The sequence below is a fragment of the Paenibacillus sp. J31P316 genome (genome assembly GCF_056269105.1).
On the sequence record NZ_JBWDNI010000017.1, the window covers coordinates 1 to 56,911 of the forward strand.

52 protein-coding genes and 2 pseudogenes (1 of these 54 cut by a window edge) are annotated in these 56,911 nt (G+C 58.3%); 23 read left to right on the top strand and 31 right to left on the bottom strand.

Translation table 11 applies throughout. The features are described 5' to 3' along the window. The coding region (locus AC0YNU_RS27635; RefSeq protein WP_475762323.1) for a beta strand repeat-containing protein at positions 1-1,311 on the bottom strand (1,311 nt) is incomplete at its 3' end. A 58-nt stretch (positions 1,312-1,369) separates the two neighbouring features. Continuing rightward, positions 1,370-1,804 carry a DUF6385 domain-containing protein gene (locus AC0YNU_RS27640; RefSeq protein WP_475762325.1) on the bottom strand — a complete coding sequence of 145 codons (435 nt, stop codon included), beginning with the start codon at positions 1,802-1,804 and terminating at the stop codon, positions 1,370-1,372. A 201-nt stretch (positions 1,805-2,005) separates the two neighbouring features. Between AC0YNU_RS27640 and AC0YNU_RS27645 the strand changes: the two genes are divergently transcribed. After that, positions 2,006-2,539, top strand: coding sequence for a hypothetical protein (locus AC0YNU_RS27645; protein WP_475762327.1), 534 nt, complete (start codon positions 2,006-2,008; stop codon positions 2,537-2,539). A 3-nt stretch (positions 2,540-2,542) separates the two neighbouring features. Continuing rightward, positions 2,543-3,124 (top strand): hypothetical protein, encoded by a 582-nt coding sequence (locus AC0YNU_RS27650; protein WP_475762329.1) that lies wholly within the window; start codon positions 2,543-2,545, stop codon positions 3,122-3,124. A gap of 119 nt (positions 3,125-3,243) precedes the next feature. On the opposite strand, the gene AC0YNU_RS27655 is transcribed toward AC0YNU_RS27650, so the two are convergent. Together AC0YNU_RS27655 and AC0YNU_RS27660 are read right to left on the bottom strand one after the other, a co-directional pair. Further along, positions 3,244-4,164 (bottom strand): NAD(P)/FAD-dependent oxidoreductase, encoded by a 921-nt coding sequence (locus tag AC0YNU_RS27655; RefSeq protein ID WP_475762331.1) that lies wholly within the window; start codon positions 4,162-4,164, stop codon positions 3,244-3,246. A 94-nt stretch (positions 4,165-4,258) separates the two neighbouring features. Next, entirely contained in the window at positions 4,259-4,657 is a 399-nt protein-coding gene (locus AC0YNU_RS27660; protein ID WP_475762333.1) for an RrF2 family transcriptional regulator, read from the bottom strand. Positions 4,658-4,974: 317 nt separating this feature from the next. Here AC0YNU_RS27660 and AC0YNU_RS27665 point away from each other — a divergent pair, with 317 nt between their 5' ends. Continuing rightward, entirely contained in the window at positions 4,975-6,291 is a 1,317-nt protein-coding gene (locus AC0YNU_RS27665; RefSeq protein WP_475762334.1) for a CBM96 family carbohydrate-binding protein, read from the top strand. A gap of 148 nt (positions 6,292-6,439) precedes the next feature. Here AC0YNU_RS27665 and AC0YNU_RS27670 read toward each other — a convergent pair whose 3' ends face one another. The 4 genes from AC0YNU_RS27670 to AC0YNU_RS27685 form a co-directional block, all read right to left on the bottom strand. Next, complete coding sequence (locus AC0YNU_RS27670) at positions 6,440-6,901, bottom strand: MarR family winged helix-turn-helix transcriptional regulator (RefSeq protein WP_475762335.1); 462 nt, start codon at positions 6,899-6,901, stop codon at positions 6,440-6,442. 133 nt (positions 6,902-7,034) lie between these two features. Further along, the gene (locus AC0YNU_RS27675; RefSeq protein ID WP_475762337.1) at positions 7,035-7,520 is read right to left on the bottom strand and encodes a CcdC family protein; all 486 of its coding nucleotides are present in this window, start codon (positions 7,518-7,520) and stop codon (positions 7,035-7,037) included. Between the two features lie 120 nt (positions 7,521-7,640). Further along, positions 7,641-8,114, bottom strand: coding sequence for a NanQ anomerase/TabA/YiaL family protein (locus AC0YNU_RS27680; RefSeq protein WP_475762339.1), 474 nt, complete (start codon positions 8,112-8,114; stop codon positions 7,641-7,643). Between the two features lie 3 nt (positions 8,115-8,117). Then, positions 8,118-8,327: a YwbE family protein gene (locus AC0YNU_RS27685; protein WP_475762341.1), complete on the bottom strand. Its 210-nt coding sequence runs from the start codon at positions 8,325-8,327 to the stop codon at positions 8,118-8,120. 174 nt (positions 8,328-8,501) lie between these two features. On the opposite strand from AC0YNU_RS27685, the gene AC0YNU_RS27690 reads away from it, so the two are divergent. Both AC0YNU_RS27690 and AC0YNU_RS27695 read left to right on the top strand, forming a co-directional pair. Then, the gene (locus AC0YNU_RS27690) at positions 8,502-8,726 is read left to right on the top strand and encodes a DUF1450 domain-containing protein (RefSeq protein WP_475762343.1); all 225 of its coding nucleotides are present in this window, start codon (positions 8,502-8,504) and stop codon (positions 8,724-8,726) included. Between the two features lie 115 nt (positions 8,727-8,841). Continuing rightward, the gene (locus tag AC0YNU_RS27695) at positions 8,842-9,348 is read left to right on the top strand and encodes a ferritin (RefSeq protein WP_475762548.1); all 507 of its coding nucleotides are present in this window, start codon (positions 8,842-8,844) and stop codon (positions 9,346-9,348) included. A gap of 139 nt (positions 9,349-9,487) precedes the next feature. Here AC0YNU_RS27695 and AC0YNU_RS27700 read toward each other — a convergent pair whose 3' ends face one another. After that, the gene (locus AC0YNU_RS27700; RefSeq protein ID WP_475762345.1) at positions 9,488-10,234 is read right to left on the bottom strand and encodes a WecB/TagA/CpsF family glycosyltransferase; all 747 of its coding nucleotides are present in this window, start codon (positions 10,232-10,234) and stop codon (positions 9,488-9,490) included. A 131-nt stretch (positions 10,235-10,365) separates the two neighbouring features. Continuing rightward, on the bottom strand, positions 10,366-10,890 hold the full coding sequence (locus AC0YNU_RS27705; RefSeq protein WP_475762346.1) for a hypothetical protein: 525 nt from the start codon (positions 10,888-10,890) through the stop codon (positions 10,366-10,368). 160 nt (positions 10,891-11,050) lie between these two features. Between AC0YNU_RS27705 and AC0YNU_RS27710 the strand changes: the two genes are divergently transcribed. Further along, on the top strand, positions 11,051-11,785 hold the full coding sequence (locus tag AC0YNU_RS27710; protein WP_475762348.1) for a Gmad2 immunoglobulin-like domain-containing protein: 735 nt from the start codon (positions 11,051-11,053) through the stop codon (positions 11,783-11,785). A gap of 301 nt (positions 11,786-12,086) precedes the next feature. Here AC0YNU_RS27710 and AC0YNU_RS27715 read toward each other — a convergent pair. From AC0YNU_RS27715 to AC0YNU_RS27730, 4 genes and pseudogenes are all read right to left on the bottom strand, one after another. Further along, a pseudogene (locus AC0YNU_RS27715) lies at positions 12,087-12,386 on the bottom strand (stalk domain-containing protein); the annotation flags it as partial. Between the two features lie 165 nt (positions 12,387-12,551). Beyond that, complete coding sequence (locus tag AC0YNU_RS27720; protein WP_475762350.1) at positions 12,552-12,920, bottom strand: DUF4180 domain-containing protein; 369 nt, start codon at positions 12,918-12,920, stop codon at positions 12,552-12,554. Between the two features lie 108 nt (positions 12,921-13,028). Further along, the gene (locus AC0YNU_RS27725; protein WP_475762352.1) at positions 13,029-13,853 is read right to left on the bottom strand and encodes an aldo/keto reductase; all 825 of its coding nucleotides are present in this window, start codon (positions 13,851-13,853) and stop codon (positions 13,029-13,031) included. Between the two features lie 28 nt (positions 13,854-13,881). Then, complete coding sequence (locus AC0YNU_RS27730) at positions 13,882-14,853, bottom strand: GntR family transcriptional regulator (RefSeq protein ID WP_475762354.1); 972 nt, start codon at positions 14,851-14,853, stop codon at positions 13,882-13,884. A gap of 181 nt (positions 14,854-15,034) precedes the next feature. Here AC0YNU_RS27730 and AC0YNU_RS27735 point away from each other — a divergent pair, with 181 nt between their 5' ends. Then, positions 15,035-15,565, top strand: a complete 531-nt coding sequence (locus tag AC0YNU_RS27735; RefSeq protein ID WP_475762356.1) for an HPP family protein — start codon at positions 15,035-15,037, stop codon at positions 15,563-15,565. A 496-nt stretch (positions 15,566-16,061) separates the two neighbouring features. Here the strand turns inward: AC0YNU_RS27735 and AC0YNU_RS27740 are convergent, their stop codons facing one another. The 3 genes from AC0YNU_RS27740 to AC0YNU_RS27750 form a co-directional block, all read right to left on the bottom strand. Further along, positions 16,062-16,829 carry a sugar phosphate isomerase/epimerase family protein gene (locus AC0YNU_RS27740; RefSeq protein WP_475762358.1) on the bottom strand — a complete coding sequence of 256 codons (768 nt, stop codon included), beginning with the start codon at positions 16,827-16,829 and terminating at the stop codon, positions 16,062-16,064. A gap of 161 nt (positions 16,830-16,990) precedes the next feature. Beyond that, positions 16,991-18,328, bottom strand: coding sequence for an FtsW/RodA/SpoVE family cell cycle protein (locus AC0YNU_RS27745; RefSeq protein ID WP_475762360.1), 1,338 nt, complete (start codon positions 18,326-18,328; stop codon positions 16,991-16,993). Further along, positions 18,328-18,660 carry a PadR family transcriptional regulator gene (locus AC0YNU_RS27750; RefSeq protein WP_475762361.1) on the bottom strand — a complete coding sequence of 111 codons (333 nt, stop codon included), beginning with the start codon at positions 18,658-18,660 and terminating at the stop codon, positions 18,328-18,330. The genes AC0YNU_RS27745 and AC0YNU_RS27750 overlap by 1 nt, the downstream gene beginning before the upstream one ends. Before the next feature lie 195 nt (positions 18,661-18,855). Here AC0YNU_RS27750 and AC0YNU_RS27755 point away from each other — a divergent pair, with 195 nt between their 5' ends. Together AC0YNU_RS27755 and AC0YNU_RS27760 are read left to right on the top strand one after the other, a co-directional pair. Then, positions 18,856-20,370 (top strand): stalk domain-containing protein, encoded by a 1,515-nt coding sequence (locus AC0YNU_RS27755; RefSeq protein WP_475762363.1) that lies wholly within the window; start codon positions 18,856-18,858, stop codon positions 20,368-20,370. A gap of 71 nt (positions 20,371-20,441) precedes the next feature. Continuing rightward, complete coding sequence (locus AC0YNU_RS27760) at positions 20,442-20,927, top strand: cysteine hydrolase family protein (RefSeq protein ID WP_475762365.1); 486 nt, start codon at positions 20,442-20,444, stop codon at positions 20,925-20,927. Positions 20,928-20,999: 72 nt separating this feature from the next. Here the strand turns inward: AC0YNU_RS27760 and AC0YNU_RS27765 are convergent, their stop codons facing one another. From AC0YNU_RS27765 to AC0YNU_RS27775, 3 genes are all read right to left on the bottom strand, one after another. Further along, on the bottom strand, positions 21,000-21,398 hold the full coding sequence (locus AC0YNU_RS27765) for a VOC family protein (RefSeq protein ID WP_475762367.1): 399 nt from the start codon (positions 21,396-21,398) through the stop codon (positions 21,000-21,002). A gap of 132 nt (positions 21,399-21,530) precedes the next feature. Further along, entirely contained in the window at positions 21,531-22,082 is a 552-nt protein-coding gene (locus AC0YNU_RS27770; RefSeq protein ID WP_475762369.1) for a GNAT family N-acetyltransferase, read from the bottom strand. A 75-nt stretch (positions 22,083-22,157) separates the two neighbouring features. Beyond that, a complete protein-coding gene (locus tag AC0YNU_RS27775; RefSeq protein ID WP_475762371.1) occupies positions 22,158-24,014 on the bottom strand; it encodes a DEAD/DEAH box helicase in 1,857 nt (618 codons plus the stop codon). A 215-nt stretch (positions 24,015-24,229) separates the two neighbouring features. Here AC0YNU_RS27775 and AC0YNU_RS27780 point away from each other — a divergent pair, with 215 nt between their 5' ends. The 3 genes and pseudogenes from AC0YNU_RS27780 to AC0YNU_RS27790 form a co-directional block, all read left to right on the top strand. Further along, positions 24,230-24,553, top strand: a complete 324-nt coding sequence (locus AC0YNU_RS27780) for a hypothetical protein (protein ID WP_475762373.1) — start codon at positions 24,230-24,232, stop codon at positions 24,551-24,553. A gap of 47 nt (positions 24,554-24,600) precedes the next feature. Continuing rightward, positions 24,601-25,680 (top strand): FAD:protein FMN transferase, encoded by a 1,080-nt coding sequence (locus tag AC0YNU_RS27785; protein ID WP_475762550.1) that lies wholly within the window; start codon positions 24,601-24,603, stop codon positions 25,678-25,680. A gap of 34 nt (positions 25,681-25,714) precedes the next feature. Continuing rightward, positions 25,715-26,116, top strand: a pseudogene (locus tag AC0YNU_RS27790) (ferric reductase-like transmembrane domain-containing protein); the annotation flags it as partial. A 253-nt stretch (positions 26,117-26,369) separates the two neighbouring features. Here the strand turns inward: AC0YNU_RS27790 and AC0YNU_RS27795 are convergent. After that, positions 26,370-27,515, bottom strand: coding sequence for a nitric oxide synthase oxygenase (locus AC0YNU_RS27795; RefSeq protein ID WP_475762374.1), 1,146 nt, complete (start codon positions 27,513-27,515; stop codon positions 26,370-26,372). A 258-nt stretch (positions 27,516-27,773) separates the two neighbouring features. Here AC0YNU_RS27795 and AC0YNU_RS27800 point away from each other — a divergent pair, with 258 nt between their 5' ends. Next, positions 27,774-28,820 (top strand): NADH:flavin oxidoreductase/NADH oxidase, encoded by a 1,047-nt coding sequence (locus tag AC0YNU_RS27800; protein WP_475762376.1) that lies wholly within the window; start codon positions 27,774-27,776, stop codon positions 28,818-28,820. A 137-nt stretch (positions 28,821-28,957) separates the two neighbouring features. Here AC0YNU_RS27800 and AC0YNU_RS27805 read toward each other — a convergent pair whose 3' ends face one another. Next, positions 28,958-31,021 (bottom strand): beta-galactosidase, encoded by a 2,064-nt coding sequence (locus AC0YNU_RS27805; RefSeq protein WP_475762378.1) that lies wholly within the window; start codon positions 31,019-31,021, stop codon positions 28,958-28,960. A 129-nt stretch (positions 31,022-31,150) separates the two neighbouring features. Between AC0YNU_RS27805 and AC0YNU_RS27810 the strand changes: the two genes are divergently transcribed. From AC0YNU_RS27810 to AC0YNU_RS27840, 7 genes are all read left to right on the top strand, one after another. Continuing rightward, entirely contained in the window at positions 31,151-31,990 is an 840-nt protein-coding gene (locus AC0YNU_RS27810; protein ID WP_475762380.1) for an AraC family transcriptional regulator, read from the top strand. Positions 31,991-32,095: 105 nt separating this feature from the next. After that, complete coding sequence (locus AC0YNU_RS27815; RefSeq protein ID WP_475762382.1) at positions 32,096-32,971, top strand: SDR family oxidoreductase; 876 nt, start codon at positions 32,096-32,098, stop codon at positions 32,969-32,971. Between the two features lie 164 nt (positions 32,972-33,135). Then, complete coding sequence (locus AC0YNU_RS27820; protein WP_475762384.1) at positions 33,136-33,951, top strand: hypothetical protein; 816 nt, start codon at positions 33,136-33,138, stop codon at positions 33,949-33,951. A 316-nt stretch (positions 33,952-34,267) separates the two neighbouring features. Next, complete coding sequence (locus tag AC0YNU_RS27825; protein WP_475762385.1) at positions 34,268-35,896, top strand: arylsulfatase; 1,629 nt, start codon at positions 34,268-34,270, stop codon at positions 35,894-35,896. A 35-nt stretch (positions 35,897-35,931) separates the two neighbouring features. Then, entirely contained in the window at positions 35,932-37,326 is a 1,395-nt protein-coding gene (locus AC0YNU_RS27830) for an ABC transporter substrate-binding protein (protein WP_475762387.1), read from the top strand. A gap of 95 nt (positions 37,327-37,421) precedes the next feature. Beyond that, positions 37,422-38,360, top strand: coding sequence for a carbohydrate ABC transporter permease (locus tag AC0YNU_RS27835; RefSeq protein ID WP_475762389.1), 939 nt, complete (start codon positions 37,422-37,424; stop codon positions 38,358-38,360). Positions 38,361-38,372: 12 nt separating this feature from the next. Continuing rightward, a complete protein-coding gene (locus tag AC0YNU_RS27840) occupies positions 38,373-39,236 on the top strand; it encodes a carbohydrate ABC transporter permease (protein WP_475762392.1) in 864 nt (287 codons plus the stop codon). Between the two features lie 793 nt (positions 39,237-40,029). Here AC0YNU_RS27840 and AC0YNU_RS27845 read toward each other — a convergent pair. After that, positions 40,030-42,033 (bottom strand): GTP-binding protein, encoded by a 2,004-nt coding sequence (locus AC0YNU_RS27845; RefSeq protein WP_475762394.1) that lies wholly within the window; start codon positions 42,031-42,033, stop codon positions 40,030-40,032. After that, complete coding sequence (locus AC0YNU_RS27850) at positions 42,017-42,529, bottom strand: metallophosphoesterase family protein (RefSeq protein ID WP_475762396.1); 513 nt, start codon at positions 42,527-42,529, stop codon at positions 42,017-42,019. Before AC0YNU_RS27850 ends, AC0YNU_RS27845 begins: the two co-directional genes overlap by 17 nt. Positions 42,530-42,799: 270 nt before the next feature. Between AC0YNU_RS27850 and AC0YNU_RS27855 the strand changes: the two genes are divergently transcribed. Beyond that, positions 42,800-43,273: a GNAT family N-acetyltransferase gene (locus AC0YNU_RS27855; protein ID WP_475762398.1), complete on the top strand. Its 474-nt coding sequence runs from the start codon at positions 42,800-42,802 to the stop codon at positions 43,271-43,273. 88 nt (positions 43,274-43,361) lie between these two features. On the opposite strand, the gene AC0YNU_RS27860 is transcribed toward AC0YNU_RS27855, so the two are convergent. The 6 genes from AC0YNU_RS27860 to AC0YNU_RS27885 all read right to left on the bottom strand — a co-directional run bounded on the left by AC0YNU_RS27860 (position 43,362) and on the right by AC0YNU_RS27885 (position 53,798). Continuing rightward, complete coding sequence (locus tag AC0YNU_RS27860) at positions 43,362-46,022, bottom strand: ATP-dependent DNA helicase (RefSeq protein ID WP_475762400.1); 2,661 nt, start codon at positions 46,020-46,022, stop codon at positions 43,362-43,364. A gap of 70 nt (positions 46,023-46,092) precedes the next feature. Continuing rightward, positions 46,093-49,770: a response regulator gene (locus tag AC0YNU_RS27865; RefSeq protein WP_475762402.1), complete on the bottom strand. Its 3,678-nt coding sequence runs from the start codon at positions 49,768-49,770 to the stop codon at positions 46,093-46,095. 141 nt (positions 49,771-49,911) lie between these two features. Beyond that, entirely contained in the window at positions 49,912-50,997 is a 1,086-nt protein-coding gene (locus AC0YNU_RS27870; protein ID WP_475762404.1) for an AI-2E family transporter, read from the bottom strand. Between the two features lie 213 nt (positions 50,998-51,210). Further along, positions 51,211-51,411: a cold-shock protein gene (locus AC0YNU_RS27875; RefSeq protein WP_112884929.1), complete on the bottom strand. Its 201-nt coding sequence runs from the start codon at positions 51,409-51,411 to the stop codon at positions 51,211-51,213. 387 nt (positions 51,412-51,798) lie between these two features. Beyond that, positions 51,799-52,821: an adenosine deaminase gene (gene add / locus AC0YNU_RS27880; RefSeq protein ID WP_475762406.1), complete on the bottom strand. Its 1,023-nt coding sequence runs from the start codon at positions 52,819-52,821 to the stop codon at positions 51,799-51,801. 47 nt (positions 52,822-52,868) lie between these two features. Then, a complete protein-coding gene (locus tag AC0YNU_RS27885; RefSeq protein WP_475762552.1) occupies positions 52,869-53,798 on the bottom strand; it encodes a LysR family transcriptional regulator in 930 nt (309 codons plus the stop codon). Positions 53,799-53,908: 110 nt separating this feature from the next. Here AC0YNU_RS27885 and AC0YNU_RS27890 point away from each other — a divergent pair, with 110 nt between their 5' ends. Both AC0YNU_RS27890 and AC0YNU_RS27895 read left to right on the top strand, forming a co-directional pair. Then, positions 53,909-54,070, top strand: coding sequence for a hypothetical protein (locus tag AC0YNU_RS27890; protein WP_475762408.1), 162 nt, complete (start codon positions 53,909-53,911; stop codon positions 54,068-54,070). Between the two features lie 216 nt (positions 54,071-54,286). Continuing rightward, entirely contained in the window at positions 54,287-55,648 is a 1,362-nt protein-coding gene (locus AC0YNU_RS27895; RefSeq protein WP_475762410.1) for a PQQ-binding-like beta-propeller repeat protein, read from the top strand. Positions 55,649-55,763: 115 nt separating this feature from the next. Here AC0YNU_RS27895 and AC0YNU_RS27900 read toward each other — a convergent pair whose 3' ends face one another. Continuing rightward, positions 55,764-56,911 carry the end of an S-layer homology domain-containing protein gene (locus AC0YNU_RS27900; protein ID WP_475762412.1) on the bottom strand. The gene runs 3,103 nt beyond the window's last position, so only the last 1,148 of its 4,251 coding nucleotides appear in the window; the start codon falls outside the window, past its right edge — the gene reads right to left on this strand; the stop codon is at positions 55,764-55,766.

A 56,911-nucleotide genomic window follows, 5' to 3' on the forward strand; every position in this document is an offset into this window, starting at 1 on the left:
TGTGATCGTACCGTTCAACAGGTTCGTTAATGTTCCTGCTGTAATGGTTGCTCCAAGTACACTCGTCAACGTTCCGGCCGTGATCGTTGCGCCAAGCACGCTGGTTAACGTTCCGTTCAACAGATTCGTTAACGTACCGGCCGTGATCGTCGCGCCGAGCACGCTGGTCAACGTCCCGTCGAGCAGATTGGTTACCGTTCCGACGGTTACTGTACCGCCCGAAATCGCGACTGTACCGGCTGTGATCGTCGCTCCCATTACGCTTGTGATCGTACCGTTCAACAGGTTCGTTAACGTTCCCGCCGTGATCGTTGCTCCAAGTACACTCGTCAACGTTCCGGCCGTGATCGTCGCGCCAAGCACGCTGGTTAACGTTCCGTTCAACAAATTCGTCAGCGTTCCCGCTGTAATCGTTGCACCCAGCACGCTGGTCAGCGTACCGGCCGTGATCGTTGCGCCGAGTACGCTTGTTAACGTTCCGTCCAGCAAGTTCGTCAACGTTCCCGCCGTGATCGTCGCTCCCATTACACTCGTCAACGTACCGTCCAACAAATTATCGATCGTACCAACGGTTACCGTACCGCCCGAGATCGCCACCGTACCGGCCGTGATCGTGGCGCCCATTACGCTCGTGATCGTACCGTTCAACAGGTTCGTTAATGTTCCCGCCGTGATCGTTGCGCCAAGTACACTCGTCAACGTTCCGGCCGTAATCGTCGCTCCGAGCACGCTGGTTAACGTTCCGTTCAACAGATTCGTCAGCGTGCCCGCCGTAATCGTTGCGCCGAGCACGCTATTTAACGTTCCCGCCGTGATCGTCGCTCCCATTACGCTCGTCAACGTACCGTCCAACAAATTATCGATCGTGCCGACGGTCACCGTACCGCCCGAGATCGCCACCGTACCGGCCGTGATCGTTGCTCCCATTACGCTCGTAATCGTACCGTTCAACAGGTTCGTCAACGTTCCCGCCGTGATTGTTGCGCCAAGCACGCTGGTCAACGTTCCGTTGAGCAGGTTCGTCAATGTTCCTGCCGTAATTGTCGCTCCGAGCACGCTCGTCAACGTTCCCGCCGTAATCGTCGCTCCGAGCACGCTGGTGATCGTTCCGTTTAAGATATTGTCGATCGTACCGACAGACACCGTACCGCCCGAAATCGAGACGTTACTGATGGTACCGTCCAAAATAATATTCAGTATATGACCGGCCGTATCCGTTGCTACCGGTTGCGGCGTCAACGTCTCGTCCTGACCGAATATTAAGGTGCGCAGCTTGTCGGGATTCGGGTTAAAGGCTGAAAAATTCGGCATCGTTCCTCACTCTACTTTCAACAGAATAGTTCGTAGCCTTCCTTGCACGTTCCTGGATTCACCTGGTCCGCTGCGATTGGAAGTAAACCGTAACCCCTGTCGGCTTGCCTTCGTTCAGGGATTTCACCAGCAGTCTCGTAAAACGTTGAAATCTTGCCGGCACGACGACCGCCGTTTTTCCGTTTGGTACGACCTCTTCCACGTCGATCGTATAATCCGTACCATTCGGACCGATCTCCACCTGCGCAAGCACGGGCTCGCCTCCCTTGTTGACGACCGCGTACGCGTATACGCTCTTATTCGAGGTGTCCTGGGGAGGCAAGGCGATAAAATCATCCGTCGTAGAAACATCCGCAAATACCTGCTCCGAGAAAAAGGGATCGGCCGGCTTGCGATTGCTCCTGCAGGGCTTCTTGGATTCTCCGTTTCGTTTGCAACGCGGGGGAAGGCAGCTCCTTCCCTTGCGGAGACAGTGGCGCGTCTTTTTGCTCATGTCATCTTCCCCTTGGTTAACGCTCATTTACTTTATGTACCTATCCAGTTTGTGGAAACGGCGCGTGTCCGCAGGTCGACTGGCCCCTTTTGCTTAAACTCCATGTTCCCCTAAGGCGGGCAGGCCGTCCCGTCCCATATAATGCAGAAGAGGCCATCTGCTCCGAAGAGCCAGAGCCACCTACTCCAAACGAGGTGCTGCATGAACAACTTCAATGTGTTTAACACCGAACATAACCCTGTCTATATGCAGCAAAATAACGTCTTCACCTCACCCGGCATCAACGGAACCCCCGAACTCGACGCTGCAAAGAGCGGCGTTCTCTTCCTATTGAGCACCGGCAGCGTGGCCGTCGGCGGCGGCAGCTCGCTGCTGCTGCAAGCCGCGAACCCGTCCGGCAGCGCGAAGAAGCTATACCTATCCCGTATCTCCGGGGGCGCCTCGGCAGCAGCCACGCTGACAGTCACCTCAGGCGGCACCATTACGGGCGGCACGACCCCGGCTCCGGTCAACGCCCTGCTCGGCAGCGCAACGGCCACCGTCGCCACCACCAAACAGAACACGGGCACGCTCGGCGGCACGCCGACGACCGTCATGGCCATGCAGATTACGGCCGGCATGTACCTGGTCGACTTCGGGGGCGGTCTTATCGTCCAGGCGAATCAGACCCTCTCCGTCACGCTCGGCACCGGCTCTCTGACGGGTTCGATCAATCTGACGTGGTGGGAGGCGTAGCGGATGCCGAATCATTTTATTTTCGATCAAAGCAACAGCAACTTCTTCGGGAAGCTCGTCAATACGTATGCCGCGCCGGGCGTGGTCGCGCAGCCCGACAACAATGCGACCGTAAATGCCAGGGAGTTCGCCACCACCTTCACCACGTCCTCGTCGCTCGGCATACTGGGCGGTTCCGTCACCGCGTCCATGCAGCTTACGAACCCCTCGGGCAGCGGCCGTTCGCTCTATGTATCGGGCATGGCCGGAGGCGTCGGCGTCGGACTCAGCCTGCTCTCCAGCTTCAGCGGTTCCCTGACCGTCGCGCGAGGCGGCACGATCGCGTCCCCTTCGACGCTGACGCCGGTCAACACCTTGCTTGGCAGCGCGGCGACGAGCGTCATGACCGCAAGGTCCTCCACGAGCGCCATAAGCGCCGGTACGAACTTCCTTAGCTTCCCGCTGGATCCCGGCATGTTCAATCTCGGCTTCGGCGGCGGCATCATCGTGCCGCCCAACCAGAGCCTCTCCATGACGGTCAGCGGCGCGCTCAGCGTTGCCGGCACGCTGTCCTGCTTCATTAATTTGTCGTGGTGGGAAGCGTGAGCGGCGGGGCACGCCGCCGCCAATCACTATACAAACAGCGGCCGCCCCGGATACGAACATCTTATCCAGGGGCGACCGCTGTTTTTACGGTACATATAGAAAGCCGACAACGACAAAGCTTACAACGGCTCTTGAACGAAATGTTCCCAGGCTTCTCCGTTCAGCTCGCCGTTCATGGCCGCCGCGGCCATCGAACCGAGCGAGGCCGCGGCAATGGCTTGATGCATCCGCGTTGCCGCGTCCCCGGCGCTGAAGACGCCCGGAACGTTCGTCTTGCCGAATCCATCGACGACGACGGCACCCGCTTCCGTCATCTCGCAGCCGATGGCCCGTGGCAGGTCCGAGCCGGGGACGAGCGTCGTTCTGAAGAAGATCCCGGTGCACGGGACGATCGTGCCGTCGGTCAACACGACCTGCCGAGCGATCCCGTCTTCGGAATCGATGGACCGGATCGGGGCGTCGAATATGGGTACCCCGCGCCGCCGCAGCTCCTCGCGCTGCGCATCCGTCATGTCGTCCGGGCCATTCGTGCAGATCGCGAACCGGCGGGTCCAGCCGGAGATCAATTGGGCCATATGCAGCGCGTCCGCCCCGTTCGCGATGACGACGAGCGGCTGATCCCGATGCTCCCAGCCGTCGCAGTACGGACAGACGAATGCGCTTTTGCCGTATACCTCCGCCAGCCCCTTGATCGCGAGCGGGACATCTTTCATGCCTGCCGCGAAGAGCAGCTTTTTGCCTCGATAGATTTCTCCCCGTGCAGTCGCAATATGGAAATCGCCATCCGTTCCCGCGATCGATACGGCCGTATCCGCGATGAAGCTGACGGTCGGGTAAGCGCCGATCTGTTCCATCGCGATTCGTCTGAATTCGCTGGGAGCGATCGGATCCCGCGTCAGAAACCCGTGCATCTCGCGCGTTACCCGGTTGCGCGGCCGGCCTTCGTCGATTACCGCCACATGCTTTCTGGCCCTGCCTAATACGAGAGCGGCGCTTAAGCCCGCTGGTCCTCCGCCGACGATGACGCAATCATGAATCATTCTCCATCTTCCTTTCTATCCTTCATTTCGCATCGATTATTAGAGATATAATAGACTCTCGATATCTCTAATTAATTCAAAAAAAGACAGCCGATTACTCCGCCTTCATAAGCTTCGCCACGTCCGCTATTTTCTTGTTTTCCAAATACTGCTCCATTTGGCGCTCGGACTCCATAACGATCTGTTGAATCAAACATTCGCTTCCGTGATCCACGCTGCATTCGAACAAGGAAGCCGTCCCTTCGATCGCATGAATGATATCCAGGAAAGAAATATCCTCCTGCTTCCGTCGGAGGCGGTAGCCGCCGTTGGCGCCCGTTGCGGACTGAATCAATCCGGCCTTCACGAGCTTGGTCATCATCTTGGACAGGTACGTCGGCGACACGCCCAGCTTCTCTGCCAGCAGTTGTACGCCAACGGGTTTGTCAGGCGCTGCCGTCACAAGGTAGAGCATGGCATGGAGCGCATAGTCCGTCGCTTGGGAATATTTCATGCCGCACCTCCATTAGGGACTTTAGGAGTCTATAATAACTTTAATTTATTCCGAATGCAAGCCATCTCCTATCGGCCTCTCATGCTTCCTGGTCTGCCGCCCACGTAACCATGGTCGCGGCAGCCGCCCGGTATCGGTCACAAAAACGGCAATTAAGTCATAACAAGCGGCAGACTCACGGCGGAATCCATCGTATACTATCGCTGTCTTCGACGAAACGCTCTACTCGCCGGGATGATTTAACACTCCCTAGGGAAGGAGGTCAGCCGCAACAGCGCAAGCCGACGACAACCAAATCCCCTATAGGAGGAATCAAAATGACAATTCGCATGAAGCCCACCCTGCATCTCTTCTTAGCCGCCATGATGGCAGCCGTTCTCTTTATCGCCTGGGGCACGGAAGCCAATGCCAAATCGTTATCCTTCAACGCTTCGGACGATTCGTGGATGTGGGGAACGACCTCGATGACGTATACGGACCCCGTCGTCAACGTATTGAGCAGCCAGGATAAGAAAGCCTATTTCAAATTCGCCGTCAGCGGAGCCGGGACCGTCTCGAGTGCCATCCTGAAAGTCAAATGCGTGACCGGCGGTACGGCAACGATCGGCGCCTACGCGGGCACCGGGAACAACACATGGACGGAGTCGACGTTGACCTGGGTTAACCTGCCTGCCGTCGGCAGCCTGCTCGAGTCCAAGAACATCACCTTCGAAGCCGGCAAGACCTACGCGTTCAACGTAGGCGGGCTGGTTACGGCCAACGGGACCTACTCGATCATCCTGAAGGGGACCGCGGGCAGCGAAGTTACCTTCTCGACCAAGGAGGGGTCCAGCGCTCCGCAGCTGATCGTCTCCGACGGAACGACGCCGGTCACATCCGAAGGTCCGAGTCTTGCCGGCTATACGCTCTACAAAGACTACTCGTTCGGTACGTCCAAGAACGTGAACAGCCTCACTGCCCTCTCCAATTCGTTCAATGCTTACGGCATTGCGGGCACGACCGTCATCAACGGCGAGTGGCAGCGTTATCAGCCGATCAACGCAACCAACCATGTCTTGACCGCCAACTCGCTCGATCTGACCGCTACGCCGAATCTTGGCGGCGTGTATGACGGCGGCATAAGCAGCGGACAAATCACGACGAAGGAAACGTTCTATCCGTCGAACGGGAAGACGTACATCTTCCAGCTGCGTGCCAAAATCCCGAACGGTACCGGCACATGGCCGGCCTTCTGGATGTATTCGCCCGGCGGAACGGGATCGACCTCATCCGAAATCGATATTTTCGAATTCTTCCAATCCCCGACGCAGAACCACTACGACTGGACGGGTTACGACCATGGCAGCGGCGTAGGCGCCAATTACTACAACATCATGACCAATCAATGGGTCTGGCATCCGGGGACGGATTTCTCCGCCGACTACCATCTGTACACGCTCGTCTGGAAGGAAGGCGAGATTCAGAAGTGGGTGGACGGCACCTTGGTCAAAGGCACGAACTTCGATTGGTACGGTCCCGCGCCTCAAGTGCTCATCAATCTCGCTACCGGCGGAGGCAGCAACAGCAATCCGACCGCCAGCTCGTTCCCGGCCAAGTTCAGCCTGGATTATTTCCGGGTTTACGTGAAGAACTAATCCTCGGAGGTAACTGTCGTCTCTCGCCGACTTACCTCGCGCGGGTGCTGACGAACGCGAAAAAACAGGCGGAAGCTCATGCTTCCGCCTGTTTTGCGTTTGCCTGTCTGCGTTTACCTGTCTGCGTTTGCCTGTCATCCCTTAATCGTTAATCGCTCTTCGAGCCATCGCAGGAACGGGTATGCGCGTCGGCCGTCAATTGCTGCAATTGCCCCCGCAGCGAGATGATGTCCTCCGGGGCAAGGCTCGTCTGGCAGAAGACGCGCTCCGGAATGGCCGCTGCGCGCGCCTTCAGCGCCCTGCCGTCATCCGTCAGTCGGACGATGACGCTCCGTTCATCCAGCGGATCGCGGTCCCTGCGGAGCAGCTTCATGCTCTCGAGCTTCTTGAGCAGCGGCGTCAGCGTGCCGGAATCGAGGTACAGCCGCCGGCCAAGCTCTTTGACCGGCACCTCGTCCTTCTCCCATAGGGCGAGCAAGGTGACATACTGCGTATACGTAATGCCAAGCTCATCCAGGAACGGACGGTACAGCTTCGTCACCTCGCGCGCGCAGGCATAGAGGGCAAAACATAGCTGATTGTCCAGCTCGAGCTGCGCGTTCTTCTCCATGTCATGTCCCCTCTCTCTTGATGCGACCCATACGATACGATTACGTCAATACGATCAGCACAATTAAATTGCATACAATTTATGTGGTTAGAATAACAGCTGACATTCGGACTGTCAACCGTATCTCTACTCGTTATTCCCGTTTCAACGCCATAAATTCCCGCAGCATCGCAATTCGCCATACGACGATCATGCCGAACGCCAGCACGAAGAACAACGCCCCCGTCTGCGGAATCGAGACTCTGCTCTCCACTGCATCATGCACTAACAGCCGAACGATGAGCAGGCCGAGCAGGATGAAAATAAACATTTTGGAGCGCTTCAGCACGATCTCCTCCCCGACGCGCTCCAGCTTGGAGGTGCGGATCAGCGGAATGGCGAATACCGTGGCGCCGGCGGCGAACGCGATCAATGCCCACGTCCACGGGACATGCGTATCGGGAACGACGAACATGAGGAAGCCGGTGGACATGCCGAGCGGCGGAATAATGATTTTGCGCATATTGGTCGGCCTATTGCTGGCACGCAGCCGGAGAAGCAATACCGCTACGCCGGAGAGCAGCGTAATCACGATCGATGCAGAATGACCGAACGTGAAGGAATTCGGGAGAAAGCTCATCAAGACGCACTCCTTTGGAACAGCAGCTATGGCCGGTTCTTTGTCGACGCATTCTCTCTTATCCTACCTATTTTGCGCCGCCGTTGCAAACCCGCCATGCGACTAGATGCCTTCCCCGTCTTAGACGAGCACGTCCCTATGAATCTTCACGACGGCCTTGCGGATCCGCATGTCTTCCTCCACCGAACAATTCGGACGGTGAATGTCCGTCGGGAACAGCACGACGAAGTCGCCGGGTACAAGATAGACGGCATTCTCGTTACGCACTTCGCCGTAGAAGGCAATGTCCTGCGTATCGTAACGGTCATCGACGATGACCTGTTCCTCGGAAACTTTGGACACGCGCATCTGTTCGCGCCCGCTCAGCAGCAGCTGAACGTCGGTGTGGAGCAAATGCGTCTCCGGCTGGACTTCGCTCCAATGGCGCGTGTCCGGCTCGTTGATCAGCAGATACATGCCCTCTTCGCCGAACTCATGCCGGCCTGCCGGGATCGCATCCAGGTCCATCCCCTGCAGCCGCTCGATCGCACGCTGCACGCCAGCCGGAAACGTATGCTTCTCCTGCTCCCAATTGTTCATATCGCTGTAGATCATAATCTAGCTCCCTTCGGTGACGACTGACTTGACTCTCCCGACGTCCCCGCTTTGCAGGCGGACCTTGATCCCATGGGGATGGTTCGGGGAATTGGTCAGAATGTCTTTGACGATGCCGCGGGTCAGGCGCCCTGTCGGCTGGTCCTTCTTCAATACGATATCGACCGTGAGGCCCGGTCTGATGTTGGATCGCTGTTGTCCGCTTGTGCTCATTTCGCTGCTTGCTCCTTCTAGATTGCTTGATAATGATCACATCATAAGCCAGTGGACTGGGGAAGTAAAGAAATCGGGCGGGCAGCGCGAGTTTTCGATTGACAGCGATAATGAGAATCACTATCATTAGGGGAGAGTTGCAAATTGCCATCGAGAGAGGTTGGTTCCGGACGCATGAAGAAAATCAAATACTGCTGCCGCAACTTTAAGCATGGCTCCAAATCCGTGTTCAAGTCGATCAAGCAGGAGTTTCCCGATTTGAAGCAGAAGAAGAAGGACTGCCTCGGCAATTGCAAGCTGTGCGCCAAGCAATGCATGGTACAGATCGGCAAGACCGAAGTTATCGTCGCCCCGACCGCGGACGTGCTGTATGCGAAGCTCAAGCATCGGATAGGCTAATATGGAATAGTATGGTACGATAGGAGAAGGAGCCGCCGCTGTCCGCGAGACAACGGTAGACTTCTTCTCTTTACGTTTACCGACAACCAATATGACAAGGGAGGTGCGGCCGATGATGAAGGACAACCTTAGCGAAGCTCTGAACGAGCAGCTGAATTTCGAGTTTTATTCCGCACACGTGTACCTGGCGATTGCCGCCTATTGTTCCGGGGAAAGCCTGGACGGCTTCGCGAATTTCTTTATCGTGCAAGCGGAGGAAGAGCGATTCCATGCCATGAAAATGTACAAGTATCTCAATGACCGCGGCAAACGCGTCAAGCTGGCCGGCATGAGCACACCCAACAATGACTATAGCTCTATTCTCGAGGCATTCGAACATGCTTATCACCACGAGCAAGAAGTCACCAAGCGCATTTACCACCTGTCCGACATCGCGATGAACGACCGCGAGCATGCGACGATCCAGTTCCTGAAATGGTTCATCGACGAGCAGGTCGAGGAAGAGTCGATGTTCGACAGCATCATCAACAAGCTGAAGCGGATCGACAAGGACAGCAACGCGTTCTTCATGCTCGACGCCGAGTTCGCGGCACGGACATTCGTTCCGCCAACGAACGCGTAATCGGCAGCACGCTGCCTGCAATAAGAAATGGCTGCACAGGTTACCTGTACAGCCATTTTTTTGTCTTCACGCATGTTCTTCATCAAGCACCGGAATTCGGTACAAGCTGCTTCAAAAGAGGCCACAGCCCTCGCAACTCTTACCTCTTCTTCGTCGTCAGAATGGTGAGCGCGAATTTCGGCAGCACCAGCTGGCGGCGCCAGCGCGACGGCTGCTTCAGCAGCCGGTACAGCCACTCCACGTTCAGCTTCTGCCAGATGACGGGCGCACGCTTGACCTTGCCCGCGATCACGTCGAGGCTGCCCCCGACGCCGAAGGCGACCTTCGCATTCAACCGGCTCTTGTGCTTGTAAATGAACTTCTCGGCATTCGGCGCGCCAAGCGCCACGATCAACAGATCCGGCTGCTTCTGCTCGATATCGGCGACAAGCGCCGTTTCCTGATCGCCTTTGAAGTAGCCGTTATGTCTGCCGACGACGTTCACGCCGGCGTACTTGTCCTTGATGATGTCGACGGCCTTCGCGTTCGTCTCCTCGTCGGCGCCGACGACATAAAGCGAGAACCCGCGCACCGCCGCTCCTTCAAACAGCCGAACCAACAAATCGTACCCGGTCACGCGCTCCGGAATATGCGTTCCCTGCCATTTGGCCGCCAGCACGACGCCGATGCCGTCCGGCGTAATGAGATCGGCCGCATCGACGATCTCCTTCAGCTGCGGCTGCTGGTTCGCTGCCATCACGATCTCGGGATTGGCCGTTATGAGATGGAACAGCCGGCGCTGCGACCCTTCGGCCCGTTCGCCCTCAAGCTTGCCCTGCAGCAGCTTCACGGTATCCGAAAGCGTCAATCGCGAGAAGGGCACGCCTAATATCTTGACGGAATCCATACTACACCTTCCTCTGCACTCTTTTGCTGTCCCCTATTGTAGCATAGGGGGGATTCCGGCGAAAGAAGCCGCCCTCCCGCAGCCGAACGGCCCTCTTTCATCCGGCTCGGTGCCGTCCCAGCCGCTTGCCGCTATTCAAACTTGTCCGCGATCCAGCGGATGAAATCGCCGATGATCGGCACGAGACCGAAGCCGTGGTCGCCGATCGCGACAAGGCCATAGACCCGCTCGCCGATCGCGACCGCGCCGAGCACATGCTGGCCGATTGCCACCGCGCCCAGCGCATTCTCGCCGATGGCGACGGCACCGAGCGCGGATTCGCCGATCGCGACAGCACCAAGCGCGAGATCGCCAATCGCAACCGCGCCGGCAGCGAGGCCGCTGGACATCGCGACGGCGCCGAGCGCCAGCATCCCGCCGAGGGCAACTGCGCCGAACGACAGGATGCCGACGGCAACGGCTCCGCCGGCCACCAGTCCGACCGCGATATCGCCCAGCGCGATAAGGCCGAAGGCGATTTTGGGTTTCCCTTTGCCCGCGCTCGAACGGATGCTGATGATCGGGAACTTGGCAGCAGGCCATTGGTAGTCGATCTCGTCCCGCCCGTTTTGCCCCAAATAACGATTAAACCGAAGCAGCCGATTCCATTCAAACATGGCTCGTCGTCACTCCCTCATGCGCCCATTGGTGATTCAAGGCTTTGTTACCAGCGTATACTAAATACAAGAGCACGGGCAAGCTTACCCGCAGTACAAAAAAAGATATTTTAGAAGTCTCGGCTTTCCGATGATAAATATGAAGGCAGGTGGATGCAACATGAGAAGAAGCTATACATTCCTCGTCGGCATGATCGTCCTTATGCTGGTTTGCGCCGTTCTGGCGGGCTGTTCGGGAGACGACGGCGGCGTAGCCAACGCCCCGGGCAAAGAACCGTCGTCTGACCAAGGCAGCAGCTCGGGGAACTCGGGGGTGACGTCCTCCTCGACCAACGGAACGAATACGAACAACAGCGGCGGCAGCACGATCGATCCGGTACCGTCGAATGGAACGAATACGGGTAATGGCGGCACGGTAAACGAGCCGGGCGGTCAAGCGAACGACAATACGGGGACGGAGCCGAAAGGCCAGGCAGGAAACAATGACGGATCGGACCCGAAAGGCCAAGCGAGCAACAATAACGGAACAACGACGGATGACGGGAAGACGAAGATCGTCGCAAGCAACGAGGCATTCCGCGTGTACGGGCCGGCGCCCGAGTCGGTCGTCGGCGAGTCGTTTACGGTGAAGGGACAGGCGCGCGTCTTCGAAGCCGCGTTCAGCTACTCCTTCGAGGATGGACATAACATCCTGGATGAAGGGCATACGATGGCCGACATGGGGGCGCCGGAATGGGGCGAATTCGAGTTTAAAGTTTCTTTGAAGGAGATCCCGACCAGCCCGACGGGCGTGCTGACGATCTACGAATCGAGCTCCAAGGACGGCACGCCGGTCCACGAGCTGCATATTCCTTATAAGTTCGAAGATGGACTGGTGAAGCTGGAAGCGGAGTAGCGCGTCGTATGGAGTGCCGGGGGCCGGTTCGGCCCGAAAAGCTGCTGTGGAGCAGCTTTTGGCGCTCTTCGAGGCCGGTTTGGCCCGAAAAGCTGCTGTAGAGCAGCTTTTGGCGCTCTTCGGGGCCGATTCGGCCCGAAAAGCTGCTGTAGAGCAGCTTTTGGCGCTCCTCGAGGCCGGTTAGGCCTGAAAAGCTGCTATAGAGCAGCTTTTGGCGCTCCTCGAGGCCGGTTAGGCCTGAAAAGCTGCTATAGAGCAGCTTTTGGCGCTCTTGAAGGCCGGTTAGGCTCAGCGTCACTTCGACGGTTTGGCCTTCCCAGGCAACCGTTGCCTTCTTGCTCGCCGGATCGTAGCCGACCTTCGAGCCGATCATCTCGCTCACGGCCCGAAGCGGCACCATCAGCCGCTGCTGGATGTCGAAGTACGGCACGTTCGGGGACGTGTACAGCACATAATATTGATTGATTTTCAACTGCACGACATAGGAACCCGGAGCCATGCCGGATGTACCGCCGGCGGCAGAAGCAGCCGCGGTAAGTCCGGGCGCGATTAAGGAAGCTATCAACAGGGAAGTTATCGTCAGACGTTGGAAGGCGTTCATTCCACTCACTCCTCTTATCTCCGATTCACACCTCGTATGACGGATCAAACAGGGATATATTCCCAGTTCCCTCGGCGATCGAGCAAAAAAAGCCTGCCCAGCACAGGCAGACTAGGTATCGCATGAGGATACCGCATCGAGTATCAGGCATCAACTATCGGAAGGCTAGCCGGCGTCATGCAGCGCCGCAAGCGCAGCCTCTTGATCGGCCAAGAAGAAGAACTGCTTGCCATGATTGCACTCGTAAATGAAATCACGCAGACTCTTGCTATCGTAGCCGCTGAAATCGCCGACGATGGCCAGCTTGACGCGATAGTTCGTAAATTTCTGCAAAATATCGCCCGCCAGCTTCGTGCGCAGCTCGAAGAAATCCTCCGCGATGTTTTCTTTGCGGATGAGCAGCTTGCTGCTGTCCCCGTCATAGCTGGCGGTTGCCATCAGATCCAGCGCGTCCTGCACGCTGCCGATGACGATCCCGTCGCTCTCGATGATCGCCACATTGGACGACCCCTTGCTGTCAAATGTCATGTTCATCTTGATTCCACCTTTCATTTGGTTCGCCTGCCGTCTGTCCGGCCAATCGCTCTGCTCGCACAGAGCGCCCTACCGCGACGGCCTAAGGCCATCCATACGGATACGGCACTAGAAATTAAAATTGTCCGGATCGGCTCCGAACCGTTTGTTCCGATTCAGCGCATCGAGCTGCGCCATGTCGCCATCCGAGAGCTTGAAATCGAAAATAGCCAAGTTTTCGCTCATCCGGCCTAGGTTGGCGCTCTTCGGAATCGTGACCACGCGATGCTGGATATCCCAGCGCAGGACGATTTGCGCAGGTGTCTTGCCGTATTTGCGTCCGATATCCGAGATCACCGCCATGCTGCCCAGATGCCCCGACATGAGCGGTCCCCATGCCTCGAGCTGTATACCCCATTCCGAGCAATAGGCGCGCAGCTCCGTCTGCGACAGCAGCGGATGGAATTCCACCTGGTTCACCATCGGGACGGCGCCGGAGGTCTCCATCAGCTCGCGAAGATGATACGGTTGAAAATTGCTCACGCCGATTGCCCGCACATAACCGTCCCGGTAAAGATGCTCCAGCGCCCGCCAGGTGTCCGCGAACTTCCCTTTGACCGGCCAGTGGACGAGATACAGGTCGATGACATCCAAGCCCAGCTTCCTGCGGCTCGTCTCGAACGCCCGGAGCGTCGACTCGTAACCCTGGTCCTGATTCCATACCTTGGTGGTCACGAATACGTCTTCTCGCGGAAGGCCGCTGTCGCGGACCGCCTGCCCGACGCCGGTTTCATTATCATAGAAAGCAGCGGTATCGAAGGAACGATAACCGAGCTCAAGCGCCGAACGGACGGCATCGGTTACCTCGCGGCCGTCTTGCAGCTGCCATACGCCAAAACCGAGCAAAGGCATCGTTACGCCATTGCTCAGAACAACCTGCCGATCGATCTGCATGGGCCACATCTCCTCTCGGTTCCAATCGTCATCTCGTTTGAGACGCGATGTCCTGCAGCAGATTTTCGCTGCTTTTCTCCAGCTTCATGGGGAATAGCTCCGTTTTGTCCGGAATCATGTTCTTCAACTCCGAATAGACGGCGTTGGAGGCATAGATTTTATCGAAACTCCGGACGGCATCGTTCAGGCGCTCGCGTTCATCCATCCCGATCGCCTCGACATGCAGCGCATGAATCCCGGCTTCCCGAATGCGGCTGGCCATCCATTCGCCTCCGATTCTTCCAAGGCAAACGAAGGCCACTCGGCTCCCTTGCTCCAGATTGGCGATCTCGAGCAGCAGCGAAGTATCGACGGCAGCCCCGATCACGATGACCTTGCGGTCGAGGCGGGCAAACAGCGCCTTGGCCTCATCCGCATGGTTCAAGGTCGCGACAATGGCATCGCAGCGCTGAGCCGCTTCTCTTACGGCAGCATCTTCATTGGCATGGTCATCCAGAAAGAACGTTTCGACTACTCCTTCGGTCGCCTGTTCGATCTGCCGACGATAGAAGGGATGATCATGGCCCTTGCATTCGACCAATAGGATGCGCAGCTTCCCGGTCGGACGAGGCGGCTGCAGCAGCGTGTAAGCGAGCCCCGCCATGAAAAAGGACTTCAAATCCATGCCTGCTGCCGATGCTTCGCGAATCATATCGTCGATTAGCTGCTGCATCGATCGCCGTTCTTCCAAGAGCGTTCGGGTCTGACTCCCGCCGGCGATCTGCGTGCCGCGCCCCTTCTGCATCGTAACGAGCCCCTCGTCGCGCAGCTGGCTGTAGACCCAGTTGATCGTATTCCGGTTAAGCTCCAGCTCATCCGCCAATTGGCTTGTCGAAGGAAGCATGTCGCCGACTTCCAGTTGTCCCATGCCGATAAGCCATTTTAGCTGTTCTTTGATTTGCGTATTTACGCTGAACGTCAATTGGGGATCAACTTGCAGGAGATACTTTTTCTCATCCATCGCAGACACCCCATTGCATAGTTTGATGGGTATATTATAATCCAGCACCAACCATAATCCAACGATAATTAAAACAACCTCTTCTAAGACTGGACAGAAAAATGGATACAAGAAATCAATTGACACCTATCGCGTTTAATTATATAACTAGTTAACTAGGTATTTAAAGGACGGTGCTGTGATGCATGCAGATAACAAAACAAAAACGTCGTTCTGGCGGAAGATGAGCGGAACCGGCGGGAATCCCGTTAAGGTCGTGCCTCGAAATGCGCTGATCGGCGCGATCGGCGGATTTATCGCGATCCTTCTTCTTGCTTACCTCTCGAACCTGACGACGACGGCTTGGATGATGGCTCCGTTCGGGGCAACCTCCGTATTGGCGTTCGGTCTATGGGACGCGGCGTTATCTCAGCCGCGCCATATTATCGGCGGGCATCTTATTTCGACGATCGTCGGACTCGTCTGCCTCCATATGTTCGGCCGAAGCGAATGGGTGCTGGCAACGGCCGTCGGACTCGCGATCGCGCTCATGATGCTGACGCGGACGACGCACCCGCCCGCGGGCGCAGATCCCTTGGTCGTCATTCTAAGCGGCTCCGGCTGGTCTTTCCTGATCACGCCGGTATTGATCGGCTCCGTGCTCATCGTAATCGTCGCCTTGATCGTGAACAACCTGGACAGTAAGCGCCGCTATCCGACCTTTTGGAAGTAAGCGATCCTCTTGAAGCCGCACATCCGGAGCATCTGGATCACAGTAAGTTTGCAGCAAAAAAACCGCCAACGGGCGGTTTTGGATGTCGAGAAAATCAAACATTGGCGAAACTCTATCGGGCTGCTGACCGCCGATGCAAGCAATTATAGTCATGCTCGCGAGAATGAACCTAAACACCCTATCGCTAACGGTTGTTCAAGTGGCTAATCACCTCAAAATGACCCTTTTAGTTCGCCAACGGTTGCCAGGAGGCCTATTGCGAGATCTTTGCATGCAAATCAGCTCCTCTACGCCCAATAACGTCAGTCAGAACCGTTAGCGTTTATTTAGGCGTATTTTTTGTGAATTAGCAACGCTGACAACCGTTATTCGTCGCCACGAATTCAAGTTGAATGATCCGCAGCTTCCGTCGCTTGCTGAACTCCCTTAAAACGCAGCAGTTTCTCTATATCCTGTCACCGCCAACGGTGGTTCTCAATGTTAACTTCTGTCAGCCTCAGCCGCTGAGCAGTCCTGCTTCCTTCAAGTTCAAATAGCTCGCCATGATGGTCTCCACCGGCGACAGGTTGCGAAGCCGGTCCTGCTCGACGACCATCCAGTCGACGCCGATCTCGCGGGCTTTCAGAATCGACGGCGCGATCCGGACGATGCCCGTGCCGACGGCCGTCCATTGATCCGACTCCTCGGTCGTCCGCACGTCCTTGACGTGAATGGCGGGCACGCGGCCGGCCATCTTGTCCAGCACCTGAACGGGATCGGCGCCGCCCATCGTGATCCATGCGATGTCCATTTCGAAATAGACGGCCTTCGGATCCGTATACTCCGCCAAGATATCCATCGCGGCAACGCCGTTCCACGCCGTCTTGAACTCATGCGCATGATTGTGGTAGCACAGCTTGATACCTTCGGCCGCCAGCCTCGCACCGGCCTTGTTATAGAGCTCGGCATCGCGAAGCAGCTCGTCCTTGGAATCGCACGGCCCCCACCATACCGTCACATGCGGAGCTTGCAGCGTCGCCGCGTTGGCAGCCAGCTGATCTAATCCCTCGCGCAGCGTTTCGCGGCTAGCGCTGAGCGTGACGGCTTGCAGTCCGAGCGCATGGAAACGTCTCAGGTTGCTTTGAACGTCTCCCTCCAACAGCCGCTTCTCGACGCCCTCAATGCCTTGATAGCCGATGGCAGCCGCTCTGCTTGCCGTTCCCCAAAAGTCCTTTTCCAACTCTTCATGAATAATACCGATTAACCCAAGCTTCGGATTCGTCATCTTCGTTCGCGCTCCTTGTCCCGGTTGCCGCCGTGAATGCAACGCGTTACTGGTTCCATGCCGCAACCTCCCTAAATTTACTTATTTGGGATCATCGTAGCATTGGGAGACGGTGCGCTGCGATAGAGAGATGTACGGAACAAGTAGGAAAATTGTCTCCTCTATCGGGGGACGGCATGGCGGCTTTGCCCATTCAGCATATCCTTGCGCCGATAGGCGCCCAGCATGAAACCGAGCGCGCCGAGCTCGACGATCGTATTCGCGTTCCAGTTCAGAATCGGCAGCTGCATGCCGCCGAGCGATGGTAACATGCCAATGCACATGAGCAAATTCCAGACATACTGAACGCCCATGACGGTGGCCAGGCCGACGACCAGACTCTTGGCATAACCGCCTGGCAGCCGCGTGCCCATTCGAACCAGTCTGCCGACGAAGACCAACGCGATCAAGGCTGCGGCGACGCCGAACAGCCAGCCTAGACTATATACCAAGTACGAATACGTAAATTCGCCCAAGATATCCGGCAGCGTACCTAAGGATCTGCCGAAGCCCTGTCCCCACCAGCCGCCGGAATGGATGGCGTCCAAGGAACGATCCGTATGGTAAGCGCCGGAATCCCCGCGATGAAGGAAGGCAGTATGCCGCTCCCAAATCGACAACCAAAGATCGCGATTATACCGTTGCTGAACGTAGAACAGCATAGCAACGATAGATCCCACGCCGCCGAGCAGCATTTTCCACCTGCCGTTGACAAGCAGAAGGACAGTCAGCCCGATCATATAGACGAGCAGCGAACCGAATGCCGGCGCTGCCGCGAAGAAAAAAGACGGCAGCGCCACATATGCGGCTGCTCCCCGCATCAGCTTCATGAATCGCTCGATCCGCCTGCCGGATTGAATCGGCTGCTCTCGGTGCAGCAGGCCCGCAACCGCAACGAGCAGTACATACGGCGCAGCCGCGAAGACATTGATGCCGAACGGCCCAGCCCCGACCCATTGCTTCGAGCCGTTCAGCATCAGCCCGTGCCACAGCGTATAAGCCATCATCAGGAGCATGAAGGCGTACAAGCCGCCCGAATACCGCGCCAGCTTGCGATAATCCGCGAAATACAAGGCGCACATGACTCCGATTCCGACGACTGCGGCCAGCGCTTTGTGCGGCACGGACAGATTGACGCCAAGCGCGAGCTTCAGCGAGAACAGCGTCACCAGTCCAAGCAGAAGCAGGCAGCCCGCCAGCGCGATCACGCTCCATTCCGGTTTTGGCCGATGCGCCGCGTGCAACTGCCTGCCCACTTGGTCCGGATCGCCCATTTGCAGCAAGGCGTTCTGAATCGCCTCTTCTTCCGTGCAGCCGCCCCGTTCCAGATCTTCGACCAGCGCCTCCAAGTGGCTCAACATTTCCAGCCTGATCTCCTCATGCACCGCTCTCGCCTTGATCGGCGCGCAAATCCGGTCCAAATAGCGGCTAACGTCCGCATGCCGTCCGATGTCCGCCATTAGGCCCGCCCCTCCCCGATCAGCCGCGAGACGGTCGTGCTGAACAGGGACCACTCGCGTTCTTTTTCGATCAACGTCTTGCGCCCTTCGTCTGTCAGCTTGTAATATTTGCGCTTGCGCCCGCCTTCCTCGCCCCAATAAGCTTCCACGAGCCGCTCGACCTCCAGCATGTGCAGAATCGGATACAGCGTGCCTTCCTTGAACGCGAACAGCCCGTCGGATTGCTGCTCGATCCGCTTCGCCATCTCGTAGCCGTACATGTCCCGGTGCTCCAGCTGCTTCATCATCAGAATCACCGTGCTGCCTTTCATAAGTTCCTTGTTAATTTTCATGCGAACCTCCATCCATGCATCGTTTATCTATGTATCGTATATCTAGGTATTAATATAGGAGAAATTCCCAACCTTGGCAAGCACCAATAAAACAAGTCATGCAAATAGCCGGTTCTCATGCGCGGCATCTGTAACTTTTTTAGAGCACCGACAGTCTAATAGGTAATCTTTTCCTATTCAGAAGGAGGTTGACCGATGACAAAGAAACGTATGTCTACCGTCGTTCTGGCCGCGCTGCTGGCAATCGGAATTTCTGACGGTGCCGGTGCTGCCGGGACCGCGCGCGTGGCAGCCGCGGAGAGCGATTCCGCGGCAACGCAAAGTCTCCCGGCGATCGACGCGGAAGCAATCGCCAAGATGCAAATGCAGCATGCGGACATGCTCTACGTCCCGCTGTTCGCCTCGCGCGAAGCGGACAAGGCCGGCATTGCCAAGACGGCCGCAATCGTGAACCGCCTGCTAGGCAATGTCAAACCGACGGCGGAGGTGTTGGTCGGCGAAGATCATTTCTTCTCCACCAACATCGACGTCGTATTGACGGACGGCTCCGTCGTCAATTTCACGTTCAAGGACAATCAGAACGTCCTGATCTCGGTCGGCGAGAACACCTATATCGCCAAGGATGCGAAGGCTGCGGGAGAGCTGTATACGCTCCTGGCGCTGTCGCCGTCGGCGGAGGTCAGCACCCGAACGCCCGCTATCGGGCAGGCGGTCCGTGTCTCGGGCAACGACGGCCAATCGCAGCAGGGACTGGTTCGCGTATTCGTCGAGCCCTCGGGCATCTTCAGCAGCTTCGTCAATTCGAAGGGCATCCTTTTCCCGTCCAAGCAAGCGTTGCTCGTCTATGCCGCGCCAATCGAGGAGGCGCGGTACGATTTCTCGTTCGCCATGCCTGCCTATGGCGAAGCGAGCGACGGTACCATCAAGCCCGTCCTCCCGGGAAAATACGACCTCGATGTAGCAACCGGCGCAGGCACAACCATGCACGGCATCACGATTGCGCCTCCCGTCACCGCGCAGCTCGCGATCAACGGCGTGAACGTCTTCGACCCGGCCCTGAAGCCGATTCTCTCGAACGGGGGCATGCTGCTGCCGATGCGCGCGCTGGCCGAAGCTTTCGGCTGGAAGGTCGCTTGGGATGCCGCGCATAAAGCCGCCATGATTTCCTCCTTGCCGAAGGCGCCAGCCGTCAGCCTCGGAACCGGTAATGCGCTATCTCTCTGGGTCAACGGCAAGCAGCTTATCGGCCCGAACGCGAGGCCGGCGGTTGTGAAGGGCAGCATCTATCTGCCGCTGCGCGCAACCGCGCAGGCGTTCGGTTTTCAACTGGCATGGACGCAAAGCGTGCAAGGTGCGCTGCTGACGTTCCAGCCGCAGCTTTTGAAAGAGCGTGATTATGTAAGCGATGCGACGAAGCTGGCAGCCGTACGGATCATTAACAGCTACGTGACTGCCCTCAACGGCCGCGACGGCTCGGCGCTTGAGAAGCTGTTCGCCAAGGACAGCAAGCCGGCTCCTCCCTTCAATGCGATCGGGAAGCGGCTCATAACAGGCATCCGCTCCGCGACCTTTCAGGATCGTCCCGGCGGCGCGCTGCTCGCGAACGTGACGTTCGGGTATCTGTTTGATCAAGGCGGCAGCAATGAGGGCAGTGCGGGAATCGTACTCGCGCAAGAGAACGGGGTTTGGAAGATCGCGGACGTGGATTGAGGCGGAATGGACGGGAAGCGCTATACGTGAGAGAATCAGTTTAAAATGCATATGCGAGGGAGCAGACCAAAATGAAAATGGCATTTATAGTCATCGATATGCAAGCCGCGCACTTAGAGAACATTGACCAGAAGATCGTGAACCGGGCATGCGAATACATCAACTACGTGTCGGACTTGACCCGCTCGAACGGCCATACGGTGATCCACATTCAGGATATCGAAGGCATGAGCGAAGCGAATAAGGAAGCGTACGCTACCATTCCGGAAGTTCACATGAGCGACAACGATCTGATCGTGACGAAAGAGCATTCGAACTCGTTTTGGAAGACCGCGCTTGAACAGACGCTGTCGGATCAAGGCGTGGAACTCGTCGTCCTCGCAGGATATGCGGCGGAGCATTGCGTGTTGTTCACGTATAACGGGGCGGTCGAACGCGGATTTACGCCCGTCATGCTGCAAAACGGCCTATTGAGCTCGCAGCCGGAGGCCATCGCTGCCGCGTATCGGGATCGAAATCTTGTTTCGTATCCTGTCATCAAATATCTCGTAAAATAACGGCATGCCAATAAGCGGCAGTCCGGACGGCAACGTCCAGGCTGCCGCTTCTTCGTGCGGAGCGTGCGATTGTTAGTGGCTGTCCAATCTCGCGGCCACTTGCCAGTGAACGCCGAACGGATCGACGAGCCGGCCGAACATGCTGCCCCAGAACATTTTGACGAAGGGCATAAGTACCTGACCTCCGGCAGCCAGCTTGGCGAAGACTTCCCCAGCCTCGTCCGCAGAGTCGTATTCCAGCGTCAGATCCATTCCGCTGCCGCGCTCGACGGGCCCGGCATCCGCCATATAGAAGGTCAATCCTGCTGCCTTCAAGATCAAGTGCATGACACGCTCCTTCTCATCCGGGCCGCTGTCCGGCAGGTCGCCGAAGGTTTGCATGCTGACGATTTCCCCGCCAAGCGCGCCTGCATAGAAGGCTGCCTGCTTGCGGGCTTCTTCGCTGTAGATGTACGGGATAAGTTGGGCCATTGCACTCGCTCCTTTGTTTAGATGGAATAGCTGCTGAATCGGTACGAAGTCGACAGACTTGCCCGGCAACGGGATTGCCTGCTAACGAGACCCCCCGATAAGAAGACTGAAATCTGTACGGCATTTCCGCCGCTACGCTTCCCGGCGAATCCAGAACCGCTTGACAACATTGCCGTTCGCTTCCGTAAATTCGGAGTGGAACTGCCCGCCATTGCCGACAATCGTTCGTTCGGAGCCGATGTTATCGCGATCGCATACAACCAGCACTTCACGAATGCCGAGCCGGTCCGTCAGCAGCAGCGACTGCGCCAGAATGGACTTCGCATAACCCTTTCGCCGCTGGGTGGGAGCGACGCCGTATCCGATATGTCCCCCGCTCTCCTCCAGCTTCCGGTTCAGCTCGTGCCGGATATTGGCCGCACCGACGATAACGCCGGCTTCGTCCTTGAACCAGCAGGTCGTGTGAGTGACCCAGCCCTCCGGCGCCGCCGTCTCGGCTTCCCGCAAGAACCGGACATAGGCCGGAAAATCGGACGGGTCCATGCCGACGACCCAAGGAACGATATCTTCGCCGCTGGCAATCCATTCGTCATAGAACGCCATATAGGCCTCCCGATGCTCCGCTGCCGGCATCACCAGCTTGATCCCATTGCTGCCCGGCACTAATTCCTGACTGCTCCCCATTCGCGCTTCCATCCTTTCAAAATAAGAAAAGGCAAGGCATCAGTACGTACGCTGCTGCCTTGCCTGTACAAATTCTTACCGTGAGCGGCTGCGCTGCGGACGGCCTCCGCCGCCCTGCTTGCCGCCCGGGCGGCCGCCCTTGGCGCCGCCGGACGAACCGCGTCCAGCGGATGACGCGCGGCCGCGGCCTTTGTCGCCGCTGCCCGGGAATGCCGGGCCGCCCGAGCGGCCGCGGGACTCGCCGCCTCCGCTGCGCGCGCCTGACTCCGCCGAGCGGAACGCTCCGCCTCCGCGCGGTGCTGCTGCGCCTCGGTCGCGGGACTCGCCGCCTCCGCTGCGCGCGCCTGGCTCCGCCGAGCGGAACGCTCCGCCTCCGCGCGGGGCTGCTGCTCCGCGGCCGCGGAACTCGCCGCCTCCGCTGCGCGCGCCTGGCTCCGCCGAGCGGAACGCTCCGCCTCCGCGCGGCGCCGATGCGCCGCGGCCGCGGGACTCGCCGCCGCCGCGATTGCTTTGCTCGCCGGCAGCTTCGCCCGCCGGCGTGCTGTAGCGCGTGCGTCCGCCGCGCGGCGCGTCTCCGCGGCTAGCGCCCCATTGCGGCGTCTCGTCCTTGCCGGAGCCGCGTTTGGCTGCGCCCGCGTAAGCGCCGCCTCTGCCGCCTGCGGCGGAACGCCCGCCGCGGCCGGTTTGTCCGCTGCGTCCGCCCGAAGCGCCACCTGCGGATGCGCCGCGACGGCCAAAGCCGCCGCGGCCGTCCGAAGCGCCGTCGCGCGACCGGTCTTCGCGTGCGCGTGGCGCGCGTGCAGGCGCGCCTATCGCGAGGCCTTCGCGCGGAATCGACATCTGGATGCCTTTCTCGATGGCAGCCAGCTCCAGCCGGTCATGCGGCGAGACCAGCGTGATCGCGAGCCCGTTCTCTCCCGCGCGGCCTGTCCGGCCGATCCGGTGAATGTAGCTCTCCGCGTTCTCGGGAATGTCATAGTTGAAGACATGCGTGACGCCTTCCACGTCGAGACCGCGCGCCGCCACATCGGTAGCGACCAGCAGATGAATCTTCGCATCGCGGAACTTCTTCATGACCTGCTCCCGCTTCGCCTGCGACAGATCGCCGTGCAGCTCGTCGCTGTTAAAGCCGTTTTCCTGCAAATAATCGTTCAGCGCGCTCGCGCGTTTCTTCGTCCGGCAGAAAATAAGGCCCAAATACGGGTTATGTTCGCCCAGCAGGCGCTTCAACTGCTCTTCCTTGCCCTTCGCGTCCACGCCGACCGTCAGCTGGCGAATGGCCTTCACCGTCACCTGCGGCGCGCGCACCGTGATATCCTTCGGCTCGATCATGAAACGTGCCGCGAGCGAACGCACGCCGGCAGGCATCGTCGCCGAGAACAGCATCGTCTGCTTCCGATACGGCATTTGCGTCAGAATTTCCTCGACCTCGGTCAGGAAGCCCATGTGCAGCATTTGGTCCGCTTCGTCCAAGACGAGCATTTTAACCGCGCCAAGCTTGATCGTGCCTCTGCGGATATGGTCGAGCAGCCGTCCCGGCGTCGCCACGACGAGATGCACGCCCCGTTTCAGCTTACGCAGCTGCGATTCCACGTCCTGGCCGCCGTACACCGCGAGCACGCTGAATTCGTCTTTGGACGCGAGCCGATTTTTGAGCTCCGTCGTAATTTGCAGCGCCAACTCCCGCGTCGGTGTCAAGATCAATCCCTGCACGTCTTCCCGTTCCGCCCGCGTCTTCTCGAGCATCGGCAGCAGGAAAGCAAGCGTCTTGCCCGTTCCCGTCTGCGCCTGGCAGATCACGTCGCTGCCCTGCATAATGACCGGTATCGCGCCCTCTTGGATCGGCGTCGCTTCCGTAATGCCTTCGTTGCGAAGGGATTGCGCCCGTTCCTTGGCGATGCCTAACTGTTCAAAACTTGCCAATTCTTCCACCTCATTTTATATTCGAACCCCTTGAAACATCCCGTCTCATCAACCGGCATTTCCTATCGTACCACATTCACGGGGGTCCCATGTACCGAATGTTCCCAAACGGGCCGCACTGGGAAATATTTAGCGTGCGTCGTTTCCGCTTCAAACGCTCTTCATGCATAACCGTTATACTCTAGTTTACCCAGATTATTCGTCCTTAAAGGAGGCTGGTCCTAATGAAAGCGGCAAAATGGCTAAAATGGAAGGTCGGCGCAGTGTGCACGGTCTTGCTCGTGCTCGTTTTTCAGCTCATCAAGTCCAGTCCCCAGTATCAAAACCAGGTCGATATAACCGCGGCTTCCAAAAACCCGCCCGACTTCAGCGACCTTCGCGCCGACGATGGGGATGACATCATGCAGGAATGGCAGGATCAGGAGCCCGGTGATGCGTTTCAGGACACGAACCGCACGGAGAACCGGTCCTTCACCAGGCACGGCGGTCGCGACGACGGGCAGCAGCAAGAAAACGGCGGGTTCGACACCCGTACAGGCCGATCGTAACATGCCGTTCTCTCTGCGGCGGATAGGAGTTGCTTTGCTTGCATCGTATGGATCACGAAGCATCTGAACGGCTTTTCGCGTTTGAATTCCGCGCTATGAATACATCCATCTCCTGCGCCCTGGCCTACGAGAGCGAGGAGCAGGCCGAACGGTTGCGGCAGGCTGCAACCTCCTGGTTCCGTTATGCGGAGGAACGGTTCAGCCGTTTCCTTCCGACCAGCGAGCTTGCCTATCTCAACCGCCTCGCTGGCGCAGCGTGTCTCATTTCTTCTGCCATGCTCGAGGTACTTCAGCTCACGGAAGCGTACCGCCGGCAAACGGACGGTGCTTTCAATCCGTTCATTCTGGACGCTCTCGAGCGCTGCGGCTACGATAGGTCGTTCGAGCGGCTGAACACGCCGGATATCGAAACTACGCACTCATTAACAAACTCTTCAACAAACTCTTTGATAACGCTGTCCGCTCCGCAAACCAACAGATTAAGCACGCACGCTCACTCGCTCACGATTGATCCCTCTATGAAGTCCGTCAAACTACCCGCAGGCACGTCGATCGACCTTGGCGGTATCGTAAAGGGCTGGGCCGTCAGACGCTTAGCCGCTTGGCTTCGCCGGAAACACCGCGTGCCGAGCGGACTCGTCAATGCCGGCGGCGATCTCGCGGTCTGGAGCGCCGGCCCGGATGCAGATGGTCCGGCCGAAGAGTATCCTTGGCGAATCTGCATTGAGCATCCGTGGCCAGAGGCGGAGGGCGCCCACATTGGCATCCTCGTACTGGGCGAAGGTGCAGCTGCCACGTCAAGCGCGCTCGGACGCCGCTGGGAGACCGCTGCCGGATCGATGCATCATTTGATTGATCCTGTCACGCTGCGTCCCGCGGAGAGCGACATCGTCCAATGTACCGTCAGCGGCAGCGATCCCGTCGCCTGCGAGGTGTGGGCCAAGACGCTGTGCATTCTCGGCAGCGACGCCGGCATCGCTCTGCTTGCCCGCGCGAAACCTCCCATTGAAGCGCTGCTGTTCGGCCGCGACAAAGAGATCCTCTATTATGGCGCAGCCGCTTCGCTCGGCGCGAAATGGCGGGGGGTTCCCGTAACGCGCCTGATCACGGCCGGTTCATCACTTTGACTTGGCGATCAATTAACGGATTGGAGGAAGCCATATGATCGATCTGCTGCTGCAGCTGCCCACTTGGGTTATTATTCGCGTCGCCGGCATCGCCTCGTTCTGTCTGTTGACGCTCGGCATGGCCATCGGCATCTCGTACAACTTCGCCTTTTGGCCGCGCGGCTCCAAACGCCGCTTATACCGGTTCCATTCCTTCTGCACGATTGCCGGCACGGCCATCGGTCTGCTTCATGGCGCATTTACGGTTATCGATACGTACGTGCCTTACTCCTGGGTCGACTTGCTAGTTCCGTTCAGCTCCGATTATTCGCCCGTATGGAGCGGCTTGGGTTCGCTCAGCGGCTACGGCATGCTGCTGGTCATCCTCACGACGGATTTGCGCAACAAGCTGAAACGCCCTGTCTGGCTGCTATTCCATCTGCTCTCCTACCCCGTCTACCTGCTTGCGCTTCTGCACGGCTTCTTCCTTGGCAGCGACAGCGAGCTGTTCGGCATACGTCTCTTGTACGTCTTGTCCGTTGCGCTCCTGCTCGGGCTAACGGCTGCCCGAAGGACGTTGAACGCGCCGGCAGCGGAAGCACCGCGGATTCGTCACCTTGAAGCCGTCCAGCCATCGATCGATGGACAAATAAAAACCGCCAGGCGCAAGGCCCAGCGGCTATCCATTCAGTTTCGATTCAGGTCCGATTTCATAGCGAGTTCTCGCCCTTCCGGTCCATGCGGGGCAGCGCCTGCTGATAAAAATAATTCGGTTTCTTCTCCGTGTCGTCGAAGCGCGTATGGAAGATGCCCGTCGTTGCCGGAGACAGCGGCGGAATGAGCCACGACCACCGTCCCGTCGGCGTGCGGCCGTTCTGCCGCTCCTTCTCCGCGAACAAGGCAAACTGCTTGCTCGCCGTGTGATGGTCGACAATGGTCACGCCCTTCGACTTGAACGAATGCAGCACCGCCACATTCAGCTCCACAAGCGCCCGGTCCCGCCACAGCGTAGCTTCCCTGGCCGTATCCAGCCCCATCAAAGCAGCCAGCTTGGGCAGCATATCGTAACGGGCGGCGTCCGCCAGATTGCGCGCGCCGATCTCCGTTCCCATGTACCAGCCGTTGAAGGGCGCCGCCGTATAGTGCAGCCCGCCGATTTCCAGCCGCATGTTGGAGACGAAAGGCACGGCGTACCATTTCAGCTCCAGCTGCCCGAAGGACGAAAGATCCGGATGAACGAGCGGCACCTCCAGCACGAGACCGTCCGGCAAGTCGAACCAGCGCGGCTCGCGTCCTTCGATCTGAACGACAAGCGGCAGCACGTCGAAATGCGTTCCTTTTCCGCGCCAGCCGAGCTCTTCGCACAGCCGCGTCAGCTCCGCCGAGATCGGATCCCCGATCACGGACCCGTCTGCCCGCGCATACCCCGCATACCGAACGAGCTGCTCGTTCCAAATCCGGATTTGCGGCCGGTCCGCATCCGCCGATGGAGCGAAAATCGTAATCGTGGGCAATATTTTGCCGCCGTTCGTAGCATATTCGATATGTCGAAAGACCGCGTCCGCGATCTCGTCTTCCGTCTTCGCCGCGCGCGCGTCCTGAACGATCAGCGAATCCCAGAACAGCCGCCCGATGCAGCGGTTGCTGTTGCGCCATGCCAGCTTCGCGCCGTACGCCAGCTCTCCGCTCGTATGCGTATAGGTTCCGGACTGCGCCAGCTCGCCTGCGATCTGCGACAATCTAGCCTCGGTCTCCTGCCGCGACAGGCCGAGCTCCGCTCCGTATTGTTCGATAAAACGACCGGCTTCTTCCAGCAGCTCCTGCTGGCCGACGGCCGTCGATGGATGTGGTGTCATTTGCGATCCCTGCCCGCTAACTAATTTTGCTTCCGTTGACCACGGCTGCATGTCCGTTCTGCTCGAGGAAGCCGGATGAATGCTGCACACCCCGACATCCGTCGGTGAACGCAAACCAATCATCCTATTATAACAGTTTTCAACCACCGTTTTCTCGGGTAAGGAGGTCAATCCTGTGAATTTACTTTAAATAAGTAAGTTACTAGATTATAATGAACGGAAGATTGTATCCGTATCGCGAGAAGGAGTGGATCCCGCTTGACCCAAAACCTTATTTCCAGCCCCTACGAGCTGAAAAGCTTGTCGCTGCGCAACCGGACCGTAATGGCGCCGATGTGCCAATATGCCGTCGACGCGAAGGACGGAATTCCGAACGAATGGCATTACGTCCATTATGTGTCCCGCGCCATCGGCGGAACCGGCCTGATCATCATGGAAATGACGGACATCGAGCCGGACGGCCGCATTACCGATCACTGCCTTGGCCTATGGTCGGATGCGCATATCCCGGCATATCGGCGCATCATCTCGGAGGTGCATAAACACGGCGCGAAGATCGGAATCCAGATCGCCCATGCCGGACGCAAAGCCGAGCATATTCCCCAGCCGGTCGGGCCGTCGGACAAAGCATTCAGCGACGCCTACCGCAAGCCTCGCGCGCTGAGCACCGAAGAAGTCGTCGGCATGGTCGGCAAATTCAAGGACGCCGCGCGCCGCGCCGTCGAAGCCGGCGTCGACACGATCGAGCTGCACGGCGCGCACGGCTATCTGATCCATCAGTTCCACTCGCCGCTCATTAATGACCGGACGGACGAATACGGGCAGGACCGCGCCTTATTCGGCGAGCAGGTCATCCAAGCGGTTCGAAGCGTAATGCCGCCGGATATGCCGCTTATTATCCGCGTATCCGCAACGGAATACGCCGACGGCGGCTACGAGCTCGCCGAGGTCATCGAAGTGTTCCGCCGATACCGGGATGCCGGCGTCGATCTGTTCCACGTCTCCAGCGGCGGCGAAGCGCCGATGGGCAGCCGGAAGCCGAGCTTCCACCCCGGCTACCAGGTGCCGCTCGCGCGCGAGCTGAAAACCGCGCTGGGCGTGCCCGTCATCGCCGTCGGCATGCTCGAAGACCCGGCGCTCGCCGAGGCAACGCTGGCTAATGGCGACGTGGATTTGGTCGCCATCGGCCGCGGCATGCTGCGCGACCCGTACTGGGCCTTGCACGCCGTCCAAACCATTGCCGGTTCCAACACCGGCAACGGAGCCTCCGATTTTATTCCGCGTCAGTATCAGCGCGGATACTAATCAGCGCTCGTCGCCGAGAAACGCGATTGCTTTCTTAATCGCGCATCGCGTTAGGCGCCAGCAACTCAAACAAAGCCCCCTGCTTCCGCTGGTTAGCGATAGCAGGGGGCTTTTCGGTGCCTAGGAGCTTCGGGGATCTACGCCCGCCGCTTCAAGATCCGCACGCCGTAGACCGGCAGCGCCGCGCTGCCTTCGACTTGCTCGTCCGTCTCTAAATCTACGTACCCGCGCGCATCCAGCTCGATTTGCTGCGCCTCGCCGCTAAAATTCATCAGGAAGACGTACTCCGACTCGCCGTCCGTTCTGACCTGCGCGGTAACGCCGTTCGGCAGGTCGGCCGGCAGCGTCCGCGGCACGCCGGCTTCCTCGATAACGCGCGCATAGAACGCGTTCAGAAAATCGCCCTTCAAACGCGTCGCCATATGGTACGCGCGACCCTGTCCCAGCCGATTGACCGTAAGCGCCGGCCGGCCCGCGTAGAAGTCGTCCGTATACACGCCGAGCACCTCCGCGCTCTCCGCATGAATCAGCTCGCACAGCTCATGAGACTCGAAGCGGCCTTCGATGCCGAGCGGATTGCCCGCGGCAAGCTCGATGCCGTTGCGATCGCCATCGTACAAGCCGTCGATCTCTTCCGCCCAGATGCCAAGCGTCTTGCGCAGCGGTCCCGGCCATCCGCCCAGATGGACGAGATCCCGTTCATCCACGATGCCGGACCAGTACGTGGTCACGAGCGTCCCTCCGCTCTCGACGAACCGCTCCAGCTTGCGGCCGGTCTCCTCCCGGCACAGGTACAGCATCGGCGCCACGATCAGCCGATAGCCGGCCCAATCCTCCTCCGAGCCGACGATGTCCGTCGGCACGCCAAGCTCCCAGAACGCGCGATGATGCGCCATGACGGTCTCTTCGTAATGGATGCCGGTATTGCGCGGTCCCCCGGCGTCCTTCACCGCCCAGCGGTTGTCCCAGTCGAAGAGGATCGCGGTTTCCGCCGGCGTCGGCGTTCCCGTGATCTCCGATACCGCGGCCAGCGTCCGGCCAAGAGCGGCTACGTCCTCGAAGACGCGGGTATGCTCATGCCCCGCATGGTCGACGACCGCGCCATGGAACTTCTCGCTTGCTCCGCGGCTTTTGCGCCATTGGAAATACTGCACCGAATCCGAGCCGTGCGCCACGGCCTGCAAGGAGGAAAGCCGGTGCATGCCGGGACGCTTCAGCTTGCTGACCGCCTGCCAGTTGGTCGCGCTCGGCACGCTCTCCATCAGCAGGAACGGCTTCTGCTTCATCGAGCGATACAGGTCGTGATAGAACGCGAAGGAAGATGCGATGCCGCTGTCGTCTTTTGCCTCGTGCCAGGTCGGATACGCATCCCACGAGATGACGTCGAGCTCGCGCGCCAGCTTGCGGTAATCGAGCGACTCGATCATATGCATGTTGGTCGTGACCGGCAGCGCGGGGTTCGCCGAACGGACCGCCTCGATCTCGTGCTTGCAGAAATCGATCGTGCGATCCGTAACGAACCGCCGCCAATCGAGATTATGCCCGTGAACGGCGTATTCGCCGTGCGGCGCCGGAGATTCGATCTGCGACCAGTCCGTGAAGGTATGCGCCCAGAATGACGTCCACCAAGAGAAATTAAGCGCCTCCAGCGTCGCGTACTTGGCCTGCAGCCACTCGCGGAACGCGGCCTGGCAATAGCCACAGTGGCATTCGCCAAGATACTCGTTGGAGATATGCCAGCCGACGACCGCAGGATGCTGCGCGTAACGCTCCGCCAACAAGCCGTTGATGATGGCCGTCTTCTCGCGGTACACCGGCGACGAATAACAGTGATTATGCCGGATGCCGTGCAGATTGCGGACGCGGTTCGCTTCCGTGCGCAGCACCTCGGGATATTTCTCGGACATCCAGGCCGGACGCGCGCCGCTCGGCGTCGCAAGCCACGCGTAGATGCCGTTCTCCGCGAACGTATCCAACACGCCGTCCAGCCAGCCGAATTCGAATACGCCTTCCGCGGGCTCCAAGGCCGCCCATGAGAAAATACCGACCGCCATCACGTTGCAGCCGGCCAGCTTCATCAACCGGATATCCTCCTTCAGCACGTCCGGGTCATGCAGCCATTGGTCGGGGTTATAGTCGGCTCCGTGCATTAGTACGGGCAGCTTGTCGCTGACCGGGGAGAGCTTGCGCCATTTCTTCATGTTCATTTCGCTCCTCGTCGCATCGTCATATTCGCTCATCTGCTTTTATCTTAGTGCAAGCCTGGCGTATACTTGTAGAAGATTCGCCGCCAATAATCGTACAATCCGAACATGGAGCTGATCGTCGACATGATGCCCTTTCTGCTAGCCGAATTCGCCAACCGGGAAAAGGAACTGCCGCTCTACGTCTGCTGCATCGGCAGCCATGAGCAGAAGCAGCTGCAGCGCCAAGGCGGCTACCCGGCGCATCAGCTGTTTCTGTGCCGCCGGGGAAGAGGCACGTTCCGGCTCGCCGGAGGGCACAGCCTGTCCATGACCCCGGGAATGGCGCTCATTTTGCCGGCGGGGGTGCCGCATGACTATGCGCCGGCGAATGCGGATGACGAAGCATGGGATCTGGGCTTCATCGCCTTCGAAGGCCATCTTGCCCCCTCGCTGCTGGAGCAGATGGGCGGACTTACGCTGACCGCCGTCAAAGCGCCTAACTTCGACACCCTTTGGGAGCAGCTCTCGGCGCTGTGGCATCTCATCAGCTTGAACGGGGAGCATGCGTACTGGGAGGCGTCCAAACGGCTGTACGACATCTTGCTTACGCTGCTTGAAGGACAAGCGCCGGCGCGTCAAGAGCAAGGCGGCGTCTATCCGTTCCCGCAGTCCAATGCCGCACTGCAGGCCGCCGTCAAACTCATGCACGACCATTATAATGAACGGCTGCTGATCGCTAACATCGCCCGGGCCGTCGGCTACTCCGTGCAGCATTTTCACCGCTTGTTCGTGGCCGGTTACGGCATGACGCCGCAGCAGTACCTGCTTCAATTACGCATGCGGCGCTCGGTGCAGCTCATGGGCGATCACCCCGGCATTGCGGTCGAGAAGGTCGCGCAGCAGCTTGGCATGGAAACGAGTTACTTCATCCGCATGTTCAAACGAACGTACGGCGCCACGCCGAAGCAGTATGTGAAGCCGTGATCGAGCCGCTCGGGAATGCTTGTGACACCGCGCACAGACCCCGGTGAACCATAGGCTCGAATCCGAGCTTACGTCCTTATTCAACGTATCGAAGGAGGCATTCTCATGAAACCATTAGACGGTAAGATCGCCGTCGTGGCGGGAGCGACGAGGGGCGCGGGACGCGCCATCGCCGTCTGCCTGGCCGCCGCCGGGGCAACCGTGTACGCGACCGGTCGCAGCGTGCGCGGAAATCCGTCGGATATCGGACGCAAGGAAACGATCGAGGAAACGGCGGAGCTCATCGAGCGGCAGGGCGGCCTTGGCATCGCGGTTCGCGTCGACCATACCGAGCCGGAGGAAGTGCAGGCGCTCTTCCGTCGAATCGCGGAAGAACGGAACGGACGGCTCGATATCCTCGTGAACGACATCTGGGGCGGCGAATCGCTGACCGAGTGGGGCAAGCCTTTCTGGGAAGGCTCGCTGGACAAAGCGTTGCTCATGCAGCGGCGGGCCGTGCACTCTCACATGATTACGAGCTATTACGGAGCGCCGCTGATGGCGAAGCGCGGGTCGGGATTGATTCTGGAGATCACGGACGGCTTCGATTACCGGTATCGCGGCAACCTGCCTTACAGCCTGGCCAAGACCTCCGTGATCCACTTGGCCGAAGCCCAAGCCGCGGAACTGAAGCCGCACGGCGTGGCCGCCGTTGCCGTGACGCCGGGGTTTCTCCGCTCCGAGGAGATGCTGGACCACTTCGGCGTATCCGAGGCGAACTGGCGCGATGGCGTGGCCGCGGACCCGCATTTCCTGCAGTCCGAGACGCCGTACTTCGTCGGGCGCGGGATAGCCGCGCTGGCCGCCGATCCGGACGTTATGAACAAATCCGGACGAATCCTCACCTCATGGGGACTCTCCGACGAATACGGCATCGAAGACGTCGACGGCCGGCGCCCGCACTGGGGCCGCTACGCGGAGGAGCAGGGCTTTTATAAGTAACGGACGGCCAAGCATGGGTTGGCACCTGGCTTGTTAACCGATCGTCCGAACTTCCTCCGGCGTTTGCCGCCCCATGCCGACGCTCCTTCTCCCTCCGTTCGCAATCTCGTCAAAACATGATAAACTGAGGCTAACGACAAGGAAATCAGAAAGGCTGGTATCGGATGGAACATACGTTTACGATCGAGCCGGGCGGGTTCAGCGCGTTCGAGGACGAGGATGCGTTGATCGGGCAATGCAAGGAGTGGGGCCTGCTGTCCGACAAAGCGGTCAAGTCGAAAGCATTCGTCTACAAGCGGGGCGGCAGCACCCTGCCCTGCGCCATCGTCGGCTTCGTCGATTTTATGACGGCCGTCATTGAATTCGAGAACAAACAGCGGCATCTGATCCACCCTTCGCTGCTCAAGGAAATGCAGGCTTCCACGTACGGGCAGAGACAGCGCGCCTCGGAAGCGGCCGAGTCGGCGGAAACCGAGACGTCCGAGACGTCGGAAGAGACGGCGCTTGCGGAAGCAGCCGAGGTGAAAGAAGCTTTGGCGGACGAAGCAGCCGATTCTCCTAAAGCGAACATGCCAGAAAAGGCGCCAGCCGCCGTCATTCAACCGCCTGCGACGGACAAGCCTCAAACGGAAGATCAGCCGGAGAAGGCCGCGAAAGAGAAGCCGGCCAAGAAGAAATCGGCCAAGCCTCAGCTTCCCGAGGAGAAAATCAAGTTGTCCGCCGTGGTCAAGGAATTCACGACCGTGCCGAACCACTTCGCCGACGAGGACGACGAGGTCATCGTCTATGAGAACGTGACGATCGTCGAGCCGGAGCTCGAGCTCGGCGACGCTTGGTCCAGCCACAGCAACACGCTCAAGAAACTGGAGCTGGAAGTCGGAGACGCAATCACGTTCGAAGCGAAGATCGTCGCCAAGAAACTGACCAAGCATCCCGTCCCGTACAAGATCAACAATCCCAGCAAGATCGTGAAGCAATAGCCTTGCTAAGGCACAAAGAGACAGCCTCGGAATTCATCCGGATGCTGTCTCTTTTTGTTGATCTCTTATCCCTCGAACCGGAAGCGCCCTGTAAAAACAAACTATTTATGCAAAATCCCAAAAAATTGGTTGACGGAGCATTACTGGAAGGATATAGTAAACACATAAATTCACATTGAATTACTAGGTATTCATTAAGCGTCATTCCATAGCTCGACCAACCGACCGGATATCTGGAGGTTCCCATTGCATCGCATGCCACCCATGCCATGCCCCGGGAACCTCTTTTTTATTTATTTAGAGGGGGAGTTAACACGTGAGTCAACGACCGAACGTGCTTTTGATTTTGAACGACGACATGGGATACTCGGACATCAGCAGCTATGGCGGAGAAGTAGACACGCCTAATCTGGACCGGCTGGCAGCGAACGGACTGCGATTCTCGCAATTCTATAACACGGCCCGCTGCAGCCCTACGCGCGCATCGCTCTTGACCGGATTGCATCCGCATCAGACGGGCGTCGGCATCCTGGTCGATGACGACGGCCCCGAAGGGTACGCCGGCAACCTCAATCAGCGCTGCGTGACGATTGCCGAAGTGCTGAAGGCGCAAGACTACCGTACTTACATGAGCGGCAAGTGGCATGTCGCCACGGATATTTTCAACCCGAACGACACATGGCCGAGACAACGCGGCTTCGACCGCTATTACGGCATCATTACCGGAGCGGCGGATTATTACCAGCCGGTCACGCTGACGCGCGATAACGACAACGCGGAGCATGAGGCACTGGCGGACGACTTTTATTTGACGGATGCAATCAGCGACGACGCGGTCCGCAATATCCGCGATCATGTCGCGGCTAATGAGGGTAAGCCGTTCTTCCAATACGTCGCCTACACGGCTCCGCACTGGCCGCTGCATGCGCCCGAGGAAGATATCGCGAAATACAAAGGCCGATTCGACGAAGGCTGGGATGTTCTTCGCGAGAAGCGGCTGCAGCGCCTGGTCGAGCAGGGACTCCTGGATCCTTCCCTTGCGCTGTCGGAACGCGATCCGTCCCAACCGGCCTGGGAAGACGCAGAGGAGAAGGAGTGGCGGCTGCGGCGGATGGAGGTTTATGCGGCGCAGATCGACCGGATGGATCAGGGGATCGGGCGCATTTTGCAGGAGCTTGAGCGCACCGGTCAGCTGGATAATACCTTGATCTTGTTCCTTGCGGACAATGGCGGCTGCGCGGAAGAGCTTGACGAACCCTTCACGAGCTTCTTGAAGAAGCGCAGAAGCTTGCTGGAGCGGGCAAAGGACGGCAGCCCTATCGTGTACGGCAATAATCCGAGCGAACTGCCTGGCGCGCAGCGCACCTATCAGAGCTACGGCGTCGCTTGGGCGAACTTATCGAATACACCGTTCCGACTATATAAGCACTGGGTGCATGAAGGCGGCATTTCCACGCCCCTCATCGCGCACTGGCCGGCGGGCATCGGGGAGCAAGGCGGCATTCGTCATTCCCCGGGCCAGCTGACGGACATTATGGCAACCGTGCTCGAAGTTACCGGCGCATCGTACCCGCGGACGTATCAAGGACGCGACATTCTTCCGTTCGAAGGCGAGAGCCTTGCCCCGCTCTTCAAGGCGGAGTCCGACGACCGCAACAGAGGACCGCTGTTCTGGGAGCACGAAGGCAACAGCGCCGTTCGAATCGGCCAGTGGAAGCTCGTGCGGAATTATCCGGAAGCATGGGAGCTGTACGATATCGAGGTCGATCGCACGGAGCTGAACAATCTGGCGGCAGCCTACCCGGATAAGGTAAAAGAGCTCGGCAGCTTGTACGAACAATGGGCAGCAAGAGCCGGCGTCGTTCCTCGGGAGAAGATTTTGGAGATCTATTCCAAGGCGCGCGGCGAGGACATCTCGGGCGGAGCGCATTTTATCCAGAAGTAAACCATCCAACTCATGATCGGGAGATGACCATATCCATGAAAACGAAAACTTGGCTGGGCAGCGCCATTTCGCTGACCCTGTTAGCCAGCCTGCTCGGCGCATGCGGCTCGAACGGTAATGCGAACGATAGCTCGAACGGAAACGCAAAAACAAACGGAAGCTCGACCAACGCCGCCAACGCAGGCGATAAGTCGGACGCAGACACCAATGCAGACGCGGGCGCTGCCAAGAACGAACCTTCCGAGAAGCCGGTCACGATCGACTTCTGGTTCCCCGGCGAGAGCCAAGTGCTGGAAGACTATTTCATCAACGCGGCGAAGGAATTCGAAGCCTCGCAGTCCCACATTAAGGTGAAGGTGACGGTACTGCCCTCCGGGGCGGACGAAATCGACGCGAAGCTGAATGCCGCGAAGCTCAGCGGCACTTATCCGGACGTGTTCTCCGCTTATCTCATCTTCATGGGCACGCGCGGCGCGCTGAACGAATTTGCGGATCTGGGCGGTTACCTGGACAAATGGGAAGATAAGAGCGATATCCAGGAGAGCGCGCTGAACCTTGGCAAATATCAAGGCAAATCGATCGGCGTCGGCTACTTCCCGGCTCCGGAAATCATGACGTACCGGAAGGATTTCTTCACCGAGGCCGGTCTTGATCCGGAGAAGCCGCCCACCACTTGGGAGGAATTGAAATCGGACGCCGAGAAGCTGACCGTGAAGGACGACAAAGGCAACACTGTCCGCGCCGGCGTCGACGTTCCGCTGAACAACGCAAGCTCGTTCTTCGAATCGTTCATGCGTCAGAACGGCTCCCCCATCATTGACGAGGAGAAAGGCGTGCCGGCCTTCGCGGACCAGGCATCGACGGAAGCCTTCGAATACCTGACGGATTTGTACCAATTGGGCGCCATTCCGTACGATTATCAGAAGAAGGACACGGTACCGTTCGTGAGCGGCAAAGCGGCGATCTCCTACCTGACGCCGGCGGTCATCAGCAATCTGCTGAAAGACAAACCCGAACTCAAAGACAAAATCGGCTTCGGTCCCGTGCTGGAGCGGAAGAACCGCGTTGCCTTTACCGGATACCGCTTGTTCACGATCGGCAGCACCAGCAAGCTCAAGGACGAATCCTGGGCATTCATTAATTTCATGATGAGCAAAGACCAAATGTGGAAGCGGTATAAAGAGCTGCAAATTCCGATCGTGCGCAAGTCGCTGGAAGATCAGTTTATTTCCGATAATCCCGCGATAAACAGCGTACTTATCGATTACGTCAAGAACGGCAAAGGAAAGCCTGTTACGCCGTTCACGACCCGGTACAACAAATATATCCACCAGGCTTACGAAGAAACGGTAACCAAGGCCAAACCGGCCGCGAAGGCGCTGCAAGACGCCCAGGATGCGCTGGTTCAGGAATTGAAGACGATCAAATAATCAAATCGGTTGTTCCAGTCCAGCGGGGACGGGAGCCTTGCAACAGGCGCCTGTCCCGGCATTTTTTGCCTACGACAGACCAAGGAGGAGATCGTATGGAACGCGCAGCCGACATCGACATCCCTGCCGTACGGCCGGCAGAGGCCGACACCGTCGTTCGCAGACGGAAGCGCAGGCTCGATGCCGATCCGATCGGATACCTGCTTATATTGCCGTTTTATTTGTTTCTGATCGTATTCGTGCTGGTGCCGATCGGGTACAATCTGTTTCTCAGCTTTACCAATTACAATTTGGATACGATGCACGGGGTAGGATTCAATAACTACAAAGCGCTCTTCTACGACCGTTTTTTCGGCATCGCCATGAAAAATACGGCGATCTACGCCTTCTTCACGCTTTTCTTGACCGTCGTGTTCGGACAGATCTTCGCCGTGTTCCTCAACTATAAATGGGGCGGCATTAAATGGGTGCGCATGAGCTTCTTCTCGCCGTACGTCATCTCGATGGTGGCCGCGTCGATGATATGGCTGTGGATCTACGAGCCGAGCCACGGCATCGCCAACACGCTGCTCGATTCTTTCGGCCTTCATAATGTCCAGTGGCTGCAGGATACGAAATGGGCGATGCCGGCAGTTGTTTTTACGAGCTTTTGGAAATTTCTCGGGTATAACGTCGTCATCTTTCTCGCAGGATTGCAGGGCATATCCCGCGATTTATACGAGGCGGCGGCGGTCGATGGCGCAGGCGGATTCCGGCAATATCTGAAGATCACGATTCCTCAGCTGATGCCGGTTACCTTTTTCCTGATCGTTACCGGCCTGATCAACAACTTCAACGTGTTCGAGCAAATTCAAATCATGACGGGCGGCGGCCCGCTCAATTCGACGACGACGCTGGTCCACCAGATTTACAACCGGGCGTTCCAGGAATTCCTGATCGGTTATGCGGCAGCGATGTCCATCGTCCTGCTGTTCCTCGTCGCGCTCCTCACGGCGGCTAACTTCTGGTATGGCAGCCGCAGCCATGAATCATAGGGGGATGGCGTAATGGTCAAAAAATCGGTGGTTATTCCCGTGTCGGTCGTCATGGCACTCCTCTCGCTCGCCATGCTGGTTCCGTTTCTGATGATGATCCTGACGTCGCTTAAGACGATGGATGAGATTTTCGCGCCGCACTTCGTGTGGATTCCGGACAAATGGCAGTGGTCGAATTATAAGGAAGCTTTCTCGCAGGGCGACTGGGGGAGGTATTATTTCAACACGACGTACGTGACGGTCGTCACCGTCGTGCTCAGTCTGCTCATTAATTCGTTCGCCGGTTACGCGTTCGCGAAACTGAATTTCAAGGGCCGCGATCTCTTGTTTTTCATCTCGCTCGTCGGTCTGATGATTCCGCCGCAGGTCACGATGATTCCCGTGTTTCTGATCCTGAAGCATGTCCCTTTCGCCGGGGGCAACAATTGGCTCGGGGACGGCGGTCTCGGCTGGATCGACTCCTACAACGGGTTGATCGCGCCTTATGTGGCCGGCTCGTTCGGCGTCTTCTTGTTCCGGCAGTTCTTCCTGCAGATCCCGAGGGAGCTGGATGATGCGGCGAAGATCGACGGGATGGGGCGAATCCGCGCATTCTTCAAAATCTACGTGCCGCTCAGCAAGCCGGTGTTCGCTACGCTCATCGCGCTCAAAGCCGTGGCATCCTGGAACGAATACACGTGGCCGCTCATTATTACCAGTTCGGAGCACATGAAGACGGTGCAGCTCGCCTTGACGGTGTTCCGTGACGAGAACCAAACGCAATGGAATCTGATGATGGCCAGTACGACCATCATGGTGCTGCCGCTGCTCGTGCTGTTCATCTTCACGCAGCGCTATTTTATCGAGGGGATTGTGAGTACCGGGGTGAAAGGGTAACGGGTGAGGTGGCAGGCCATCTCGGCCTAAAGGCCGCCGTATAGAAAAACGAAAAGCTGCCACATGGCAGCTTTTCGGTGTTTTGCGGCCGTTTGGTGCTTCGAAAGCTGCTATTCCGCAGCTTTTAAGCGTGTTCCGGCGGCTTGGCGCTTCGAAAGCTGCTATTCTGCAGCTTTTAAGCGTGTTCCGGCCGTCCCGTGCTTCGAAAACTGCTAATCTGCAGCTTTTAAGCGTGTTCCGGCGGCTTGGTGCTTCGAAAGCTGCTATTCCGCAGCTTTGTGGCGTGTTCCGGCCGTCCCGTGCTTCGAAAGCTGCTATTCTGCAGCTTTTAAGCGTGTTCCGGAAGCTCGGCGCTTCGAAAACTGCTAATCTGCAGCTTTTAGGCGTGTTCCGGAAGCTCGGTGCTTCGAAAGCTGCTAATCTGCAGCTTTTAAGCGTGTTCCGGAAGCTCGGCGCTTCGAAAACTGCTAATCTGCAGCTTTTAGGTGTGTTCCGGCCATTTGGCGCTTCGAAAGCTGCTATTCCGCAGCTTTTAGATGTGTTCCGCCTGTCTGACGCATGGAAAGCTGCTATTCTGCAGCTTTCAGGCGTATCCCCGCCGCTCGGCGCTTCGAAAGCTGCTGCTCGGCAGCTTGCTCGACAGTCAAAAAGCCATCGGCCAAGCCGATGGCTTTTCTGCATAACGCGGCAGCCCTCCGGCCGCCGCCGTTCCCGTTCTGCCGCAACGATCCCGGCTCGTATTCCGCGGCCTTCGCTTAGCTTCAGGAAATGCCGCTTCCACGCTACGCTCAACCTACCCGCTCAACGCATTGCGCATGGAGAGAATATACTTCGCCTCTTCCAACGGATTGACGCCCCGCCGCTGGCGCGACACCTCCACGTCGGGCGGACATTCGCGGTAGCCGGCGAAGTACGTCGTGAGCGTGCCGCGTCCCTTCGTCATGGCGCCGAGACGCGCCGGGAAATCGAGCGTCGTCGCGACCGGCAGCAGCCCTTCCAGCTCCATCCGCTCCTGACGCAGCACCGGCGCCTCGAATTCGCCGCGCATGACGACGAGCTCGTTCATCAGCTTGCCGCCGTATTCCTCGGGCACCGACATGCGGAAGCGCAGCATCGGCTCCAGCAGCTTCGTGCCGACATTGGCCAGCCCGTTCATGATACCCATCGGCGTCGCGATGACGAAGTCGAGCGGGTGGGTGTGCCAGACATGATGCTCGCCTTCGACGAGCGTGACGGACAGGTCCGTCACCTCCCAGTTCCGCAGCCCCTGCTGCAGCGCTTCCGGAACGCGCCGCTCTACCTCGTTCTGGTAGCTGTCCAATAGACGCTCGCCTCGCACGAGGGACTTGTACACGAGACCGCTGCCCCGCTCTCCCGGCTCGATGACGAACCGCAGAATCGCCCAGCACGGCTTCGGCGCCAAGTACGCGACGAACCCTTCGCCCGCCATAGCCGGCGTCTCCTTATAAATGACAGACGGCGCGCCGAAGCTAACCGCCAGCTTGAACCGGCTTAGCAGGATAGAGGTCAGCACCTCCATTTGAATCGGCCCCATGACCTTGAGATGAAGCTCGCGCTCATCCTGCAGCCACTGCAAGTCCAGCAGCGGATCCTCGTCGGCCAGCTCTTGGAACGCAGCGACGACCGCGGGATATTCTCCTTCGCTGCCCCACTGCACCTGTACCGTGAGCAGGGGAACCGCGAGCCTTTTCTCGCCCGGCACGCCCTCCGGCGTACCAAGCACATCGCCGATACGCGCGCAGCTAAGTCCGTAGACGGCAGCAATGTCGCCTGCCGCAAGCACGCCGATATCCTCCGACTTCTGCCCATGAACCCGGCGGATCTGCGTTGCTTTATCCTGCATGTCCCGCGTATGGTTGTGTACGATGTCACGGTTGCGAATCGTGCCTTGGTAGAGGCGCACGTAAGCGATTTTGCCCATGACGGGATCTCGCTCCATCTTGAAAATCACGCCCGCGACCGGATCGGATTCCACCCCCGCCGGAGCAGGCATATAGGTCAGCACCGCATCCAGCAGCTCTTTTACGCCAATGCCGCGGTTCGAGGCGCCGAACAGTACCGGAAACAAGGTTGAACGATGCGTGCCTTCCACAAGCGCCTCCGCTACACTCTGACCGTCCAGCGATCGGCCCTCCAAATACGCCTCAAGCAGCGCTTCATCCTGCTCCGCCGCTGCCTCCAGCAGCTCTTGCCGGTACGAATCCGCCCATGGATTGGCCGCCAGCGCCTGACCGTCCAACAGATCCGCCGAGCCGGCAAAATCAGCCTCCGCTCCGATCGGCGCCGCAATCGGCACCGCGCCCGGCGACAGCAGACGCCGCAGGTCAGCGAGCACCCGCGGCGCATCCGCGCCGATCCGGTCCATTTTGTTCACGTAAATGATCGTCGGAATGCCAAGCTCGCGCAGCGCCTGCCAAATAATCTCTGTCTGCGCCTGCACGCCTTCCACCGCCGACACGATGAGTACCGCGCCGTCCATCACCCTCAGCGAGCGCTCCACCTCGGAGAGGAAATCGACGTGCCCCGGCGTGTCCACCAGATTGATCGCCGTCCCCTTCCAAGCAAAACGCGTCACCGCCGCGCGGACCGAGATGCCCCGCTCCCGCTCCACGTCCATCCAATCCGTCTGCGCCGTCCCCGCATCCACGCTGCCGAGGGAACGGATATGCCCGCTTTGATATAACATCTGCTCCGTCGTCGTCGTCTTGCCCGCATCGACATGGGCGAAGATCCCGACGTTGCGCAGATTGATGCTTGCTTCAGCTTTTATCGTCATAGTAGATGTGTTCCGCTTGAACCAGCCGGCCTCCTGTTATCGTGAATAGTCCGAAGGAATATTGAGGCTGCCTGCGCTTATCCGCCGCCGACCCCGGGTTGAACATCAGCACTCCGTCCCGTTCGCGCTTCAACGGCACATGCGAATGCCCGAAGACGATCACGTCGACGCTGCCGCGAGGGAACGATTTGAAAGCGTTGGTCTCGGTATCCTCGCGTTTCCCCGGCCCGACATGGCCGTGCACGATACCGATGCGCACGCCGCCGAGCGTAACGATTTTGCGCTCGCCGAACTTCGTCTCGATGTCCGAGCCGTCATTATTGCCCGCTACGCCATACGTCTCCGCATAAGCGCGCAGCATATCCCATACCGCCATCGTCATCCAGTCGCCCGCATGCAGAATGGCATCCGCGTCCACCAGTTCTCGAATTAGCCGGTCCGGCAGCTTCTTAGCCATGCGCGACATATGCGTATCGGAAACCACAACAATTTTCATGTCCGCTCAACTCCTTCGCCGCGCCCGTCGAGCCGCCTGCAGTCCGTGGCCTTGAGACGCTTATACCTTCATTATTGGGCAAAAACAGCCTTCGTTCAATAGCCGCGAGCGAAAAGGACAAGCCTCACATAAACCTTCCGCAATAATGTAGAAAAACCAAACTCCGCTCTGATTTGATCGGAAAAACCATTCCCTCTTTCCATTGTATATGTTAGATTATATTACATAATATATATTTTCTTCATGACACATAGAAGAGGAGAGAGCGCGATGCTGAAAATCCGCCGCTATTCCACCGCAGACCACGACGATATCTGGAGACTGCACCTTCTTGTTATTTCCGCCGCCGGCGTTGAGCCGACGCACCAGCATTACCATGATATTTTCCACATCGACGAACAGTATTTATCGAGCGGTGGCGAGTTCCTTGTCGGCACGGCCCAGAACGGCATGGTCGTTGCCATGGGCGGACTGAAGAAGCTGGACTTCGATACCGCCGAAATCAAACGTCTGCGCGTGCACCCCGATTTCCAGCAGCGCGGCTATGGACAGCTCATCCTATCCAGGCTGGAGGATCGAGCCGCGGAGCTTGGTTACCGGCATCTCTATCTCGATGCGCTGACCAATCAGCATGGCGCGAAGAAGCTGTTCGTGAACAACGGTTATGCGCATCGCGGCGCTTCCGTCATCGACGGCTTCTGGGTGAACGTGTACGAGAAGACGCTTCTCGGCACCTCTGTGTAACGACAGCGCGGCAAACTTTATCTAGGCCGGACAATTCAGACAGCCATGCTTTCAAGCAGCATTTAGGCATTCAACATGCCCGTTCTGCCTACAGCACCGTATAATTCAGCCATTCCTGCGGAAGCAGCCTCTGGTACGAGGGCTGCAGGTAGCGGTCATCGATGAGCAGAAGAATGCCCCGGTCCTGCTCCGAGCGAATGAGCCGCCCGCCTGCCTGCAGCACCTTGTTCATGCCGGGAAACAGAAACGCGTAATCGAAACCGTTGCGCCCCGTCCCATCGAAATACGCCTTCATGATATCCCGTTCGAACCCCACCTGCGGCAGTCCGACGCCGACAACGGCCACGCCCGTCAACCGGTCCCCCACCAAGTCGATTCCCTCCGCGAAAATACCGCCCATCACCGCAAAGCCGATCACCTGCTCCTCGCTGCCGCTTTGGAAGGCCGCGAGGAACCGCTCCCGCTCTTCCTCCGACATGCGAGCACTCTGCATAATGACGGTCGCGGCTTGGCCCTCCTTAGCTATGGCCGTCTCCACCGCAAGCTCCGAATGCGAAGAATCCGCCTCCACCGTTCGCTGCGCCATAAACCGCTCGTACGCATCCTCCATGTACGCGTAAGAAGGAAAGAACAACAGGTAATTACCCTTCCGTTCCCCCGTAATCCTGCTCAGCAGCGTGACGATCGGTTCCTTCGTCCGTTCCCGGTCCTGATACCGGGTGGACATCGGGCTGACGTACACGTCCAGCTGCTCCGCGGAGAACGGAGACGGGATGACAACGGCGTAATCCTCCTCGCCGTCGCTCCCCAGCATGTCCATGTAGTAAGGAAGCGGCGTCAGCGTGGCCGAGAAGAACACCGTCGAACGGTAGCCCTTGCTCATCGTTCGCAGCAGATGCGACGGATCCAGGCAGAACAGCTTGAGTCGCACCTCGCTCCGCGCGCATTCCGTATAGGTCACGTACCGTTCATCATAGAGCTTCGCCGTTCGAACGAAGTTCTGGCAGGCAAAATACAGCTCCAGCAGCTGCGCCGTACCCGCTCCGCCCCCGGGACGAGCACTCGCGGCGAGGACATCTCCCGCCTGCGGAAGCGCGCCGGCACGGAGACCGACGCTTCCGCCCTTGTCGCCCGATTTCGCGCCATCCGACCCTGCAGAGGCGAGACTGGAATCGGAGCCGCTATTGCTGGACGCAGCGGAATCATCGCTTGCAGCGAAATCCGAAAACAACCCGTCGCCCGCTCCTGCATAATCCACGCCGGCTTCTTCCTCTGCGTCAAACCCGGCTTCCGGACCGGCTTCCGTCAGCCTGTTCAATCGGCTCCCCGCTCCCGCTCTCGTCGCCGCCTCCGCATCCAGCAGCGCCCGCTCCGCCTGGACGACGAACGCCTCCGCCAGCGCGACCAGCTCCTCCGGCATTTCGCCGACCGCCTCCTGCTGCTTCTCTCCGATCCGCTTGCGCTGGGCGAGCAAATAATCGTTGACCGCCTTGGCCGCTCCGTACACGCCGGCGTTCACGCCTTTATAAGCGCGCTGCACCTCCAGAAAGGCGCTCTTATGCAGCTCGGCGGAATACATCTCCCGCGCCCGGTCCACCAGGTTGTGCGCCTCGTCGATAAGCACGGCCGTCTTGCGCTTCTGCTCCTCGAACATCCGCTTCAGGTTGACGCGCGGGTCGAAGACGTAGTTGTAATCGCAGATGATCGCATCCGCGCCATACGCGGCATCCAGCGAGAACTCGAAGGGACAGACCCGATGCTTGCGCGCGTAGGCTTCGATGACGTCCCGCGTCATTAACGTTTCATTGGCGCGGAGATCCAGCAGCGCCGCGTTGATGCGATCATAGTACCCGTCGGCGAACGGACAATGCTCCTTGCTGCACCGGACCTCCTCCTGGAAACAGATCTTCTCCTTCGCCGTCAGCGTCACGGCCTGTATATGCAGCCCCTTCGACTGCAGCAGGGCATACGCGTCCTCGGCGGCCACGCGGGCGATCGTCTTGGCCGTCAAATAGACGACGCGCTGCAGCAGCCCCTCCCCGATCGCCTTGACCGCGGGGAAGATCGTCGAGATCGTCTTGCCGATGCCCGTCGGCGCTTTCGCAAACAGCTTCCGTCCGTCCGCGATGCTCTTGTATACCGCGCCCGCGAGCTTGCGCTGCCCCTCGCGATAGGCCGCGAACGGAAACGGCAGCTCCTTGATGCTGCGGTCGCGCGCATCCATATGCTGCACCTGCTGCAGCGCGCAATCATAGTAGGCGCGAACCATTTCCTCCAGAAAGCGGTCCAGCTCCTCCCGCGTCCAACGCTGCCGGAAACGCCGTTCTTCCCCGCTCTGCACCTGGACGTATGTCAGTTGAACCGTGACGGCCGGAAGTCCGCGGTCCGCCGCGATCATGGAGGCGTAGCATCGCGCCTGCGCCCAATGGACGGGATACGTCTCCTCCGGCCCTCCCGGCAGGCGGCCGGAGGTAGACTTGATCTCGTCGACGACGATGCCTCCCGTCTCTTCGTCCGCCAGCAGACCGTCGCAGCGGCCATCCACGACAAAGAGGAGATCGTCCATGACGATCTCCCCTCTGACATACACTTCCCGTTCATCTTGTTCCCCGTATTGCTTCTGCACGCGCTGATGAATCTTCGTGCCTTCCGTCAGCGCAACCGCCGTCCGGAAGCCGGATTCGATGTCGCCGCTGCGATGCGCGTATTCGACCAGCGCACGCACCGACAGTTGAATGGTTGGATTCATCTCGCCGCCTCCGCCTCCTGCAAGAACATTTGTTCTTCCATTGTAACATAATCGCGGCCAGGTTGAAGTGTTACGTGTACAGCCATACCTTCAGCAGCGACAGCAGCTTCTCGATATCGATCGGTTTGCTGATGTAATCGGAAGCGCCGGCGTCCAAGCAGCGCTGGCGGTCTTCCTTCATCGCCTTCGCCGTCAGCGCGATAATCGGCAGCTTCTCGAACTGCGGCATCGCGCGCAGCGCCTTCATCGCCTCGTAGCCGTCCATTTCAGGCATCATGATATCCATAAGAATGAGGTCGAAATCCGGATCCTTCTCCAGCAGCTCGAGCGCTTCACGGCCGTTCTCCGCGAAGGAAATCCGCATATTGTAGGATTCCAGCACGTTGGACAACGCGAATATATTCCGAATATCGTCCTCTACGAGCAGCAGCCGCTTGCCGTCAAACGCAGCCTCGTTATTGTACAGACGATCCAATATCTGACGGCGATCCTCCGGCATATCCGCCTTCACCCGGTGCAGGAACAGCGCGGTCTCGTCGAACAGCCGCTCCTGCGATTTCACGTTCTTGATGATGATGCTCTCCGCGTATTTCTTGAGCTCCAGCTCTTCCCGCATATCCAGGTCCTTGCCGGTATAGATGATGATCGGCAGCTGCTTCAGATGCTCCAGGCGCCGAATCCGGTCCAGCAGCTCGAAGCCCGTAATGTCGGACAAGCCCAAGTCGAGCACCATGCAGTCAAAATGCTCCCGCTCCAGCTCTTCGAGCGCCTCTTGGCCCGTCGATACGGCGGTAATCAGCACATCGTCATGCCCGATCAACTCCACCATGCTGTTCCGCAGAACGATGTCATCCTCCACGATAAGCAGCCGTTTCAGATCGCGGCTCATGAACGACTCCACGCGGGCGAGCGCCTGCTCGATATGCGCTTTGTCGACCGGCTTCTGCAGGAATGCCATCGCGCCCATCGTCAGCCCCTTCTGCGGCTCGTCGACGACGGAGATGACATGCACCGGAATATGGCGCAGCTCCGAGTGCTGCTTCAACCGCTCCAGGATGGACCAACCGTCCATGACCGGAACCTGAATATCCAGCAGGATGCCGTCCGGTTTATACGCATGGGCGAGCGCCAAGCCTTTGTCGCCTTCCAGCGCGACCAGCGCCTTGAAGTGGCGGGCTCTGGCCATGTCGACCAAGATGCTCGCGAAACGGACGTCATCCTCGATAATGAGCAGCACCCGGTCGCCGGTCTGAATCTTGTCGCGATCATCCTCCAGCGAAGACGGCGAGAGCAGCTCCGGACTGGACCATTCGATCGCAGGCGCAAGCAGCTCTTCTTTGCGCTTGGCCCCTTGATTCTCGAGCGACAAGAAGGCTTCGGCGGCAGCGCCGGTTTCCTCCAGCACGGGACGGGCGGCTGTCTTCCCATCCGCCTGCTCAGGCAGGTACAGCGTAAATACGCTGCCCGAACCTTCCTCGCTCTCGATCGCGATATGGGCGCCGATCAGCGCGGACAATTCCCTGCTGATCGTCAGCCCAAGGCCCGTTCCGCCGTACTTGCGGCTCGTCGAGCCGTCGGCCTGCTGGAACGCTTCGAATATAATTTCCTTCTTGCCGGCCGGAATGCCGATGCCGCTGTCGATGACGGAGAAAGCGATAACGCCGTCTTCGCCGCCCGCTGCATTCGGCACTGCCCCGTCCGGCCGATGCATGCGAAGCGTAACATGCCCCTGATGCGTGAATTTGAACGCATTGGACAGCAGGTTTTTCAAAATTTGCTGCAAGCGGTGTCCGTCCGTAAAGACCGATTCCGGCAAATCGCGCTGCAGCTCCACGCGGAAATCGATCCCCTTCTTGGCGGCCAGCGGCTCGTAGCTGCGCTGCATGCTTTCGCGGATATCCGCCAGGTAGACCGCTTCCTTCTCGATCTTCATTTGTCCCGCTTCCACCTTGGACAAGTCGAGAATTTCGTCGATCAGGCGAAGCAGATCGGCGCCCGAGGAATGGATCGTATTGGCGAACTCCACTTGCTTCGGCTGCAGATTGCCCGACTTGTTGTCGGCCAGCATTTGCGACAGAATGAGCAGGCTGTTCAACGGCGTGCGAAGCTCATGCGACATATTGGCCAAGAACTCCGACTTGTACCGGGAGGCCGTAGCAAGATCGCTTGCCTGTTTGGCCAAAATCGCATTTTGCTGTTCGATCTGCTTGTTGAACGTTTCGGCCTGGCTCATCTGAACCTCCAGCCGCCGCGACCGCTTCGCAAGCTCCAGATTGCTCTCTTCCAGCTCTTCCTGTTGGCGCTGCAGCCGTTCCTCCGACAGTTTCATCAAATCGTTGGACGTGCGCAGCTCCTCCTGTTGGGCGAACATTTCTTCGGATTGCGCCTGCAGCTCTTCCGATTGCTGCTGCAGCTCCTCCGTCTGCGCCTGCAATTCCTCGGTGAGCGTCTGCGATTCCTCGAGCAAGCGCGCCACTTCCATCTGCGCCTTGACGTTGTTCAGCGCCGTCCCCGCATTGCCGCGGCTCTGCTCGATCAACTGCACGTGCAGCGGCGTGAACGGCTGCAAGGAAGCAAGCTCCACCACGCCTTCGACCCTGCCCTCGAATTCGATCGGGAATACCAGGATGCTCGCAGGCGCGGAATCCCCAAGACCCGTCGTTATCCGAATATGGCGTTCAGGCAGCTCATCCAGCACATAAACCCGTTTCTCCAGCGCGCTCTGGCCGACGATCCCTTCGCCCATCGCAAACCGATCGATGCCAACCGGCGATCCCGAGGCGGCATACGAAGCGCTGCGAATCAGCTTGTCTTCTTGACGAACGTAGAATACGCCATAGCTTGCGCCAAGCAGCACCGCGACCTTCGCCATATACGCTTGCGCCAGCTCGCCGACATGCGAAGAGCCTTGGCTGGCTACGGCGATTTCGGCGATGCCGGACTGAAGCCAGTTCGCCCTCTCCTGCTTCTCCAACAGACCATTCGTCGCCTCGCACAGATCCCGGACTTCGTCGCGGGTCATGACGTCGATCCGCTTCAGCTCCTGCTTGCCTTCCGAAGCCGAGATGTCGTTCATTGCTTTGATAACCTGTTTGATGCTCCGCACGATCGTCCCCGAGATGATAATAGACACAAGGACGGCCAGTACGGTAATGATCAACAGCATGATATAGAGACCGAGCTTGAAGCTGGCGTTCTTGGCGTCGAGATCGTCGACCCGCTGGTTCGTCAGCCCCTTCTCGATACTCAGAAAATCGCTCAACTGGAAGCGAAGCGTATCGATTATTTTCTTGCCGGGATCCAGCTTGTAGAATTGCGCGACTTGCTCCTCGTCGCCCGCTTTCTTCGCGGCGATAACGGGATCGCCGGCGGTCTCGATCCATTTCTCCACGTTGGCTTTGATTTCCCGCAAATTCGTCTGCTGGCTCGGGTTATCGCTTACCAACTGGTACAGCTGGCTGTAATTCTCCAACCACTCCGTCCTGGCAGACGTATAGGGATCGAGATAGGATGCATCTCCTGTAATGACATACCCCCGCTGTCCAGTTTCCATATCCAGCACGCGGGCTTCGATCTGGTTAGCCAGATCATGCACGGCCATGTCATGGTTATTGATGAAATCGATTTCCCTATCCATCGAGCTCATTCTTCCGTTCAGCACCGCAATCGAAACCCCTACGCTGATCAGCACGATCAAATAGCCGAGAATGATCTTCGACCTTACCGTAAATCTGACGTTCTTCAACATCCCTGTCGTCCCTCCACCATCGTGAAACTAGCAACTCTATCGATTCTATCACATTAAGCGCCTTCCGAAAGCCGAATTCCTCATCGCCGGCACGCCAAAAAGCAACGTTCATGGAAAAATGAACCGTCGCTTCTCCGAAGATCAATCAACCAGCTCTTCCACTTTCTCTGCAAAGAAAAGCTGATATACGCGAACTACGATGATCTTGATAACCATATAACCCGGAATCGCCAAAATGATGCCCAAAAACCCGGCAACCTCCCCGGCCACCAGCAACAGCACGATTGTCGTCAGCGGATGAATATCGAGCCGTCGGCCGTAAATGCTCGGCGACAGCACGTTGCCTTCGATCTGCTGCGCGATAATCGTGACCACGACAACCCAGAAAACCATCGTCGGCGACACGGTGAACGCGACGATAATCGTCGGGATCGCACCCAGGAATTGGCCGATGTAGGGAATGATATTGAGGAAGAACGCCACGATCGCGAGCAGCAGCGAATACGGCAATCCGATAATCAGAAATCCGATATACAGCATGACGGCGAGCAGGCACGTAATGATGACGCGCCCGACGATGAATCCGCTGAGCGCGCCGTCGATTTCCTTCAGCACCTCTTGCCCGTCCTTGCGGTAGCGCCGGGGCACGACGGCCAGGATCGACGAAGGGATATGGTCGCTCTCCTTCAGCATGTAGTACAGGATGATGGGCACGGTGGCGATGATGATCAGGAAATTCGTCACGATCGATATGACGTTGGCCACATAATCGGAGGCCGCCGTGATGCCCCTGTTCAAGTAATCCGACAGCTTCGTGGACAAATCCGCGTCTTCGCCCGCGAATGCGGAGAGCATCCGGTTGTCCTGCAAACGGTTAAGCTGGTTCTTGAAGCCCTCGATCAGCTCCGGCGCCCCCTTCACGAAGTTCTCCACCTGCGTCTTCAGCGGCGGCCACACCACGATGCCGAACAAGCTGATAATCGCCGCGACGAACAGATAGATGAGCAGAATCCCAAGCACTTTATTGATGCGCCGCTCCACCATCACGTTCACGATCGGGCGGAGCAGATAATAGCAGAAGCCCGCCAGCATGAACGGCACGATCAAAATATTGAAAATCGTCAGCAAAGGCTTAAAAATAAAGCTGATCTTCGCCGTCAAATACACAATTAGCAGCAGGGCGATGATCCCTAAGCACACGCGAAAAAAACCCTTCTGAAGCGACATAACCAAACCTCCCGGCATTCCACCCAGACTGCAACGCATTACCCTTCCATTACCCGCGTTTGTCCATGCTGAAACAAAGGCTGCTGCCGGCCCGGTTGGCGAATGTTTATCGGTTCATGCTATGCCTGCCTAGTCCGGTCCATGCCGATTCCGGACAAAATAAAACAGCCCCGCGCATGATGCGCGAGGCTGTTTTTAAGGAAAACGGTAAAACTACAGTTTTACAACGTTTTCTGCTTGTGGTCCACGGTTGCCTTGAACAACGTTGAACTCAACGCGTTGGCCTTCGTCAAGAGTTTTGAAGCCTTCGCCGACGATTGCGGAGAAGTGTACGAATACATCGTTGCCGCCTTCAACTTCGATGAAGCCGAAACCTTTCTCTGCGTTAAACCATTTAACTGTTCCTGTTTGCATGGGGAATTCCTCCATAAATTAAATTAACATGTACTTTTTATTCGTGTTTGCGAAATAAAAAAATCACACATTGAAAAAGGTACCATTGCACAAAATGACAACCCTTTTCAATACGTGAATTCAGGTGTTTTTATGACTAAGGCCATCTTATCATATCCGTTTTTGAATTGCAATGAGCTTACAGGCTTTTACAAATTTTTTATCATTCTACTGCAAAGCGGGTGCGCTGCAACTGCTTGCCAATGCTATTATATGCCTTCGACAACATATATATACACGCCTGCACAGAAAATGAATCACGTTTCCGAAAAATAAATGTCGGACGAGCGCGCCCCGCCGGACTAGATGACGCGCCGCTCGCCCTTGGTATGGAGCCGGCCATGAGCGCTACAGGCCCAGCGCCGCCAGCTCCGAATCGATCCGCTTCATGAGCGCCTGCTTCTCGGCATTCTCCAGAAATGCCGCCCCCGCTCCGTTGCGGACGATTGCCGCCAGCTCGCGGTCCGTGAAACCGAACTTCTCCGCAGCGATGCGGTACTCCCTCGTAATGTCGGTTCCCGACACGCTCGGGTTATCCGTGTTCAGCGTGATCAGCAGCCCTTGTTCGAAATAATCCCGAATCGGATAGACGTCCCAGTCGGACACGGCCTTCGTCTGAATGTTGCTGACGGGGCACATCTCGAGCGGAATACGCTGCTCCAGCACCAGGCGCAGAATGTCCGGGTTCTCCCGCAGTCGGACGCCGTGCCCGATGCGCGAAGCGCCTAGATGTTTGATCGCTTCATACACGTTCTCGGCTCCGGCCGCTTCGCCCGCATGGATCGTGACGGGCAGCCCGCGCCGATGCGCGAGCGCGAACACGTCGCGGAACAGCTCCGGCGGGTACGCCGCCTCATTGCCTGCCAGATCGACCGCCGCCAAGCCGCGGCCCGCGTATTTCGCAGCCGCTTCGACGACTTCGAGATTATCCTTGCGGTCATGGTTCCGCATGCAGATCGCAATCGCGCGGCCCTGGATATCGAACTGCCGCTCCGCCCGCTTCAAGCCTTCGATTACATGATGAATGGCTTCTTCCGCATGCAGGCCGCCGCGGCGATGAAGCTGCGGCGCGAAGCGCACCTCCATGTACCGGCAGTTATGCGCGGCCGCCTGCTCCATCGTTTCGTAAGCGACGCGTTCCAGCGCAGCGCCGGATTGAAGGAACCGGGTCGTAAAATCGAACTTGCTCAAGTATTCCGGCAAGCTCCGGCAATCATCGTCCACCTGCATATAAGGAATGAGATCCGCCTCGATGTCCGTCGGCAGCTCGATTCCCTCGGCTGCGGCAATGGCCATCGCGGTATCCGGGCGCAGGCTTCCATCGAGATGGACATGAAGATCGACTTTCGGCAGTGCATGCCGTGTATCCATAGGCGCTACGCTCCTTTTCAATTTAGGTTTGGATCTGTCGGGGCTTCTTATACCGCCTGCGGGCCTTCGGTCAAGAGCTGGATCAGGTAGTTCATGGACGGGGTCATATATTTGCGTTTGTGGTAGACCAGCTGCGTATAGAACGACAGATCTTCCATGCAGAGAGGCACCGTGCAGAGCATTTCTTTCTCGAGCTCGGAGAGGATCGTAATCTTCGGAATGAGGGCGATGCCGAGGCCGTAATAGACGCATTGCTTGATCGCTTCCATGCTGCCGAGCTCGAACGCAAGCCGGTACGGAATCTGTCTTGTCTTGAGCTCGCGCTCGAGCGCGCCGCGGTAGGTGCAGTCCTGCTCCGTCATGATGAACGACTCTCCGCTCAACTGCTTCCACTCTACCTTCTCTTGCCGGGCGAACGGATGCGTCCGGTTCGCGACGACGACCATCTCTTCCTTGCGGATGATGATGCTTTTCAATTCCGGATCCGCCAGCGGCACGTCGAGAATGATGCCCATGTCCGCCTCGCCTTCCCGGATCGATTGCTTCACCCGCTCCTCCTGAGCCGGTTCAAGCATCACCTGAATGTGGGGAAAGACCTGCCTGAAGCGGTGCAGGTACTTCGGAAGATAGAAGGCGGCCATCGTTTCGATCGTCGAGATACAGAGGGACCCGCATTCCTGCCGCCCGATGACGGCCTTCGATTCCTGAAAGAGGTCCGCGATCTGATTCGCGTAAAGCATCATTTGCTCGCCGGATTGGGTCAGCCGCATTTTGCGTCCGAACCGCTCGAACAGGGTAACGCCGTACTCCTGCTCCAGCTTCTGAATTTGAGTCGTTACGCTCGACTGCGCGTAGCCGAGATTCTCGGCCGCTTTCGTGAAGTTCTGGCACTTGGCCACCTCTCGAAAGGTAAGGAAATGCTGAATGTCCAGGCTCGCCGCCCCCTTGCTTCCATCGAAAAAACCGATTGTCGTTATCGAATATTATAGATAACTGCGATATCGAAGTACATGATAAACTTTCTTCAGGCAGTGAAAGGGAATGAGTACCAAAACTGCAATTTATGTGTCAATGGAGTGATGAACAAATGATGAACCACTACGAGCAGCAAAAACTGGCTGAAATGAAAGAGGAGGCCATCCGCAAACGGGCGGATGAGCAATGGATGCATGAGCCGCCGATCGAGGCTTCCGCGCCGAAAGGCTTGCTGAAGCGAATCCAGGCCGTACTGACGGCGCTGTTCGCATGATGCTTCTCCGCCTCCGACGATTGGTCTGCCACAGCCCTTATAATCGTATATTCAGCCCGGATGAATAACGCCGCCTTCCTCGTACAGGACGTACGATGGGAGCCGGCGTTTTCTGCGTCGATTCCCTTCCAGCAACTTTATGCCGGCAAGCTGCGTTTGATAGCATATCAAGCTGCAAACAACAGAGCAGATACATATAGAAAGGATGAATCATACATGCAATTACAACGTCGAATGAAAATGAAAGCCCTTACCGCGCTCGGTACCGCAGCGTTGATCGCGCTGACCGCGGTGCCGCAAGGAGCAGCGGTCGTCCATGCCGATAAGGCTGTCATCAGCAGCACGACTCCGCTCTACGGCACGGTATCGGCCCCGGCCGCCAAGCCGCTGTGGACCCAGCCGCTGATGACCTTCGAGCAGGACGGGGCGGTCGCGACCTCCGCGCTGGCCGAGAACGGGCGCGTGTTCGCGCTCGTGAAGGGTGGGCAGCTCGCCGCCTACGACGGCGCGAGCGGCAAGCAGCTGTGGAAATACGGCGCAGCCCTGAAGCCGCTGCTGGTCTATGATCAGGGCACCGTATTCGGGCTTACGAAGGACGGCGCTATCTACGCGCTTGGGGACGACGGCAGTCGCAAATGGACGACGGCGCTCCAAGCCGACAAGGCTGCCAGCATCGAGCCGATCGGCGGCACGGTCTACGTCACGGAGAACTTGACGCTCTACGCGCTGGACCGCGCGACCGGCAAGCTGCTGTGGAAGCAAACGGAAACCGGAGGCCAATATGAAGGCGGCATGACCGGCGTAACCGAAGCCGACGGCGTCGTGCTGCGCAATTACATGGTACAAGGCGCACTATCCTCGACTCAGATCAACGCCTACGACAAGAAGACCGGCAAGCAGCTATGGACGTCGTTCCGCCAATCGTCTCCGCTGGCCGTGAAGGACGGACTCGTCTACTCCGTGATGGATACGTTCATGGTCGGCGATAACGATCCCGTTCATAAGACGCTCCATATCGCCGTGCTGAGCCTAAAGACCGGCGCCCTGAAAGGCGAACGCGTCTACGCTTGGGACGCCCAGCCGGAAAACCCCGGCGAATACCGGTTCGGCGGCGGCTACGGCTCCGCGTTCCTGGACGGCAACGACTTGTACGTCTATCAGGATCAAGCCGTGGCAAAGTATGATTTCGCCGCCTACAGTCCTGACGGCAAGCCGGCGCAGCGCTGGGCCGCGCCGAACCCGCGCGACTACGCGCCGCTGTATCAAGTTCATAACGGGCGCCTGCTCTATCAGGGCTTCGACGACCGCGCCATCGAGGTGCTGAAGACCGCGAACGGGCAGATTCTCCGTTTCCCGAACGGGATCCAGCCGGTCCAGACCGACCTGTACGGCAACGGCCTCTATGTCGCACGGGCCGACGGATCGTTCGACGCATACGACTTCGCGGCCGTTAAGCCAGCGTTCAGTCTGAAGACGGGCTCGCGCGATTTCGAGCCGACGCTCAAATCCGGCGCGATGCTGTACGTCCGCTCCGGCGGCACGCTGTATGCGGTGAAGCTGCCGGCGAATTTGAACTGACGCGAGGCGCTTCGCCCGAAAGCAAGCCGCCTTCGCCAAATGAAAAAACAAAAAGGGCTTCCCGTCGTCATCTTCGATGACTTTGGGAGGCCCTTTGTTCCTTGCAGGCGATCGGTTATCGGTTATTGTTATACACGTTGTACAGCAGCACCGCCGCTTCGGCTCTCGTAGCGGAACCGTTCGGATCGATCAGGCCGTTCTTGCCCGCAACAAGCCCTGCTTTCACCAAACTGGCGACAGCTTGCCGTGCGTAGGACGCGACATCCCCGCCGTCCTCGAAAGGGTTCAGCGCGATGCTTGCATCCGCTTCGGAGGATGGCCAATTCGCCGCCGTCCGCAAAGCACGTACGGTCATTGCCATCATGTCTTGCCGCGAGATGCGGGCGGAGGGGTCGAACCGGCCGTCTCCCGTTCCGTTCACGATGCCGAGCTTGCGCGCCAGCCCTACCGCATCGTAGTAGTAAGCATTTGGCGCAACGTCGCTGAACTTCTCGCTCTCGCTCTCGTTTGCAGCTATCCCAACCTCCAAGCCCAACGTTTTCAACAATAATACGATAAAGTCTGCCCGCGTTACCGCTTGGCCCGGATCGAAGCGATCGGCGGAAACGCCGGTAATGATGCCTTTGGCAGCTAATACTTCAATGGCGTGGCGAGCCCATTCATGCGTGGTCAAATCCGCAAACGACTTGGTCGCGTACGAGACGGCATATGTGCTGAAGTGCGCGGCTGCGAAGCTCACCGTGCCCGTTGCCGCATCGTATTTGCCCGAGGTGACGGGAACTGCATGGCCTCCCTCGCCGATATAGACGATCGCGATATTCTCCGCATGAGCCGACTCTTCTGCGGATGGAGCATACGGAATCGTGACGGTAATCGGACTGCCGCTGTTATGCCAGGAAAGGTCTTGATTCCCGCTCCTCCAATACAGCTCGATCAGCGGCCGGTTGCCTATGACCGCCTGCGCCGCCGCATCCAATGCGGAACGGTCCCCTGCCTTGATCAACAGCGTTGCCGTACTGCCGAGCCCCGGCGTGCCGGCAAGCGCGTTGCTCGGCACGATTACCGTGCCCAGCGGGCTTTCGAACCGGATGACCCGGTCCTCCCGATCGGAAGCAACCGCATCCGCAGGCACGTTGACCGCATAGGCTTGCTTCCCCTGCGTCGTTGCCGGCTCCAACTGAATCGTTACGGATTTCAACCCGTTCGCATCAGCAACTGCTTGCCCGAACAGCGCATTCAGTTCCGCATCGCTCACCGTCTTGA

Bases quoted from the DNA above. Each gene is read 5' to 3' on its own strand.
- AC0YNU_RS27640 (WP_475762325.1), bottom strand. From the start codon at position 1,804: ATGAGCAAAAAGACGCGCCACTGTCTCCGCAAGGGAAGGAGCTGCCTT.
- AC0YNU_RS27645 (WP_475762327.1), top strand. From the start codon at position 2,006: ATGAACAACTTCAATGTGTTTAACACCGAACATAACCCTGTCTATATG.
- AC0YNU_RS27650 (WP_475762329.1), top strand. From the start codon at position 2,543: ATGCCGAATCATTTTATTTTCGATCAAAGCAACAGCAACTTCTTCGGG.
- AC0YNU_RS27655 (WP_475762331.1), bottom strand. From the start codon at position 4,164: ATGATTCATGATTGCGTCATCGTCGGCGGAGGACCAGCGGGCTTAAGC.
- AC0YNU_RS27660 (WP_475762333.1), bottom strand. From the start codon at position 4,657: ATGAAATATTCCCAAGCGACGGACTATGCGCTCCATGCCATGCTCTAC.
- AC0YNU_RS27665 (WP_475762334.1), top strand. From the start codon at position 4,975: ATGACAATTCGCATGAAGCCCACCCTGCATCTCTTCTTAGCCGCCATG.
- AC0YNU_RS27670 (WP_475762335.1), bottom strand. From the start codon at position 6,901: ATGGAGAAGAACGCGCAGCTCGAGCTGGACAATCAGCTATGTTTTGCC.
- AC0YNU_RS27675 (WP_475762337.1), bottom strand. From the start codon at position 7,520: ATGAGCTTTCTCCCGAATTCCTTCACGTTCGGTCATTCTGCATCGATC.
- AC0YNU_RS27680 (WP_475762339.1), bottom strand. From the start codon at position 8,114: ATGATCTACAGCGATATGAACAATTGGGAGCAGGAGAAGCATACGTTT.
- AC0YNU_RS27685 (WP_475762341.1), bottom strand. From the start codon at position 8,327: ATGAGCACAAGCGGACAACAGCGATCCAACATCAGACCGGGCCTCACG.
- AC0YNU_RS27690 (WP_475762343.1), top strand. From the start codon at position 8,502: ATGAAGAAAATCAAATACTGCTGCCGCAACTTTAAGCATGGCTCCAAA.
- AC0YNU_RS27695 (WP_475762548.1), top strand. From the start codon at position 8,842: ATGAAGGACAACCTTAGCGAAGCTCTGAACGAGCAGCTGAATTTCGAG.
- AC0YNU_RS27700 (WP_475762345.1), bottom strand. From the start codon at position 10,234: ATGGATTCCGTCAAGATATTAGGCGTGCCCTTCTCGCGATTGACGCTT.
- AC0YNU_RS27705 (WP_475762346.1), bottom strand. From the start codon at position 10,890: ATGTTTGAATGGAATCGGCTGCTTCGGTTTAATCGTTATTTGGGGCAA.
- AC0YNU_RS27710 (WP_475762348.1), top strand. From the start codon at position 11,051: ATGAGAAGAAGCTATACATTCCTCGTCGGCATGATCGTCCTTATGCTG.
- AC0YNU_RS27720 (WP_475762350.1), bottom strand. From the start codon at position 12,920: ATGAACATGACATTTGACAGCAAGGGGTCGTCCAATGTGGCGATCATC.
- AC0YNU_RS27725 (WP_475762352.1), bottom strand. From the start codon at position 13,853: ATGCAGATCGATCGGCAGGTTGTTCTGAGCAATGGCGTAACGATGCCT.
- AC0YNU_RS27730 (WP_475762354.1), bottom strand. From the start codon at position 14,853: ATGGATGAGAAAAAGTATCTCCTGCAAGTTGATCCCCAATTGACGTTC.
- AC0YNU_RS27735 (WP_475762356.1), top strand. From the start codon at position 15,035: ATGCATGCAGATAACAAAACAAAAACGTCGTTCTGGCGGAAGATGAGC.
- AC0YNU_RS27740 (WP_475762358.1), bottom strand. From the start codon at position 16,829: ATGACGAATCCGAAGCTTGGGTTAATCGGTATTATTCATGAAGAGTTG.
- AC0YNU_RS27745 (WP_475762360.1), bottom strand. From the start codon at position 18,328: ATGGCGGACATCGGACGGCATGCGGACGTTAGCCGCTATTTGGACCGG.
- AC0YNU_RS27750 (WP_475762361.1), bottom strand. From the start codon at position 18,660: ATGAAAATTAACAAGGAACTTATGAAAGGCAGCACGGTGATTCTGATG.
- AC0YNU_RS27755 (WP_475762363.1), top strand. From the start codon at position 18,856: ATGACAAAGAAACGTATGTCTACCGTCGTTCTGGCCGCGCTGCTGGCA.
- AC0YNU_RS27760 (WP_475762365.1), top strand. From the start codon at position 20,442: ATGAAAATGGCATTTATAGTCATCGATATGCAAGCCGCGCACTTAGAG.
- AC0YNU_RS27765 (WP_475762367.1), bottom strand. From the start codon at position 21,398: ATGGCCCAACTTATCCCGTACATCTACAGCGAAGAAGCCCGCAAGCAG.
- AC0YNU_RS27770 (WP_475762369.1), bottom strand. From the start codon at position 22,082: ATGGGGAGCAGTCAGGAATTAGTGCCGGGCAGCAATGGGATCAAGCTG.
- AC0YNU_RS27780 (WP_475762373.1), top strand. From the start codon at position 24,230: ATGAAAGCGGCAAAATGGCTAAAATGGAAGGTCGGCGCAGTGTGCACG.
- AC0YNU_RS27785 (WP_475762550.1), top strand. From the start codon at position 24,601: ATGGATCACGAAGCATCTGAACGGCTTTTCGCGTTTGAATTCCGCGCT.
- AC0YNU_RS27795 (WP_475762374.1), bottom strand. From the start codon at position 27,515: ATGACACCACATCCATCGACGGCCGTCGGCCAGCAGGAGCTGCTGGAA.
- AC0YNU_RS27805 (WP_475762378.1), bottom strand. From the start codon at position 31,021: ATGAAGAAATGGCGCAAGCTCTCCCCGGTCAGCGACAAGCTGCCCGTA.
- AC0YNU_RS27810 (WP_475762380.1), top strand. From the start codon at position 31,151: ATGATGCCCTTTCTGCTAGCCGAATTCGCCAACCGGGAAAAGGAACTG.
- AC0YNU_RS27815 (WP_475762382.1), top strand. From the start codon at position 32,096: ATGAAACCATTAGACGGTAAGATCGCCGTCGTGGCGGGAGCGACGAGG.
- AC0YNU_RS27820 (WP_475762384.1), top strand. From the start codon at position 33,136: ATGGAACATACGTTTACGATCGAGCCGGGCGGGTTCAGCGCGTTCGAG.
- AC0YNU_RS27830 (WP_475762387.1), top strand. From the start codon at position 35,932: ATGAAAACGAAAACTTGGCTGGGCAGCGCCATTTCGCTGACCCTGTTA.
- AC0YNU_RS27835 (WP_475762389.1), top strand. From the start codon at position 37,422: ATGGAACGCGCAGCCGACATCGACATCCCTGCCGTACGGCCGGCAGAG.
- AC0YNU_RS27840 (WP_475762392.1), top strand. From the start codon at position 38,373: ATGGTCAAAAAATCGGTGGTTATTCCCGTGTCGGTCGTCATGGCACTC.
- AC0YNU_RS27845 (WP_475762394.1), bottom strand. From the start codon at position 42,033: ATGACGATAAAAGCTGAAGCAAGCATCAATCTGCGCAACGTCGGGATC.
- AC0YNU_RS27850 (WP_475762396.1), bottom strand. From the start codon at position 42,529: ATGAAAATTGTTGTGGTTTCCGATACGCATATGTCGCGCATGGCTAAG.
- AC0YNU_RS27855 (WP_475762398.1), top strand. From the start codon at position 42,800: ATGCTGAAAATCCGCCGCTATTCCACCGCAGACCACGACGATATCTGG.
- AC0YNU_RS27860 (WP_475762400.1), bottom strand. From the start codon at position 46,022: ATGAATCCAACCATTCAACTGTCGGTGCGTGCGCTGGTCGAATACGCG.
- AC0YNU_RS27865 (WP_475762402.1), bottom strand. From the start codon at position 49,770: ATGTTGAAGAACGTCAGATTTACGGTAAGGTCGAAGATCATTCTCGGC.
- AC0YNU_RS27870 (WP_475762404.1), bottom strand. From the start codon at position 50,997: ATGTCGCTTCAGAAGGGTTTTTTTCGCGTGTGCTTAGGGATCATCGCC.
- AC0YNU_RS27875 (WP_112884929.1), bottom strand. From the start codon at position 51,411: ATGCAAACAGGAACAGTTAAATGGTTTAACGCAGAGAAAGGTTTCGGC.
- add (WP_475762406.1), bottom strand. From the start codon at position 52,821: ATGGATACACGGCATGCACTGCCGAAAGTCGATCTTCATGTCCATCTC.
- AC0YNU_RS27890 (WP_475762408.1), top strand. From the start codon at position 53,909: ATGATGAACCACTACGAGCAGCAAAAACTGGCTGAAATGAAAGAGGAG.
- AC0YNU_RS27895 (WP_475762410.1), top strand. From the start codon at position 54,287: ATGCAATTACAACGTCGAATGAAAATGAAAGCCCTTACCGCGCTCGGT.